The organism is Pseudoduganella albidiflava, assembly GCF_004322755.1.
GTDB lineage: Bacteria > Pseudomonadota > Gammaproteobacteria > Burkholderiales > Burkholderiaceae_D > Rugamonas > Rugamonas albidiflava.
This window is the reverse complement of the sequence record NZ_CP036401.1, coordinates 57,672-115,342: the sequence shown is the minus strand read 5'-3', so window position 1 is coordinate 115,342 and position 57,671 is coordinate 57,672. Positions and strand designations below refer to the sequence as shown.

Genomic DNA, 57,671 nt, shown 5'->3' with positions numbered 1-57,671 from the left:
GCGACGAATAGCCGGTGCCGAAATCGTCGATCGCCACCGACACGCCCAGCTGGCACAGTTTGTTGAGCTGCTCGATCGCATACTGCGGATTGCGGATGCAGATGTTCTCGGTGATCTCCACCTCGATCTGGGCCGGCGATATGCCGTTGCGCGCCAGCGTGCCGCGCATCTTCTCGAAGAAGTCGCCCCGGTCCAGGTATTGCGGCGACAGGTTCAGCGACAGGCGCAGGCTGTCGCCGCCGGCCGCGTTCCAGGCCAGCAGGTCGCGGCACAGGGCGCCCAGCATCCAGTCCGACAGCGGCAGCATCAGGCCGTTTTCCTCGGCGAACGGCAGGAACTCGCCGGCCGACAGCAGGCCGCGCTCCGGGTGGTTCCACCGCATCAGGCCTTCGGCGCCGACGATGCGGCCGGTGGTCAGGTCCACCTGCGGCTGGTAATACATTTCCAGCTCGCCGTTCTCCAGCGCGCGGCGCAGCGCCTGCTCCAGCGCGATCTTCTGGTGCGACATGTCCAGCATCGACGGGTGGTAGAAGCTGTGGCCATTCTTGCCCAGCGCCTTGACCTGGTACATGGCGATGTCGGCATGGCGCAGCAGCTCGTCGATCGTCTCGCCATCGGCCGGGTAGACCGCGATGCCGATCGATGCCGAGATGTGCACCACGTGACCATCGAGGTCGAACGGCTGCTGCAGCGCATCGATGAACTTCTCGGCGACGCTCTTGGCGTCGTCACGGTCGCGCAGCTCGGGCAGGACGATGGTGAATTCGTCGCCGCCCTGGCGCGCCAGCGTGTCCCCGCGGCGCAGGCAGCCCTTCAGGCGGCTCGCGGCCTGCTGCAGCAGCTCGTCGCCCTTCACGTGGCCCAGCGTATCGTTGACCAGCTTGAAGCGGTCCAGGTCGATGAACATCACGGCCAGTTCCGTCATCTTGCGCTTGGCCTGGATCACGGCCAGGCCCAGGCGGTCCTTGAACAGCATGCGGTTCGGCAGGTCCGTCAAAATATCGTGGTAGGCCTGGTAGGAGATCATCTCCTCGGCGCGCTTGCGGTCCGTGATGTCGCGCGCCACGCCGTAGGTGCCGAAGAATTCGCGGCGCCGCTCGCCACGGGGCGTATTCTCGGGCACATGCATGCCGATCGCGTTCAGCGAGATCGTCATCAGCGTGTTGTTGAAGGTGCGCTCGCCGTTGGCCGCGCCGTGCGCGGTATTGCACTTGAGCCGCAGCTCCACGTTGCGCGACGCGCGCTCGTCCACGCGGCGCTCGTTGAACACGTAGCGCGCGCGGTCCAGGTCCTCGTCGTGCACCACGAAGGAATAATGGCGGCCGATCAGTTCCTCTCGCGTGAAGCCCAGCAGCTGGTAGGCGCGGTCGTTGACGAACGTGAAGCGGCCTTCGTGGTCGAGCGTATAGATGATGTCCGGCGAACTGTCCACCAGGTAGCGGTACATCTTCTCGGACGTTTCCAGCCGCTGCGCGATGCGCTGGTTGTCGCCGGCCAGGCGGCGCTTCTGCAGCGCATTGTCCACCGTCTTCAGCAATTCCTCGCGGCTGTACGGCTTGCGCAGGTAATCGTAGGCGCCCCGCTTGAGCGCGCCGATCGCGGCGTCGATGCCCACTTCGCCGCTCATCACGATCACGTCGCAGTCGTAGTCGCGCGCGTTGATCACGTCCATGATCTCGTGCCCGCCGATGTCGGGCAGGCGCAGGTCGAGCAGCACCAGGTCGAAGCGCATGGCATCGAGGTGCACCAGCGCCTCGCTGCCGCTGGCGGCGGTGACCAGGTGGAAGTCGCGGTCGCGCAGCAGCTCGTACAACGAGGACAGCAGGCGCGGCTCGTCGTCGACGAGCAGCAGGCGGGGCAGGCAGGTGGCGGCGCCACCCCGGCCCGGGTCGTCGTTCACGTTCATTCTTGCCTTGCGTCCGTAGTGGCGTCCGTTGTGCCGGCGGGCAGCGCCGCCAGCGTGGGTTTGCTGCCGCGCGCCGGCAGCAGGATTTCAAAGCTGGTGCCCGCCGCGCCACTGCGGCAGGCGATCAGCCCGTTCAGTTTCTGCACCAGGCCATGCACGATCGACAGGCCCAGGCCGTGATGGCGGCCTTCCTTGGCGCTCTTCACTTCCGAGAACAGGTTGGCCAGTACCTCCGGCGCCAGGCCCGGCCCGGTGTCGGCCACCACCAGCTCCACGTACAGCCTGCGCTCGCGCACCACGTGCCCGCGGTTGGCGATCTCGATCCGCCCGCCGTCCGGCATGGCCTCGACGGCGTTCTTCACGAGGTTGACGAGGATCTGCTTGAGCAGGTTGGCATCGCCATCGATCTCGTTCGGGTCTTCCTGCATGCGCACCATCACCTGCACGGCGGCGGGGATGAAGCCGGTGGCGCGGAAGACGCGCAGCACGTCGTCCACCACGCGCGCAATATCGACTGGTACAGCGGGCGCGGAGACAGAGGCAGGACCGGGAGCGGCGACCAGGCCGTCCGCGGCGGGCGGCGCCACCTCGGTGAGGCCATTGATCAATTGGCCCACGCGGTCGATCTCCTCGTTGAGCACCGACATTTCCGCCACCACCGGTTCCCGGCGGGCCAGCTTGTCGTCGAGCACGGACAGGTAGTTCTTGATGATCGACAGCGGGTTGTTCACCTCGTGCACCACGCGGCGCGACGCTTCGCGGTATTCCTGCGCCACGTGCGCGATGCGGCGCTGCGCCTCGCCCTGCTCCGCGCCGGCCGCATCCAGCGCCGCCGCGGCCTGGCCGCCGAACGCCAGCAGGAAGCGCTCGCGCTTCTGCAGCACGGGCAGCTGCCAGCTGGCCACGCCGCCGAGCAGCACGCCGGTGCAATGCTGGCCGGCGACGAGCGGCACGCATACCATCGCCTCGGTGCCGAGGATGCGCAACAACTGTTCTTCGGCGATGCCGAGCGGCCGCGCGCCGGGTGCCAGCAGCGCGACCTGGCGTGCCGCGGCGGCTCCGGCGATCGCGCCGCCGCGGCCCAGCGGAATCGAAAAGCCGGCCAGGCGCCCCTGCTGCTCGCCGGCGGGCACGCCCACCAGCGACTGCCCGGCGGGGTCCTGCATCAGCACGATGGTGGCGCCCAGGTCGAACAGGATGCGTGCCGAGCGCGTGACGGCTCCCAGCAAAGCCGTTTCATCCGGCTGGCGCGCGAACGCCTGGCCCATTTCGGAGACCAGCATCATGTTGCGCATCTCTTCCTGCAGGCGTGCCTGGACCGGGTCCACCAGCGCCACCGGCAGCACGGCGGGCGGCGCCGGCACGTCGTCGGCACCCGCCAGGTCGATGCCGAGGCAGTCGGCCGCCTTCTGCACCTGGCGCGCGGCCCCCTGCACGATCGCGTCGAGCTCGCGCGCGTCGATGCCGCAATAGCCGGCCATGGTGGCGATCGCGCCGCCGGCTTCCGGGTGGTGCACCAGCAGGTGGGCCAGCCGCACGATGCGGATCAGCGCATGCGCCGGCTCCAGCCGCTCGATCGGCTCATGGTGATACAGCACGCTGTCGGCCAGGAAGGAATCCAGGTTCCAGCGCTCGATCAGCCAGGCGCCCGCCTCGGCATGCGTGATCTGCAGCGTGCGCTGTTCGACGGCGCACAGGTCGGCGTCGTCGCGCGCCATGAAGTTCACGCCGTATTCGCGCGGCGCGGCGGCCAGCAGCGCCAGCCGGCCCACGTTGTGCAGCAGGCCCGCCAGGTAGGCTTCTTCCAGTTGCGGATAGCCGGTGGCCCGGGCGATGTCCCGCGCCACCACGGCGGCGCCCAGCGCATGCTTCCAGAAGCCGCGCAGGTCGGCGCTGCCGGAATGGGGAAAGCTGTTGAAGGTCTGGAACACGGATTCGCTGATCACGAGCGTCTTGATCATGTCCGTGCCGAGCGAAACGAGGGCTTGCTCCAGGCCGGGGGCGCGGCTGGCGCGATGATAGGCGGAGCTGTTCGCGACGGCCAGGACCTTGCCCGTCATCCCGGCATCCTTGGCGATCAGCGCGGCCAGCTCCGGCATGCCGGCGTGGTCCGACTGCAGCATCTCGATCAGCTTGATCAAGATCTGCGGCATGGCCGGCAACCGCGCGAGCAGCAGGCGATTGCGAATGTCGTGGTCTGGTGGGTGCATCGTGGTACTGCCGCAGTGAACGTCTTCCCGGAAAGGCGGTCCTGCCCGGAAACGGCACGCCACCTGTAGCTTTACGATGTCGACAATTGTGTTGACAAATATTTACTATATGCAATAACAGTTTATCGTAGCATAGTTTGCTACTGACTTGCATGAAAACAACTTCTAAACGACCGTGCGGTTCCTTTGATGTTGCTACGTGGCATCAACGACCAGCGAGCGCCGGACCACGCGTGCCACCAGCCACAAACCCAGTGCCGATGACGTGAACGCCAGCTGCCCGATGGCCAGCCACAGCACCGAACCGGCCAGTGCTGGCGCTACCACGCCTGCCACGATGGCACCGGCCAGCGTGGTTTCAAAGGACTGGCAGGACGCCACGGTGCCGCGGATATGGGGGAACAGGTCCAGCGCCATCAGCGTGGCGGCCGGCCCCACCACCGACATGCCGAAGGTGTAGAAGAACAGCGGCAGCACGCTCCACGGCACCGATGGCGGCATGAACACGTGGTACAGCACGTTGACGCTGGCGGCCGTGATGAGGAAGGCGAAACCGATGGCAATCTGGCGCTCGAAGGTGATCTTGCCGGCCAGCCGGTTGGCGAACAGCGCGCCGGTGAAGATGCCGGACACGGAAGGAATGAACAGCCAGCCGAACTGGTCCGGCCCCAGGTGCAGCTGCTTCGGCAGGAATTCCGGGGCGGCCGTGATGAACACGAACAGCCCGGCGAAGTTCAGCGCCACGATCAGCGACTTCAGGTGGAACAGCGGCGAGCCGAGGATCTGCCGGTAGCTGCCCCACAGGAAGCGCGGATTGAACGGCTGGCGCTTGTGCAGCGGCAGCGTTTCCGGCAGCCGCCGCCAGCACACGATGAACAGCCCGACCGAGAACACGGTGAGCACGAGGAAGATGGCGCGCCAGTCGAACCACTTGACGATGTAGCCGCCCATGATGGGCGCCAGCGCGGGGGCGATGGCGAAGATCATCGTGACCAGCGACAGCAGCCGGGCCGCCTCGGCATCGTGGTACAGGTCGCGGATGATGGCGCGGCCGACAACGACACCGGCGCCGGCCGAGATCCCCTGCAGGATGCGGAAGAACCACAGGTACTGGACACTATGGACGGCGGCGCAGCCGACCGTGCCGATCGCGAACAGGATCAGCGACACGAGGATCACGTTGCGGCGGCCGAACGCATCGGACAGCGCGCCGTGCCACAGCACCATGCCGGCGAACGCCAGCATGTAGGCCGTCAGGCTTTGCTGCACTTCGATCGGCGTGGCGCCCAGCGACTGGCCGATCTCGGGGAACGCGGGCAGGTAGGCGTCGATGCAGAACGGGCCCAGCATCGACAGCGCCGCCAGCACGATCGCCAGCCCGGCATGGCTCAGCGGGCGGGTGTGCGGCTTCTTGCGTGGCGGGACGGGCGGGACCGGGTCGGGTGGGAGATCGGCGGGGGTGTCTGGGAGCATGTAGGTCGTTGTCGTGTTCTCGAATGCGCACCGGCACCACCGCCGGTCGGCGTCATTCCTTGCTTGTCGGTTGTTCGGGTGCCGCCGCCTTTTCCTGCGTTGCGGCATTCGCCGGAATCGCTTCCTCGCGCCGGTTGAAGCCGGCCACCATGTCGAAGCGGAACAGCCGGCATTCCAGGGCGCCGTTGAAGAATGGCGTCTTGCGCGATTCCTTCAGGCGCAGCAGCTTCGGCAGGTTCAGGTCGGCCGTGAACAGGTAGGCCGTCCAGCCGGCGAAGCGCTGCTTCAGCGTCTTCGACAGGTCGGCGTAGAACGACTTGGCCAGGTCGTCTTCGGGCATCGTGCTGTCGCCGCGCACGCCGATCCGCTCGCCGTATGGAGGATTCGTCAGCAGGATGCCGGGGCCGGTCTTCTCGATCGACACCGGCGGCTGCACCTGCTGCGCCTCGATCTGCTTCAGCGGCACCTCGAACAGGATACCGGCGCTCTTCAGATTATGGCGCGTCATTGCCACCATGTCGCCGGAGATGTCGGAACCGAAGATGGTCGGTTCGGCGGGCAGCGGGTTCGGCTTGATGGCGGCCTTCATGTCCCGCCACGGGGCCGGGTCGAAGTCGTGGAACTTCTCGAACGCGAAGCTGCGGCGCGCGCCGGGCGGCACGCCCTGCACCATCTGCGCCGCTTCGCACAGGATCGTGCCGGAGCCGCACATGGGGTCGAACAGCGGCATGCCCGGCTTCCAGCCGGAGACGCGCAGCAGGCCGGCGGCCAGGTTCTCGCGCAGCGGGGCGTCGCCCGTCTCGGTGCGCCAGCCGCGCTTGAACAGCGCTTCGCCGGAGGTGTCGAGGTAGATGGTGAACTGGCGCTGGTCGAGGAAACCGGCGATGCGCATGTCCGGCTCGCGCGTGTTGACCGACGGGCGCTTGTTGTACATGTCGCGGAAGCGGTCGCACACGGCATCCTTGATCTTCAGCGTGATGAACTCGATGCTCTTCAGCGGCGACTTGATCGCCGTGACATCGACACGGATCGTGTGCTCCACGCCGAACCACTCTTCCCATGGCTGCGCGAGCACCAGGTCGTAGATGTCGTTCTCGTTCTGGTAATGGCACACGCCCATGCGCATCAGCACGCGGGAGGCGATGCGCGAGTGCAGGTTGACGCGGTAGGCGTCATACAGGTCGCCCGAGCAGTGGACGCCGCCGGGCACCTGGTTGTGCACCTTCAGCGTGGGGCTTTTCGTGGTTTGCGCGATCTCGAGGAGTTCCTCGGCCAGCGCCGCTTCCATGCCGCGCGGGCATGGGCAGAAATATGAAGTGGTCATCGGTGTACCTTTGTCCGTTGGAAAAACTATTACTTTGCGCCAGCGAGTTGCGGACGCCTGACTTGCCCCAAAGGCAGAACCTGGGGTCAGACCCGTCGGGTCTGACCCCGGCAGTTGCCGTTGGGTGAAAATGAATACCGGTCCGCCTCTCAGAACGGCTTCACGACCACCAGGATCACGATCGCCACGAGCAGCAGCACGGGCACTTCGTTGAACCAGCGGTAGAACACGTGGCCGCGCGTGTTCACGCCGCGCTCGAACTTTTTCAGCAGCGAGCCGCAGGCGTGGTGGTAGCCCAGCACGAGCACCACGAAGGTCAGCTTGGCGTGCAGCCAGCCGGGCAGCTTCATGCCGTCCGGCGACCGGTATTGCATCCAGGTGAGCACCAGCCCGAACACGAGCGCGGCGACCGCCAGCATCGTCATGAACCGGAACAGCTTGCGGGCCATCAGCAGCAGGCGTTCGGTCGTCGGGCCCGGGGTTTCCTGCGCCAGGTTGACGAAGATGCGGGGCAGGTAGAACAGGCCGGCGAACCAGGACGTGATGAAGATGATGTGCAGTGCCTTGATCCAGAGCATGGGGTTCCTTTGAGATGAGGGGACAGGCCCCTGCGGGGACAGTCCCCTTTTCCGAGATTTACTTGCGTACTTCGCCGTGGCCGAACACCACGTACTTCAGCGACGTCAGCCCCTCCAGCCCGACCGGGCCGCGCGCATGCAGCTTGTCGTTCGAGATGCCGATCTCGGCGCCCAGGCCGTACTCGAAGCCGTCGGCGAAGCGGGTCGATGCGTTGACCATCACCGATGCGGAATCGACTTCGCGCAGGAAGCGCATCGCGGCGCTGTAGTCCTCGGTGACGATCGCCTCGGTGTGCTTCGACGACCAGGTATTGATGTGGTCCATCGCCGCATCGATACCGTCGACGACACGTACCGCCAGGATCGGTGCCAGGTATTCCGTCGCCCAATCCTGTTCGGTCGCATGCGCCAGGTGCGGGTACTGCACAGCCGACAGTATCGCGAACGCTTCGTCGTCGGCGCGCAGTTCGACCTGCTCCGCCAGGTACCGCTTCGCCAGCTCCGGCAGCACGGCAGGCGCGATGGTGCGCTCGACCAGCAGCGTTTCCATCGTGTTGCAGGTGCCGTAGCGGTGGCACTTGGCGTTGAAGCCGATGTCCAGCGCCTTCCGCAGGTCGGCCCTGGCGTCGATGTACACATGGCAGATGCCGTCCAGGTGCTTGATCATCGGCACGGTGGCTTCTTCCATCAGCCGGGCGATCAGGCCCTTGCCGCCGCGCGGCACGATCACGTCCACGTATTGCGGCATGGTGATCAGCGCGCCCACGGCGGCACGGTCGGTGGTATCCACCACCTGCACGCCGTCTTCCGGCAGGCCGGCATCGATCAGGCCCTGCTTGACGATCTTCGCCAGTGCGCGGTTGCAATGGATCGCTTCCGAGCCGCCACGCAGGATGGTGGCATTGCCGCTCTTGATGCACAGGCCCGCCGCATCCACCGTCACGTTCGGCCGGGCTTCGTAGATGATGCCGATGACGCCCAGCGGCACGCGCATCTGGCCCACCTGGATGCCGGTCGGGCGCGTCTTCATGTTCGAGATCTCGCCCACCGGATCCGGCAGCGCGACGATCTGGCGCAAGCCCTCGACCATCGTGCCGATCGCCTTGTCCGACAGGGTCAGGCGGTCGACCATCGCCGCGGCGAGGCCGTTGGCGCGGGCCGCTTCCAGGTCCAGCGCATTGGCGGCGCGCAGTGCTTCGGCTTCGCGCTCGATCGCATCGGCGATCAGCGACAGCGCCTTGTTGCGGGTGGCGCTGTCGGCGCGCGCCATCGCGCGCGAGGCGGCGCGGGCACGCTGGCCCAGCGCTTCCATGTACTGTTTCACTTCCGTGCTCATGTTGTTTATCCTCGTGCTACCTTCAGCGCCAGCTGCAGCATGGCATCCCACTGGTCACCGGCATACGCCTTGGCGCGCAAGCCCTTGACCATCCTGTCGACCTGGGCAGCCTGCCGCAGCGCATCTTCCAGCGTTGCCAGCGAAACGCGGCGCAGGGCCGGTTCCATCATCCGCTCGCGCGGTCCCCAGATACGGTATTCCTTCAGCAGCGCCGCCAGCGGCCGGCCCTGCGCCATCCCTGCCTTCAATTTTAGCAGCGTGCGGATCTCTTCCGAGACGGCCCACAGCACCAGCGGCAGCGCCTCGCCCTCGCCCTTCAAGCCTTCCAGCATGCGCGCCAGCCGGGCCGGATCGCCCAGCAGCATCGCCTCGGACAGCTTGAACACGTCGTAGCGCGCCACGTTCAGCACGGCGTCGTGCACCTGCTCGTACGTCAATTTCCCGGGCTCGTGCAGCAAGCCCAGTTTCTGGATCTCCTGGTGCGCCGCCAGCAGGTTGCCCTCGACGCGGTCGGCGATGAAATCCAGGCTTTGCCGGTCCGCGCTCTGCCCCTGCATGGACAGCCGCAGCGAAATCCAGTTCGGCAGCTGGGCGCGCTCGATGTTCGGGATCTCGATGTACACCGCGGCCGACTGCAGGGCCGATACCCAGGCCGCCTTCGCGGTCTGCCAGTCCAGCTTGGGCAGCGTGATCAGCGTGAGGTTGTCCGGCGACAGGTTCTTCACGTAAGCCTGCAGCGCCGCGCCGCCATCCTTGCCCGGCTTGCCGGTGGGGATGCGCAGCTCGATCAGCTTCTTGTCGCCGAACAGCGAGAGTTCCTGGTTGGCGGCCAGCAGCTCGCCCCACTTGAAGCTGCGTTCCACCGTGAGCACGTCGCGCTCGGTGAACCCTTGCGCGCGCGCGGTGCGGCGGATCTTGTCGGCCGCTTCCAGCGCCAGCAGGTGCTCGTCGCTGGTGATCACGTACAGCGGCGCCAGGGACTTGGCCAGGTGGCCATCCAGCGCGTCAGCCCGCAGTTGCATGCTATTCCTGGCGGGTCGGCAGTGCCGGCTCGGTTGCCTTCTCCGCCGGCGCGGAGGCCGGCTGCACCGTGGTCGGCGTGCCGGCCGGCGCGGCCACCGAACCCGGCGACACCACGCCCGGCAGCGTCAGCGGGCTGACGGTGCTGGTCGGCGTGGCATCGGGACGCGACGGCTTGATGGCCGCCATCCGGCGCATCATCTGCTGCACCAGGTCCTTCTGCATGTCGCGGTACAGCTGGGCTTCTTCCTGCTCTTTCGCCAGCAGCTGCGTTTCGCTGAACGTGATCGGGCGGGTCAGCGTGATCTGCGTGGGGCCCAGCAGCTCGCGGCCGGTCCGGTCCTTCACGCGGAACAGGATGTTATAGGCCAGCAGGTATTCGCTGACGCGCCCGGCGCTGTTCAGCGACAGGATCGACTTGCTGCGCGTTTTTTCCGGGTCGGTGATGACCTCGATCGTCGCATCGGCCGACTGCGGGTCGCTGGCGACAGTGGTGTTGCCGTTGACGCGGATATTGCGCTTCAGGTCGATGGCCAGCGGCGACGACTCCGGCAGGCCCACGTACATCGACGTGAACGGCAGCGTGTAGTTGCCGCCCGAGCCGCGCAGGTGGAAGCCGCAGCCGGTCAGCGCCAGGCTTGAGCTGGCCAGCGCGGCGACCAGCACCGTGTTCCGGATGATTCCCTTCAGAGTCGTCATATGCCTTACACCACGATGTTGACCAGCTTGCCGGGCACCACGATGACCTTCTTCGGCGTGCCTTCGATGAACTTCTGCACGCTTTCCTCGGCCAGCGCGGCGGCTTCGATGGCGGCCTTGTCGGCCGCCTTCGGCACCTTGACGGAACCGCGCAGCTTGCCGTTCACCTGGATCATCATCTCGATCTCGGACTGTTCCAGCGCGGCCGGGTCGACCTGCGGCCAGGCCGTATCGAGGATGTCCTTGCTGGCGGCGGCATAGCCCAGCTCCGACCACAGCGCATGCGTGATGTGCGGCGCCACCGGGTTCAGCAGGCGCAGGAAGATCGACAGGCCTTCGGAAATCACGGCCGAATTTTCTTGTTGATATTCCGCGCTGTCATCGAGCTTGGCCGATTCCAGCGTGTTCAGCATCTTCATGCAGGCCGACACCACGGTGTTGTACTGGATACGCTTCAGGTCGTAGTCGGCTTGCTGCAGCACCTTGTGCAGTTCGCGGCGCAGCGTCTTGCCGGCATCGGTGCTTGCCGTGGCGGTCAGGACCGCATTGGCGGCCGCCACGCGGTCCTTCTGTGCGTAGGCATAGGCCCAGACACGGCGCAGGAAGCGGTTGGCGCCTTCCACGCCGCTGCCCGACCATTCCAGCGTCTGCTCCGGTGGCGAGGCGAACATGGTGAACAGGCGGGCCGTATCGGCGCCGTACTGCTCGATCTGCGCCTGCGGATCGATGCCGTTGTTCTTCGACTTCGACATCTTTTCCGTGCCGCCGATCGACACCGGCTGGCCGTCCGCCTTCAGCAGCGCGGAGACCGGGCGGCCCTTGTCGTCGGTGGTCAGTTCCACGTCGGCCGGGTTGAACCACGTCTTCTTGCCGTTTTCTTCTTCGCGGTAGTACGTTTCGTTCAGCACCATGCCCTGCGTGAGCAGGTTGACGAACGGCTCGTCGAATTTCACCAGGCCGAAGTCGCGCATGACTTTCGTCCAGAAGCGCGCGTACAGCAAGTGCAGCACGGCATGCTCGATGCCGCCGATGTACTGGTCCATCGGCATCCAGTAATCGTTGCGCGCATCGACCATCGACTCCGAACCGGGCGACGTATATTTCATGTAGTACCAGCTCGAATCGACGAAGGTATCCATCGTGTCCGTCTCGCGGCGCGCGGGCTTGCCGCACTTCGGGCAGTCGCACTTCAGGAAAGCTTCATGCTTGTTCAGCGGGTTGCCCGTACCGTCCGGCACGCAGTCTTCCGGCAGCACCACCGGCAAGTCTTTTTCCGGCACCGGCACGGCGCCGCAATCGGCGCAGTTGATCATCGGGATCGGCGTGCCCCAGTAGCGCTGGCGCGAAATGCCCCAGTCGCGCAGGCGGAACGTGACCTTCTTCTCGCCCAGGCCCAGCGCGGCCAGGTCGGCGGCCACGGCATCCACGGCCTCGGCGTAGTGCAGGCCGTCGTACTTGCCGGAATTGGTGACGATGGAAACGGCCTTGTCGCCGTACCATTCCTGCCATTCGGCGGTCGAGTATTCCTTGTTCTCGGCGGTCGTGATCACCTGCTTGATCGGCAGCTGATACTTGTTGGCGAACGCGAAATCGCGCTCGTCGTGCGCGGGCACGCCCATCACGGCGCCGTCGCCGTAGGTGATCAGCACGTAGTTGCCGACCCAGACTTCCACCTGTTCATTGGTGAGCGGGTGGGTGACGAAAAGGCCGGTGGGCATGCCCTTCTTTTCCATCGTGGCCATGTCGGCCTCGATCACGGAACCCATCTTGCACTCGGCGATGAAGGCCTGGAGCTCGGGGTTGTTCTTCGCCGCATGCGTGGCCAGCGGGTGCTCGGCCGCGACCGCACAGAACGTGACGCCCATGATCGTGTCAGGCCGCGTGGTGAACACGTACATCTTGCCGTCGCCGATCAGCTGGCCATCATCGCCCGCGATGGTATGCGGGAAGGCGAAGCGCACGCCGGTCGACTTGCCGATCCAGTTCGACTGCATGATGCGCACGCGCTCGGGCCAGCCCGGCAGCTTGTTGTCGACGAAGTCCAGCAGCTCTTCCGCGTAGTCGGTGATGCGCGCGTAGTACATCGGGATCTCGCGCTTTTCGATCAGCGCGCCGGAACGCCAGCCGCGGCCATCGACCACCTGCTCGTTGGCCAGCACGGTCTGGTCGACCGGATCCCAGTTCACGGTACCTGTCTTCTTGTAGATGATGCCCTTTTCCAGCATCTTCAGGAACATCCACTGGTTCCACTTGTAGTACTCGGGCTTGCAGGCCGTCATCTCGCGCGACCAGTCGATCGCCAGGCCCATCATTTCCATCTGCGAGCGCATGTGAGCGATGTTCGAGTACGTCCATTGCGCCGGCGGCACGTTGTTGGCCATGGCCGCGTTTTCCGCCGGCATGCCGAACGCATCCCAGCCCATCGGCATCAGCACGTTGTAGCCGTTCATCCGCAGGTAGCGGTACATCACATCATTGATCGTATAGTTGCGCACGTGACCCATGTGCAGCTTGCCGGACGGGTAAGGCAGCATCGAGCAGGCGTAGTACTTGCCTTTCGGGAAACGCGGGTCGTTTTCGACGGCTTTATAGGCGTCGATGGCTTTCCAGTGCGCTTGCGCGGCTTTTTCAACGTCGGCGGGACTATATTTGTCTTGCATGATGGATGCAGAATGAGGAGATGGTGAAATGGATATGAACCGGACATTATACAAGCTCAAGATGCCCGGGCTCATGATGTGCAAGTTGCGGCCGCGCGGGAGCACGCCATGATTTACCGGGAGTATCCGCCGCATCCTGCATTGCGGGCGCACGTGGCGTGCCTGTGGACGGCGCGCGTGGCGGCACCGGTGTCGGCGTCCGCCCCGCATGTCCACCGCGTGCTGCCGGACAATTGCGTGGACATCCTGTGGCAGGACGATGGCCGGCAGGCGTATGCGGTAGGCATGATGAGCGCCTCGTTCCTGGTGCCGGCCGCCCGGCCGGTGCGCACGGTGGCGGTGCGGTTCAGGCCCGGTGCGGCCGGAGCATTCCTCGGCGCGCCGCTGCACCCGTTGACGGATGCGCGCGCGCAGCTGGCCGACCTGTGGGGCCGCTCGCTGGCCGACCGCCTCGACGACGCGCTGTGGACCGACGACCTGACCGACCGGCAGCGCATTGCCCTGGTCGAACGTGAGTTGCTGCGGCGGCTGGCCGCGGCGGATGGCACCCCGGCGGCCTCGCTCGGCATGCGGGCCGTGGCCGCGCTGGAAGCCGCGCACGGCGCGCTGACCGTGGCATCGCTGGCCGACGGGCTGGGCCTCTCGCGCCAGCACCTCGCCCTGCAGTTTCGCCAGCAGGTGGGCATTTCCCCCAAGCTGTTTGCCCGCATCTGCCGCTTCCGGCGCGCCCTGGCCCTGCTGCGCGCCCCGGACCGCGATGGCGACCTTGCCGCGCTGGCGGCCGATTGCGGCTACTTCGACCAGTCGCACCTGGTCCGCGACTTCCGCGATTTTGCCGACAGCACGCCGGCCCTGGAACGGCATCGCTGAACGGCACTTGCCGAGCAGGTTGCGGTGGCGCCCCTGCGTGCCATCGCTGGAATTTGCCCGCGCGACCGGGCTGCGGTATCGTTCGTTTCTTCGATGACAACAATTAAAAAACATGAAAGAAATCCTGTGTAGCCTGGCACTGGCTTGCGGCACCCTGCTGCCCGCTGGCGCGGTGGCGGGCGACGCGCCGGCTTCCGCATCCATCCCGGTCGCCAGCTTTTTCCAGAAGTCGGCCACCACCGGTGCCCAGCTGTCGCCCAACGGAAAATTTGTGGCGGTTCGCCTGCTGGCGGAGAGCGGCCGTACCTTTCTGGCCGTCTATGACCCGGCCGGGCGCGAATCGACAGCGGTCGCCAACTTCCGCAATGCCGATGTCGACATGTTTTACTGGCTCAGCGACAACCGCCTTGCATTTACCGTGATCAATGTCGATCATGGCGGCGACGTCGGCAAACCGGGGCTGTTCGCCGTCGACCGCAACGGCCAGAACCGCACCGTACTGTCGGAAACGCTCGTCCGCAAGCGCTCGTTCGCCGAAGGGGACACCGGCGACAACCGCCCGCATGCACAGTTCACCGTTCACGGCTTCCCGTTCAAGAAAGGCGAATACGTGCAGGCGGTCGAGATCGCCGATGGCAGGCAGACGCAGATGCGTGTCGATGCCCGCACCGGATCACGCCAGCCGGTCAAGGCGCCATACGGAACCTATCGCTCGCTGGTCGACGTGGACGGCACCACCCGCGTCGCCACGGCCCTGCGCAATGGCCGCAATGTGACGTTCTTTCTCGACAAGGGGGATTGGCGCCAGATCGACAGCCGGGACGAACGAGACGCCTCCAGCTTCGAGCCGCTGCTGTACGTGGACGACACGCTCTACGTCAGCGCACGCAACGGCACCGACGAGGCGGGCATCTACCGCTTCGACCTGGCCAGGAATGCCCTCGAAGCCAAGCCGGTGATCAACGCGCCCGGCTTCGACACGGGCGGCGATGCCATCGTCAACGACACGCGCCTGCTGGGCTTCCGGTTCACCACCGATGCGGATGTCACCGTCTGGCACGACGAACGGATGAAAGCGGTCCAGCAGGAAGTCGACGCGCTGCTGCCGGGCATGGTGAACAATATCTCGCGCGGCCGCGCCAGCGAAACGCCCTGGGTGCTTGTCGACAGTTATGCCGATATCCAGGACCATACCTATCTTCTCCATAACACCGACACGGGCAAGCAGCTTTTTCTGGGCGGTACCACGCCAGGCATCGATCCGGCGAGGATGGCCCCGATGACGCTGGAGCGCTACCCGGCGCGCGACGGGCGCCGCATTCCCGTGTTCGTGACCTTGCCCAAGGTCGCCGTGCCGAAGCGCCTGCCGACCGTCGTACTCGTGGGCGCCCAGCCGCACAAGCGCAGCGGCCACTGGCTCTGGAATGCCGAAGTCCAGTTCCTCGCTTCGCGCGGCTATGCCGTCCTGCAGCCGGAACCGCGCGGGGTGCAGGGATTCGGTCGCGCCCATGCCGAAGCCGGCATCGGCCAGTCCGGCCGTGCCGTCCAGGATGACATTGCCGATGCGGTGAAATGGGCCGTGGCGGCCGGCCATGCGGACCCGGCAAGGGTCTGCGTTGCGGGCACCGGCTATGGCGGCTATGCGGCGATGATGGCCCTGCTCAGGGATGCCGATACCTTCCAGTGCGGCATCAGCTGGTCCGGCATGACGACCTATGGAAAAAATCCGGACGATGCAAGGCTGAAGGACATCAAGCGCCCCGCCCTGCTGGCATACGGTACCGACGACGAAGCGGTGCCGTACAAGGACGGGCTGCGCTTTTACCAGGCACTGAAGGCCGGCAACGCGCAGGCCGAGTGGCTGGAATACACATCGAGCGTCGACGACTGGAAAACCCGGAAGAACCGCATCGACCTGTGGACCCGCATCGAGGATTTCCTCGCAAGGCAGATCGGCAACAAATGAAGGACGACGGCGGCCCCACGGCGCCGCCGTCCGCGCGCCTTCCATTTTTCCAATCCGTTGCCGTTCCTCGATGGCATGATGGCGCGATCGACAACCCGAAGGAGAACACCATGATCAAGGGACTGCGCACCGCCATCTACCCCGTGAAAGACCTGCCCGCCGCGAAGGCGTGGTACAGCGAAGTGTTCGGCGCCGCGCCGTACTTCGACCAGCCGTTCTACGTGGGCTTCGCCATCGGCGGTTTCGAACTGGGATTGACGCCGGATGGCGAGCCGGGCAAGTCCGGCGTGGAAGTCTACTGGGGCGTCGACGACATCGAGGCCGAAGTCGCCCGCATCCTCGCCCTGGGCGCCAGCACGCACTCGGCCATCCAGGATGTGGGCGACGGCATCAGGGTGGCCGAACTGGCGGACCCGTTCGGCAACGTGCTGGCCCTCATCCATAACCCCCACTTCGATCCGCAAGCCGTGCGCTGAGCGGCCCTGGCGATATACGTTCGATACATGGAACGTACATTGAACGTATATCGCCTGCCCGAGCTGTGGTAATATGCGTTCCGTATATGGACCGTATATTGAGGACAACATGGGCATCGTAAAAATCTCCGACCAGATGCATGAGAACCTGCGCATCGCCAGCGGCGCACTGAGCCGCTCGATCAATGCGCAGGCCGAGCACTGGCTGCGCATCGGCCTGCTGGCCGAAACCAACCCCGACCTGAACTACAGCGACCTGTGCCAGCTGCTGCTGCGCGGCGAGACCGGCCAGGGCCCTCTTCGGCTGACGCCGGTAAAAGGAGAGGCGCTGCACGATGCGTAAGAAGAACAGCGATGCCATCCTGATCAAGTCGCCGGAACAGGTGGAACTGTCGCGCGTCGCCGGCCAGCTGGCGGCCGATGTGCTGACGATGATCGGCCCGCACGTGAAGCCGGGCGTGAGCACCGAAGACCTGGACAAGCTGTGCAACGACTACATCGTCAACGTGCTGCAGGTGATTCCAGCCAACGTGGGCTATGCCGGCTTCACGAAGACCGTCTGCACCTCCGTCAACGAAGTGGTATGCCATGGCATTCCCTCGCCGAAGAAGGTGCTGAAGGACGGCGACATCATCAACATCGACGTGGCCGTGATCAAGGATGGCTGGTTCGGCGACACGAGCCGCATGTACTACGTGGGCAATCCCGGCAAGGCGGCCCGCAAGCTGTGCGAAGTGACGTATGACGCCATGTGGGCCGGCATCCGCGCCGTGAAGCCGGGCGCCACGCTGGGCGACGTGGGCCATGCGATCCAGGTGGTGGCGGAAAGCGCCGGCTTTTCGGTGGTCCGCGACTATTGCGGCCACGGCATCGGCATGGTGTACCACGAAGATCCGCAGGTGCTGCACTATGGCCGCCCCGGCATGGGACTGAAGCTGGAACCGGGCATGATCTTCACGATCGAGCCGATGATCAACGCCGGCAAGCACCAGACCCGCGCGCTGCCCGATGGCTGGACCGTGGTGACCGCCGACCGCTCGCTGTCGGCGCAGTGGGAACACATGGTGACCGTGACGGCCACCGGCTTCGACGTGCTGACCCTGGCACCGGGCGAAAAGGCGCAGTGACCCGAACTGGCGGCCTCTGTTCAGCGGCCGCCGGTCAGCTTCCATAAGCCAGCTTCCTGAGACCAACTTCCTGAGGCCAGCTTCCTGAGGCCAGCGGCCGGCCTACTTCAGCACGAGCTTGAGCGCCGGCTTTTCGCCGTAATCCTCGTAGCGCTCGTTGATGCCGCCGATGCAGAAGGCGATTTCCTCGAGCAGGTCCGGCACCGCGGCCTTCATCGCCGCCGAACCGGTGATGGCGATTTCCAGGACTTCGTTCGGCTTGAGCCGGAACTTCGTCATGCCCTCTTCATCGCGCAGGTAGGACAGGGCGTCGATCCACGAATCCATCGTGGGCGCCACATGGTCGTTGAAACCGAATGCCGCGCGGCTGGCGGCATGAAAGCTTGCTTCGTCGCGGATCGCCGCGCCGTCCAGGGTGATGCTGGCCATTATTCATTTCCCTTCGGGTCGGTGACGAAGACCAGCTTCGTCAAGCCTTCCTGCTGTGCCGCCGCCATCAGTTGCGCCACCGCTTCGTAGCGGGTGGCGCGGTCGGCGCGCAGTTGCAGTTCGGGTTGCGGGTCGCGCCGCGCGGCGCCGGCCAGGCGCGGCTGCAGCTCGGCCGGCTGCACGGCTTCCTCGTTCCAGTACACGGTGCCGGCGGCATCGATGGAAATCCGCACGGCGTCCGCCGGCTGCGGCGCGCCGGATGCCTGGGCCTTCGGCAGGTCGAGCTTCACCGCGTGCGTAAACATCGGCGCGGCGAGGATGAAGATCACCAGCAGCACCAGCATCACGTCCACCATCGGCGTGACGTTGATGTCGGCCATCGATTCCTTTTGCCGGTGATGGTTGAATCCGCCGAATGCCATTGCCAAGCTCCGTTCAGCGCTTCGCCGCGTCCTGGGTCAGGTACGCGTGCAGGTCGTAGGCGAACGCGTCGAGCTCGGAGAGCGTCAGGCGGTTGACCCGGTTGAAGCCGTTATAGGCCAGCACGGCGGGGATCGCCACCATCAGGCCCACGCCGGTCATGATCAGCGCTTCGCCAACGGGGCCGGCCACCTTGTCGATTTCCACGGCACCGGACGAGGACACGGCCGCCAGCGCATGGTAGATGCCCCATACGGTGCCCAGCAGGCCGACGAACGGCGCGGTGGAAGCGATCGACGCCAGCAATGTCAGGCCCAATTCGAGCCGCACCGTGGAGCGGTGGATCGCATCGCGCAACAGCCGCGTGACCTGTTCGGAACGACCCACCGCGGTGCCGAGCGAATTGCCCTTGCCATCGGGCGCCGGGACCGTGCACTGCTCGGCCAGCGCCAGGTAGATGCCTTCCGCGTCACCCGCCGAGACCACCGCCACGCCGTCGGCCAGCGTGGGCGCATCCCAGAACCGCTGCACCACGCGCGCGCTGCGGCGCACCCGCCATGACATCAGCCCTTTCGACAGGATGAAGAACCAGCTCGCCAGCGACATCGCCAGCAGCAGCCAGGCGATGGCGTGGCTGATCGCGTCGCCACGTTCCCAGTATCCTGCGAAGGTGAAGTGTTCCATCGCGCCGGCGCGGGATCAGGTATTCAGGCCCAGCACGTCGTACATGTCGAACAGGCCGGTGGCCTTGTCGGCCAGGAAGCGCGAGGCGCGCAGCGAGCCTTGCGCATAGCCGGCGCGGCTGCTGGACTTGTGGCTGATCTCGATGCGCTCGCCGGTGCCGGCGAACAGCACGGTGTGGTCGCCGATGATGTCGCCGCCGCGGATGGTGGCGAAGCCGATCGTCGACGGATCGCGCTCGCCGGTCACGCCTTCGCGGCCGTACACGGCGCATTCCTTCAGGTCGCGGCCCAGCGCGTCGGCGATCACTTCGCCCATCTTCAGCGCGGTGCCGGACGGCGCGTCGACCTTGTGGCGGTGGTGCGCTTCGATGATCTCGATGTCGTAGCCGGTCGACAGGCTTTTCGCGGCCAGTTCCAGCAGCTTGAGCGTGACGTTGACGCCCACGCTCATGTTCGGCGCGAACACGATCGCCGTTTTTTCGGCGGCCGCCTTCAGCGCGGCCTTGCCGGCATCGTCGAAGCCGGTGGTGCCGATCACCAGCTTGACGCCGTGCGCGGCGCAGTATTCGGCGTGCGCCAGCGTGCCTTCGGGGCGGGTGAAGTCGATCAGCACGTCCGCGCCGCGCAAGCCTTCGGCCAGGTCGGCGGTGACGATCGCGCCGGATGCCTTGCCCAGGAACGCCGCGGCATCCTGGCCCAGGCCGTCGCTGCCGGCGATGCCGAGCGCGCCGGACAGGCGCAGGTCATCGGCATTCAGCACGGCTTCCACCAGCATGCGGCCCATGCGGCCGCCGGCGCCGGCAATGGCGATGTTCAGTGTGGTCATGGGGTTATCCTGTGTTGTTCTTGTTGGTGTGCTTTTTCGCTGACTTTACTGGCCGGCCGGCGGCGTGCTGATCTCGACCGGGTTGCGGTTGCCCGAATCCTGGCCGCTCGGCAGCGGCGCGCGCTGCGCGGCCGGCTGGTTCTCGCTGTTGCGCTTCTCGTCTTTCTGGAATTGCTTGATCGGGCCAGCGATCCGGGCGATGTATTCGCGCTCGGTCGGCAGCTCGCCGCCTTCGAACTTTTCCAGCTTGCCTTCCTTGTCGAAATGCAGGACCACGCTGCTGGTCGTCAGCTCGCCGTCGCCGCGCGCGAAGCGGAACGGATAATCCCAGCGGTTCTCGTGGAAGATGTCGTTCAGCAATGGGGAACCCATGATGAAGCGCACCTGGTCGCGCGTCATGCCCGGTTTCAGTTGCGCCAGCATTTCCTTCGAGACGAAGTTGCCTTGCTGGATATCGGGACGGTACGGCGAGAAGAACCACATGAAGCGCTGGATCTGCGATGCCTTGGTGGTCACGGCGCCCTGCGCCGGATCGACGACCGGGTTGGCCTGCTGTGCCACCTGCGCGCCTTCTTTCGGCCCCAGCACGGTCTTGCCGGCACAGCCGCCCAGTGCGAGCGCCACGCAAGCAGCCGCTGCCAGCAGGGGTACGCGGGATTTCAGCTGATTCATGACTGGCAAGACAGCAGGCGGGACGGACGACGGTGACGCTGGGGTGACGCGCATAAGTGACCTCAAATCGATTGAGCGGAAGTGCCGAAACGCTATATCATAAAGCACTCCAGCCTAAACCGACTACCGAACATGAGTAACAGCCCCACCGACCTGAAGGCCAGCGGCCTGAAGGCCACCCTGCCGCGCCTGAAGATCCTCGACATCTTCCAGAACAGTTCCGTGCGTCACCTGACGGCCGAAGATGTCTACAAGATCTTGCTGGCCGACAATATGGACGTCGGTCTCGCCACCGTTTATCGCGTGTTGACGCAGTTCGAACAGGCCGGCCTGTTGAACCGCAATCACTTCGAAAGCGGCAAGGCGATCTTCGAACTGAACCAGGGTTCCCACCACGACCACCTCGTGTGCCTCGATTGCGGCCGCGTCGAGGAATTCGTCGACGAGGAAATCGAAGCCCGCCAGCAGCGCATCGCCGCCGAACGCGGCTTCAGGATCGCCGAGCATGCGCTGGCGATCTATGGCAGCTGCACGAAGGAGAATTGCCCGCACCGGCATTAATGCCTGACAGCAAAACGGCCCGCGAGGGCCGTTTTTTTCATGCGGCGCGACTATGCACCGGGGACAGACCCTATGCCGTTAAGTTAAGCGTCACGCAATACATTGAAAGCACATGCATTCACCCCAACAGCGAAGGGCTGGGGTCAGAGAGGAGTACCGGCATGCATGCCGGTACCGCTACGCAGGCGAGGAGCAGTGCTCGTCGAAACCCCTGCTCTGCCCCGCCGGGGTGCAGCAGGGGTTTCGCGAAGCCTGCTTCGCGCCTGCGCAACGATGCTGGCATGCATGCCAGCATTCCCTCCTGACCCCGGAATTTGCACTTGGGGTGAGCTTCGATTAGTTCTGGCTCAGCGCGTTCGACAGCAGCCGCGACGTGATGTCCACGATCGGGATCACCCGTTCGTACGCCATCCTGGTCGGCCCGATCACGCCGAGCGTGCCGACGATGCGGCCATTGGCTTCGTACGGCGCGGTGACCACGCTCATGTCGTCCAGCGGCACCAGGGTCGATTCGCCGCCGATGAAGATCTGCACGCCGGAAGCCTTCGAGGACACGTCCAGCAACTGCATCAGGCCGGTCTTTTGCTCGAACATGTCGAACATCTGGCGCAGCGACGTCATGTTCGACGACAGGTCGCTGACCGACAGCAGGTTGCGTTCGCCGGAAATCACCATGTCCTCGCCGGTATCGGCCATCGCTTCGCTGCCCGCCTCCACCGCGGCCTGCATCAGGCGGCCCATGTCGTCGCGCAGCTGGCGCAGCTCGCCCTGCATGCGCGTGCGCACCTCGTCGAATGCCAGGCCGCTGTAGTGCTGGTTGATGAAGTTGGCGGACTGCTGCAGCTGGGACGGCGTGTAGTCGACGTCCGTCAGCAGCAGGCGGTTCTGCACGTCGCCGCCGGGCGCCACGATCACCAGCAGGATGCGTTTCTCGCCCAGGCGCAGGAATTCGATCTGCCGAAACGCCGATTCGCGGCGCGGGCTCATCACCACGCCGGCGAACTGGGACAGCGACGACAGCATCTGCGCCGCGGTGGCGATCAGCTTTTGCGGCGGCTGCGCCTGCGGGCGCAGCCTGGATTCGACATCGCGCTCGTCGATCGGCTGCACGGTCAGCAGCGTGTCGACGAAGATGCGGTAGCCGCGCGGCGTGGGCACGCGCCCGGCGGAAGTGTGGGGGCTGGCGACATAACCGAGTTCTTCCAGGTCGGCCATGATGTTGCGGATCGTGGCCGGCGACAGGTCAAGGCCGGAAATCTTCGACAGGGCACGCGAGCCGACAGGCTGTCCGTCGGCGATATAGCGCTCTACGAGGGCTTTGAGCAGGGTTTGGGCACGGGTATCGAGTTGCATGATCGTTTCACAGGCTAGGCTTTCATTATGCACCGCGGGGCGCGCGCCGGGAATTCAATCGGCTAACTGTTGTTCCAGCCACGCAATCAGCTCGCCCACGTCGCGGCAGATCGCGTCGGGCACGATGCCCGCTTCCAGGTGGGCCGTGCTGCCCGTGCGGTTCATCCACACCGCCCGCAGGCCCGCCTTTTGCGCGCCTTCCACGTCGAGGCGCAGGTCGTCGCCCACGTAGACGGTTTCGCCGGGCGCCACGCCGAGCGCCTCGCACGCCGCCAGGAAGATGCCGGGGTCGGGTTTCGCCTTGCCGAAACGGCTGGCCGCCAGCGATACCTTGAAATGGTGGGCGAGACCGATGACTTCAAGGTCCGCGTTGCCGTTCGAGACCGAACCGAGGGTGACCTTTTCGGCCAGGCGCTGCAGGCCGGGCAGCACGTCGTGGTACAGCTCCACGGTGTTGCGGGCCGCCGTGAAATGCCTGATCGCCCCGTCGAGCCGGGCCAGGTCTTCGTCCACGTGCCGGAACGCCGCTTCGAGCGCGGCGCGGCGCAGGCCGATCAGGTCCAGGTGGTGTTCCGGCTTTTCCGCCAGCAACGCCATGCGCTGTTCCCGCAATTGTTCGATCGTGAAGGCCTGCGCCACCTTCGGCGCGTGTTCGGCGAGCCAGGCATGCAGGCCCCGTTCCGCTTCGGCGATCACCGGGCCGATCGGCCACAGCGTATCGTCCAGGTCGAACAGGATGGCTTTGGGTCGTGCGATGTCGTTCATGGCGCCATTGTCGCATGGCCCGGCCGGAAAGGCCCGGGATGCTGTCGCTTTGGTATTTACTTGGTGCTAAATTAGCGGACTGACATCGAACCGGGGTCATCATGCGTCTGCTGCCTGTTCCATCGCTCCTGCCTGCCGCGCTTGCCGCGGCTCTCCTCGCCGGCTGCGCCACCACCGCGCCGCTGCCGCCGGACGTGCTCTCCAGCTACGTGGTCCTGGGCGAGGAAGGCGCCGCCACGGCCCGCGTGATCACCGTCGCCGCGGCCTGCCCCACGCTGGACGTGGATGGCCGGCCGGTGCCGATGTCGGTCCGCGCCGCCCCGGCCACGATCGCGCAGCGGCCGACCGCATCGGCTCCGGCCGATTCGAAGCCGTCGGCATTTCCGGTGCTCGCGTGCGAAGCGCCGTTGCCGGCGGACACGCAGCGGGCGGCCCTGGCCGGCAGCCCCCTGCCGCTGCCACGGCACGAGGCGCGGCGCATCGTCGTCATCGGCGACACGGGCTGCCGCCTGAAGAAGGCCGATCATGCCTGGCAAGCCTGCAACGATACGGAGCAGTTCCCCTTCGCCGGCGTGGCGGCAGCGGCGGCCCGCTGGCAGCCCGACCTCGTGGTCCACGTGGGCGACTACCACTATCGCGAGAATCCTTGCCCGGACGGCAACGCGGGCTGCGCCGGCAGCCCGTGGGGTTATGGCTGGGATACCTGGCGCGAGGATTTCTTCCGGCCCGCCGAGCCCCTGCTGCGGGCCGCTCCGTGGGTGGTGGTGCGCGGCAACCATGAAAGCTGCACCCGCGCCGGCCAAGGCTGGTGGCGCTTCCTCGATCCCCGCCCGCTGCAGGCCGGCCGCGACTGCAATGCGCAGGCCGACGACGCCATCGGCAACTACAGCGATCCGTACGCGGTGCCGCTGGGCGGCGATGCGCAATTGCTCGTGGTGGACACGGCTGCCACGTCGTGGCGGGGCTTGCAGCCGGGCGATACCGGCTTCGCGCGCTACCGCGACGCCTATGTGCAGGCTGAAACGCTGTCGCGGCGCACCACCTGGAACCTGCTGGCGAACCACCACCCGGTGCTCGGCTTCGGCGCCAGCCTCGACAAGGCCAGCCAGTTGCGCCTGGAACTGGGCGACGCGGGCTTGCAGCAAAGCTTCGGCTCGGTCAATCCGCTGCTGCTGCCGCCCCGCGTGCAGGCGCTGCTGTCCGGCCACGTGCATATGTGGCAACAGGCCAGCTTCAAGACCAGCCATCCGAGCCAGTTCGTGGCCGGTTTCTCCGGCACCATGGAGGATGTGGTGCCGCTGCCGGAAGAGGTGTCCGCCATCCAGCCGGCGCCCGGCGCCGTGATCGCCCATTTCAGCGCCTGGCAGGGCGGCTTCGGCTTCATGACGATGGAACGCACCGGGCCGGATACCTGGCAGGTGGCGGTGCACGACCGCGGCGGCAATGTGCGCAACCGCTGCCAGTTGCAGGGGCGTGTATCGTCCTGCGCCGTCGCGCGCGTGCCGTGAAGGCGCGGCCATGACACAGGTCGTTACAAGGATTTAGCGCCTCCGGGCTTGCCAAATGGACTAAAATAGGCGCCGCTTCCGGCTCAGTACGCGCCGCTTCCGGCCCGGCCGTGCCGCTGCCGGGTCAGCCGCCGCCCGGCATCCGCCCCGATCAATTTGGAGATTGTTATTGTTATGAAGAGTATGTATGCGCGCGCAACCGCAGGCGCGCTGTGCGCCGCGATGCTGGCCGGCTGCGGCGGTGACGACAACGGCAACCTGACGCTGCTGGTGACGGTCGAAGGCCTGGCCAAGCCAGGCCTGGTCCTGAAGAACGGCGACCAGACCGTGTCCGTCGCCGTGGGCAGTTCCCAGGTCTATTTCCCGAACCTGATCGCCGAGGATTCCACGATCAATATCGAGGTGGTGACTCAGCCTACCGCTGCCAGGTGCGACGTCGAAGAATCCTCGGGCAAGAACATCAAGGCCAACTACTACACCGCGCTGCGGCCGAGGGTCATTTGCGAAACCAACAGCTACCAGCTGGGCGGCACCGTGACCGGCCTGACGCAGGACCAGCTGGTGCTGGCGCTCGGTAACATGACCGTGACGATCCGTCCCAATACCGGCCCCGACTTTGTCTTCCCCGGCAAGGTATTCGACGGCGCCGCCTACGGCGTGACAGTGCTGCAGCAACCCGAGGGACTGTTCTGCACCGTGGACAACCCCACCGGCACGATGCCGTCGGGCGACAAGCTGAATCTCGCGGTCTCGTGCGCTCCGATCGCTTCGCCCGCGTCCTGAACATCGCCCCAACTGGAGAACTAGATGAAAGCAAAATACTTCGGCACGGCGGTGCTGGCTGCCGCATTGGCGCTGGCCGGCTGCGGCGGCAAGTCGGAATTCACGATCACCGGCGCCTTCTATGATTCGCTGGGCAACAAGGTGCCGCTGGCGAACCCGGGCCTGCAACTGGCCAATGGCGACGACGTGATCTCGGTACCGGTCGGCGCCACGGACTTCAGCTTCCCGCGCACGGTCGAATACGGCAGCAACTACAACGTGGTGATCAAGACCCAGCCGCAGCACATGACCTGCAATCCGCCGAGCACCGCGGGTACCGCCGGCCGCATGGAAGCGGTCACCGTGGCGCTCAACTGCACCCAGAACCGGTACTCGGTCGTGGTGTCCGTCAAGGGCCTGACCGGCGCCAACCTGCAGCTCATCAACGGCTCGACCGTGCTGCCGGTGACGGTGGCTTCGCCAACGGCCAGTTTCGACAACATTGCTGTCGGCGATCCGTATGGCGTGACGATCTTCAACCAGCCGGACGGCCAGACTTGCACGATCGCCAATGGCGCCGGCATCATGGGCGATGCGATCCGTGCCGATGCCCTGGTGACCTGCACGAAGAACCCGTGATATTCACAGGAGGAATGATGGGCATTCTGAAAATAAAGTGGATCAATATGCGGCAGCGCATCATAATCACTCCCGTCTCCTCCACTTCTTTCTGAGAATTGGATTTAGCCGGCTCCCAGAGCCGGCTTTTTTTTGCCCGCGTTTTTGCTTGCGGTCCTTCAGGACTGGCGGCGCCGGTGCAGGGCAAGCAGGCCCAGGCCGCCCAGTGCCAGCAGGAGCGAAGACGGTTCCGGCACGGCGGATACCTGGGCCAGTTCGTTGGAGGCCACCACGCTGATGCCGCCCGGGATGCCGTTCGTTTGGGGCGACAGCGCGAACTCGACCAGGCTGCCCGCATCGCCGATATAGCCGGTCAGGTCGGCGTTGTACAGCGTGACGGCAAACAGCGACGCGTCGATGCTCTCCGTGGTGGCGAAGGCGCCGTCGAAGCGGATATCGAAGCTGAACAATCCTCCCAGCTGGACGTATTGGGTCAGGTAATCGCCGCCGTCCTGGTTGCCCAGCACCACGCCGGCCGGAATCGTGCCGGTCACTCGGGGCGACGCATCGAACACGGCGCCGAACTCGCCGCTGAAATTATCCAGGATGGCGCGGGCCGGCGTGGCCCCGGCGTTGGCCAGGAAGGTAAAGTCCAGCAGGGCCTGGCCGGTGAAGGCGCGGGTATCGACGCTGACGTGGTAGAGCGCCGCGCTGGCGGCGTGGCTGAACAGCAGGGCCAGCGTGGCCAAAGACAGGGCCAAGTACGAGCTCATGCGATGCTTCAGGTTTTTCATCATGCGTTGCCTCGCTTTCAGAAGTAGCCGACGTAGACGGCATTGGTGTAGCTGATGGCCAGCTTGCCGGGATTGCTGTAGACCAGCGGTACCGTGACCGAGGCGCCGGGGGCGATGGCGTCGGCCGCGAGCGTAATGTACGGTGCGCCGTCGCGGGTGCCGCTGGCATTGTCGAGGGCGACACCGGCCGGGAGCTGGTCCAGCACCAGCTGGAACGGACCGGCCAGCGCGGCGCCGCCGGTGTTGGTGAGGGTGATGGAGGCGCTGTACTTGCCGGTGATGCGGTTCCAGGCGAGGCCCGAACGCAGCAGCGAGAAACTCGACGTGACGTCCAGGTTCGCCCCGTCGATCGCCACCTTGCCCGAGCCGGCAGTGGCCAGGTTGTGCATCTTGACCTCCTGGAACGAAGCGCCCGGCCGGTAGTCGTACGTGGGCGTCCAGCCCAGCTCATTGGTATAGGGCCCCACCGTGAAGCCGCTGCTGGCCGCCGCGGCCACCACCTTGGCCCAGTTATTCTCCAGCGCCGCCCTGGCTGCCGCTTCCAGCGCGGCGGAGGCGGGCACGCCATTGATCCACGAGCCCACGTCCTTGAACTGGTAGCCGTTCAGGTTCGACATGACTTTCGCGGCGCCAGCCTCCGGACCGGTGATCTCGAACGCATTCGATTCGGACAGGATCTTCGATTCCGCGCCCATGCCGATGAAGTAGCCGAGGCGGTATTTCGCTGTCGCGGAGGTGTCGCCCCGGTAGTAATTGTTGTAGACGTGGATGCGGCCGAAGCGTGCGCGCGGCGCGCGCTGGGCAATGTTGTCCCACACATTGTTATGGAAGGTGATGCGGTTGAAATCGCGTTCCTTGGCGCCGTTCCCGTCGCCCGAACCGCCCACCATATTGGTCTTGTCGTGGTTCTTGAAGATGTTGTACGACAGGGTGACGTAGTCGCTGCTGTCCTCGATGTCGATCAGGCCGTCGAAGCGGTTGACGTGCGACGTGACGCCGTTGATGGTGACGATTTCCTCGGCGGGGTTGCCGTCGCTCAGCGTGCAATGGTCGATCCACAGCTGCTTGCCGGTCACCACGGAGATGGCCTTGTAGCGGGAATCCCAGGCGCTCTTGCCGTCCCAGCTGGGCGTCAGGTCCTGCGGCGCCTGGAATTCCAGGTTGCGGATGATGATGTTGGGCGTGGCGTTGATCGAGAAATAGCCATCGACCACCCTGGCATCGCGGCCCACGCCGACGATGGTGGTGTTGGACGGGATGATGAACTGGATCTGCGCCTTCTGGAGGTTGCGCAGCGTGCTGCGCGCCGAGCTCAGTGCCGATATCCGCGCGCGCAGGGCGATCGCTTCCGGGTCGCCCTGCGCCACCCTGGCGTTCAGGTCGGCCATGAAGGCCGTGTCCAGGCTTTGCAGGTACAGGTTGAAGTCCCACTTGGCGGCGGTGGCGTTGAGGGACTTGTAATAGGCCTCGTCGGCCAGCCTGCCGTTGCCCAGGTCGGTGCCGTAGATGGTGCCGACGATCCGGATGATCTTCGGCTCCCGCTTGGCCGCGGCGGGATCGGTGGCATAGGTAGGGCTGTTGGTGTTCGCCAGCGCCGCATTCAGTTCGGCCCAGTTGCGCACGACATAGATATTGCTGGCCGGCGCACCGGCGCCGCCTGTGGTGCCCGCGCCTTGCGATGCCCAGCCGGTGGCCGCGGCGGCATGCAGGCTGGCATCCATGTTCCATGCCGGCGCGGCTTGCGGCGCCGCATCCTGCCGGGCCATTGCCGCCATCGTCACGCTGCCGCCCTGCCCCGCGGCGGCTTCGCCGCCCGCCTGGCCGCCGCACCCCTGCATCAACAGCGCCGCGGCCACCATGCCCAGCGCCGCCCGGCACGGCGTTCCCGCTCCGTTGCCCGCACTACGTCGTGTCTCCATTTTTCGCCTCCTTCAAGGTCATATTGGTCAGGCCAGTATAGATTTGGCTCGACCAAAAATGGATCACTCGCAGTGTTTTTAATTTAATAAAATCACGACAATGATTGCAAACGTTTTCACTACCGCTGGTTCAGGCATGCCCCAAAAAACCGGTGACAGGCTCCCATTCTTTTGCAACATTTCCCGAAAACCGGTGACAGGCTCCGATTCCTTGAAGTGCATGCGTTCACCCCAACGGCGAAGGGCTGGGGTCAGGAAGGAATGCTGGCATGTATGCCAGCATCGTTCCGCAGGCGCGAAGCATGCTTCGCGAAACCCCTGCTTCACCCCGCCGGGTCTGACCCCGGAATTTGCACTTGGGGTGGTTTCAAAAAACGGTGACAGGCTCCAATTCTTTTGCAAAATTTCCCGAAAAACGGAGCCTGTCACCGATTCTTTTGCAATGTTTCCGAAAAAATGGTGACTGTCACCGTTTTTCTGGCAACAGCGCGCCAAGAAAAAACCGCCGGCACCTTTCGGCCACCGGCGGTTTCACGGGGTTACGCAGCGATCAGAACTTGTATGCCAGTCCGATGTTGTAGCGCCGGCCGTATTCCATCACGTTCTGCACGTACTGGTTGCCGCCCTGCTTGTGGATCACGCGCTGGTTGGTGATGTTGTCCAGCCCCAGGTGCAGCTGCAGTTGCGGCGTCAGGTATTTCGAGATGTTGGCGGAGACGTAGGTCTCTTCGGCATTCTCGACCAGGTAGCCGGCGTTCCAGCGCGGCATGCGCACGAACGGGCTGTGGTAGTTGGCCTGCAGGCGCGCCTCGAAGCCGTTTTTCTCGTACCACAGCGTGACACCGCCATTGCGCCGCATCAGGCCCACCATCGGGAAATCGCCGGTGAACTCCTTGATGCTGCTTTCGTTGTACGAGAAGTTGGCCGACATGCCCAGGCCGTCGAACGGTGCCGGCAGCATCGTGAAGGCCTGCTGGTAAGCCAGTTCCAGCCCGCGCACATAGCCGCCGTCGCCGTTGATCGAGCGGGTGATGGTGGCCTGGCGGCCGTCGATCGTGGTGGTGTCGCTGGTGATGCCGATGTAGCTGCCCACCTTCTTGTAGAACAGCCCGGCCGACAGCAGCGAGCCTTTTTCAAAGTACCACTGGTAGGACAGGTCGGCCTGGTTGGCCATCATCGGCAGCAGGCCCGGATTGCCCGCGCTGCCCGTCAGCGGCTGGCTCGAACCCGGCGTGGTGTCGATCGACAGCGAGCGCGATGCGCGCATCTCGTCCATCGGCGCACGCGACATGGCCCGGGCGAGCGAGAAGCGCAGCTGGTGTTCCTGTGCCTCGTCCAGGTTGAGGATCAGGTTCGCGCTCGGCAGCGCCTTGGTGTACGACGCGCCGCCTTCCAGCGCCGTGGGCGCCGCGCCGTTGCGCGACTCCATGCCGTAGCCGGTCTGCTTGGTGTGCACCACGCGCAGGCCCACGTTGCCGCGGTATTTCAGGCCGAACATCTCGCCATCCAGGTCGCCCTGGGCATACACGGCGCTGCTGCGCTCCTTTACGCGCCAGCCGGCCAGCAGGTCGTTGGTGGTCTGCGCGCGGCCGTCCGGCGACAGCGCGCCCGCGCCGAACAGCGAACCCACCGTGCCGTCGAAGTCGTTCAGCATCAGGGCCGGGAAGTAGCCTTCCGCACGGATCGTCTCGAACGACGACGCCGGCAGCGCCGTGGCCGTGGTGGCCAGGTTCCAGGTAGTCTGGTGGAACGACTTCTCACGGTCCGAGAAGCGCGCGCCGAACTTGATCCGGCTGACCGGGCCCAGTTCGACCGGGCGCCAGGCCGACAGCTGGGCCGAGTTCAGCTTGTCGTCGACGTGGCCGTCGGCGTCGATGTACAGCGCCGGGGCGCCGAAGATCGCCGCGTTGCCGGTGTCCTGCGTGAACGAATACTCTTGGTGCTCGTTGCCCGTGAAGGCCCAGCTCAGCGTGCCCGGGGCGCTGGTCTGGCGCACGTCGGCCCACTGGCTGTCGCGGTCGGCGCGGGAGACGGCGACGTCGGCATCGATCTTCCAGTCGCCCACGTTGAACTTGCCGTTCAGGCCACCGGCGAAATTGCTCATGTTCTGGAACCAGCGCGTGCTGTGTGTCGATACGGTGACGTCGCGCACGGTGGCGCCGACCACGTAGCCATCGCGGATGTCCAGGTTCGAGAAGTTCGGCGTCTGCCAGCCATCCCAGTTGCCGATGTCGCCGGTCCAGTGCTGCACGCTGGGCTCGTGGATCTTGTTCTTGGCGTAGTAGAGGTCGGCGGTGATGTGCGCGTCCGGGCTCAGCTTCCACTCCACTTTGCCCAGCACGCTGGCGCGCTCGTTGGTGCCGCGCTTGATCTCGTCCTCGAAGCCCCACGGCGTCCTGTCGACGCTGCCGTCGCCGTTCATGTCGACGGAATTGTTCTCGTTGAATGCCCAGTGGTTCTTGCGCTTCTCGATCGACGGCTGCTTCTGGTAGCTGGCCGCCAGCGCCACGCCGACGCTGCCGCCGGCCAGCTGGTCGATGTAGATGCCGCCCAGGCGCGGACGCCATGCCTTGGCATCGACATCGTTGGCCAGCGGGTAGAACAGCGCATCGGCCTTGACGGACAATTGCCGGCCCTTGTACTTCAGCGGCTGCACCGTCTGCAGGTCGATCGAGGTGGCCACGCCGCCTTCGATCAGGTCGGCGTTCTGGGTCTTGTAAACCACCGCGCCGGACAGCGACTCGGACGGGAATTGCTCGAAGCGCACCGCGCGGTTCGGTTCGGACGAGGCCAGCTCGCGGCCATTCAGCGTGGCGCCGATGAAGCGCTCGCCCATGCCGCGCGCGACGATCTGGCTGGCGTTGCCGCGATCCAGGCCGGCGGCCAGGCCCGGCAGGCGGGCCAGCGATTCGGCGATCGTCGTGTCGGGCAGCTTGCCGATGTCTTCCGAGGACACCACCTCGACGATGCTGTTGGAATTTTCCTTGACGGACAGGGCGCTGCGCACCGAGGCGCGGATGCCGGTCACGGTGACCTGCTGCACGGCGGTATCGCCGCCGGCCGCTGCCTGCCCGGGCTGGGGCGCCTGCTGCGCAAAGGCTGCGGACGTGGTGGCGACGGCCGCAGGGACGAGGAACAGCGCGCGCACCAGGGCGCCGATGGGGGTGAGCTTCATGGAGTCTCCGTATCGTTATTATCGAAAAGTGCCGCCGGCCCAGCCGCGCTGGTCGATCGATCAACTTCTTGATAAAAATTTTATGTGGCTGAAATGGTTATCAGCCAATGAAGAATATGGAGAAAACTATATGAAAAAGATATACATCGGTGCTGCGCGGGGCCAAGTCCTTGTATCCATAAGGAAAATAGCCACGTGCAAGGAACATCGGGAAGTTGGTTACATGCGTCAATGCGTTGCGCCGTTGTAACGCAATGGCAACTTGCCGATGCCGGATATTGCCTTCCGGTTACTGGGCGGGCGCTTGTGCGGGGTGCAGGCTGTTCGCCAGCGCGACATAGGCTTCCATCGGCACGGTCTCGGGGCGGGTGCCTGGATCGATGCCGGCATCGGCGATCTGCTGCTCGGTGAACATCCCCGCCAGGCAGTTGCGGATCACCTTGCGGCGCTGCGAGAACGCCTTGGCCACCACGGCTTCCAGCGTGGCCACGTCGCACGGCAGCGGCTCGGCGATCGGGATCATCCGCACGATCGCGGAATCCACTTTCGGCGGCGGATCGAACGCTTCCGGCGGCACGATGAACATCAGCGCCATGCGGTAGCGCCACTGCAGCATCACGGACAGCCGGCCATACGCCTTGGTGCCCGGCTCGGCCACCATGCGCTCGACGACTTCCTTCTGCAGCATGAAGTGCTGGTCTTCGATATGCGTTGCGAACTCGGCGAGGTGGAACAGCAGCGGGCTGGAGATGTTGTACGGCAGGTTGCCGACGACACGCAGCTTGCGCCCTTCCGGCACGGGGATCGCGCCGAAGTCGAACTTCAGCGCATCGCCGGAGTGGATCGTCAGCTTGTCGCGCGGGAAGCGCTTTTCCAGGCGCGCCACCAGGTCGCGGTCCAGCTCCACCACGTGCATGTGCGGCAGCGACTTCAGCAGCAGATCCGTCATCGCCGCCAGGCCGGGGCCGATCTCCACCATCGTATCGCCGGCCTGGGGAGCGATGGCTGTGATGATGTCGCCGAGGACACTGTCATCGTGCAAAAAATTCTGGCCGAAGCGCTTGCGGGCAATGTGTTTCATATATTCGTGTAAAAGTTTCCGAAAACCGGGGTCAGACCCCGATTTTTGGAAATTAATTGCCAAGAAAAGGGGTCTGGAGAGGCACGACGCCATGCATGGCATCAGCTGCTCGGCAGGCTCGGAGTGTACTCCGCAAAACCCCTGCCTCGCCCCCGGTCTTGAGAAATGTTTTAGTTGCCGCGGCTGGCGTTGGCCATGTCGACGGCGGCGGAGATCGCTTCTTGCATGCTGCCGCAGTCGGCGTGGCCCAGGCCGCGGGCGGCCAGGTCGAGGGCGGTGCCGTGGTCGACCGAGGTGCGGATCAGCGGCAGGCCCAGCGTGACGTTGATGCCGCGGCCGAAGGTGGCGTATTTCAGCACCGGCAGGCCCTGGTCGTGGTACATCGCCAGCACGCAGTCGGCATCCTGCAGGTACCTCGGCTGGAACAGCGTGTCGGCCGGATACGGGCCGCGCGCATCGATGCCGCGCGCGCGCGCCGCTTCCAGCGCGGGCGCGATGACGTCGATTTCCTCGCGCCCCAGGTAGCCGTTCTCGCCCGCATGCGGGTTCAGGCCGGTGACGAGGATGCGCGGCGCGGCGATGCCGAATTTCGCCTTCAGGTCGCGGTCGATGATGTCCAGCGTGGTGCCCAGGCCGGCGACCGTCAGCGCCGCCGGCACATCCTTCAGCGCCAGGTGGGTCGTCGCCAGCGCCACCCGCAGCTGCGGCAGCCCGGGCACATCCTGCGGTGCGCCGGCCAGCATCATCACCACCTGCGCGGTGCCGGTGCGGTCGGCGAAATATTCGGTGTGGCCGGAGAACGGCACGCCGGCATCGTTGATCGTGCTTTTCTGCAGCGGCGCCGTGGCCACCGCCTCGAACCAGCCGGCCTTGATGCCTTCGATCGACGCATCGAGCGTGGCCAGCACGGCGCGGCCGTTCTCGCTGTCGAGCTTGCCCGGCACCACGTGCGCGGCCAGCGGGATGTCGATCACCGACAAGCGGTCCGGCCCGAAGTGCGGCAAGCCGCCGTTACGCACCGCCATCAGCGACAGCGCGCTGACGCGGATCTCCGGGTCGATCGCGTGCGCCGTCATGGCCAGGAAGGCGGCATCGCCCAGCAGCACGCAGTTGACGCGCTCGCGCATCGCCCAGGCGGCGCGCAGCGAGATCTCCGGACCGATGCCGGCCGGTTCGCCGGTGGTGATCGCGATCGCGGGACGGACGCCCGGGCGGCGCGCTGGCAGCGTAACGCTCATCGGCCGGCCTTACTTGCCGGCTTCGGCGCGCAGGTCTTCGCTGCGGTATTCCACGTAGGCGCGGTCACGCACCTCGCGCTGGAAATCTTCCGCCGCCTCGACCATCTTGCGCTCGCGCAGCGCCATGCGTGCCTCGTTGCGCTTCTTTTCCTTCGACATGTCTTCCGACTTGCGCTCCACCACCTGGATCAGGTGGTAGCCGAAGGCCGTCTCGACCGGGCCGGAAACCTCACCCGGCTTCAGCTCGTTCATCGCCTTTTCGAATTCCGGCAGCGTGTCGCCCGGGTACAGCCAGCCCAGGTCGCCGCCCTTCTTGCCCGATTCGTCGGTCGAGTACAGCCGCGCCAGTTCCTCGAACGAGGCCGACTTGTTGTCCAGCTTTGCCTTCATCTCGGCCAGCTTGCGCTTGGCGTCCTCGGCGCTGTTGGCCGGCGTGACCTTCAGCAGGATGTGCCGCGCATGGGTCTGTTCCACGGCCGCCTCGGCCTGTGCCTGGGCCAGCGTGCGCTTGTCCACCAGCTTCAGGATGTGGAAGCCCGTCACGCTGCGGATGATCGGCGTCACCTGCCCCGGCTGCAGCTTTTCCAGCGCCTGGGCGAACACCGGCGGAATCCGGTCGGTCGGACGCCAGCCCACGACACCGCCCTGCAGCGCGTCGGCCGCGTCGGAATAGGTGGCCGCCACCTTGGCGAAATCGCCGCCGGTGCGCAGCTGGCGCATCACGTCGTCGGCGCGCTGCTGGCGCTGGGCGATCACGTCCGGCGTGGCGTTCTCGGGAATGCGCACCATGATCTGGGAGATGTTCACCTCCTGCTGCTCGGCGGCTGCCGCCTCTTGCGCAGCCAGGAAGCTGTCCACTTCCGCTTCCGAGATCTGGATCTTGGCATCCACTTCATGCTCGCGCAGGCGGGTGGTGATGATCTCCTCGCGGATCTCCTCGCGGAAGCTGGCGAACGACGTACCATCCTTCTCGATCTGGTCGCGCAGCTGCTGCACCGACAACTTCTGCTGTTCGGCGATGCGGGCGATCGCGCGGTCGAGCATCGTGTCGTCCACGCGCACGCCCATTTCCTTGGCCATCTGCAGCTGGGCGCGCTCGACGATCATGCGCTCGACGATCTGCCGCTGCAGCGCGGCGGCATCCGGCAACTGCACGTTCTGCTGCTTCATCCGCTGCATGATGACGCCCACGCGCTCGGCCAGCTCGCGCTTGGTGATGACGTCTTCATTGACGACCACGGCGATCGAATCGATCTCCGGGTTCTTGGACTGACCCGGCGGCGTGAAGCCCTTCGGCTGCGCCGGCGCGGCTGCCGGTGCCGCGGCGGGAGCAGCAGGCTTCGCGTCCTGCGCCGTGGCCACGCCGCCGGCAGTGGCGCACAGCAGCAGTGCCGCAAGGGTGATCGGGGTGATCGGGTGCTTACTGAACATATTGCAAACGCTTTTCAGGTCAGGTGGAAAATGATGAAGGATAGCAGGTGAGCGCCGCGGAAAGTGTAACAGCAAGCGATGGCGACCAACAGGTCGCCATCGGCCACTCTGATATCGCCGTCCACGGCCGGGTCCACGCCGCCGTCTGCCGGCCGGCCCTTAGCGGCGATACCCCGGATTCAGCTGCTGGTAGCCCGGAATGCTGTTCTTCAGCACCTCCAGCGGGTTGCCGACACCGAACTTGGACAGGCCGTTCAGCTCGAGCTGGAAGAACATCTGCGTCGTCGTCTTGTTGGTCGTCGTCACGAAGCGCTGCGCGCCCATGCGGAATACCCAGCATTCGCAGTTGTATTCCAGGCCGATCAGGCTTTCCAGGATCCGGTGATCCTGCAGCGAATAACTCATGCGCCCCACGCCGAACCAGCGGTTCGAGATCGGCCACTGGGTGGAAAAGTCGACGTTCTTGAAGCTGTCGCGCAGGAAGCGGTAGCCGGCGTTGAACACCTTGCGCGGGCCGGGCTGGTACTGCACGTTCAGGTTCGAGCTGACCACGCGCTTGTCGCCCTGGTTGTACTGCACGGCGCTGTCGACGCCCCAGGTGTCGGAAATGCGGCCGGCGGCCGCCAGCAGCAGGTCGGAACGGCCGGTGCTGACCGGCTCCGAACTGGTCAGCTGCACGCGCTGGTCGTTGAAGTAGAAGCGCTGGCCGAACGCCAGGCGCAGGCGCTCGGCGCCGGATTCCTCGAGGAAGCGCGAGACGACCGCCGCCGTCACCTGGTTCGCATCGCCGACGCGGTCGGAGCCGACAAAGCGGTTTTCCGAGAACAGCTGGGTGAAGTTGAACGTGGCATCGGCCGTGTCGAACACGGGTATGTCGGTCTGGTCGCGGTACGGCGTGTACACGTAGAACAGGCGCGGTTCCAGCGTCTGCGTGACGGCGCGGCCGAACAGCTTGGTGTTGCGCTCGAATTCCAGGCCGGAATCCAGCGAGAACGTGGGGATCGCCTTCGTCACCGAGCGGGCTTCGTCTTCGCCGAATTTGTCGAGCTGGTAGGCGCTGGCGTTGAGCATCAGCTTCGGCGTGATGAAGTAGCTGGGGCTGATGATCGGATAGCTGATCTGCGGCTGCACCACCATCCGGTCGCCGTTGATCCGGGCGTCGTTCACGCAGGCGATGCCGCCGATATTGGCGCCCGGGCAGATGGTCTCGGTCGCGTAGTGGAAGCGGGTCGCCTCGGCATCCACCGACCAGTCGAAGCCGCCGACATCGTACTGCCCGGCGTGGAAATTCACCGCCGGCAGGCGGTCGTACGGGCGCGGCGTGACCGTCGTGGTGTCCGGATCCTGCAGCACCTGGTACTTCTGCACGCGCGCCGTCAGGCTCCAGATCTCGCCACGGTAGTCGGTGCGCGCTTCCTTCAGCAGCTGGCGCTCGGCACTGCCGGCCACCGTCTTCGAGAAGTCGGTCGGGTAATCCTCGTCGGACGCGGCGCGCACGTTCCAGCCATACGACCAGTCCTTGGCCAGCGCCTGCGAGTGCTGCGACTGGATTTGCCAGCGGTCGATGCCCTTTTCCTTGTCGTTGCGCAGGTATTCGACGAAGGTGCGGCCTTCGTAGCTGCCGGCCGCGGTCTCGCCGATGTAGCGGCCCACGGCGCCCAGCTGCAGGCCGCGCCGGCTGATGTAGTGCGGCGACACGGTCAGGTCGCGGTTCGGCGCGATATTGAAATAATACGGCAGCGTCAGTTCGGCGCCGCCCCGCGAGCTGAATCCCGGCGTGGCCGGCAGCCAGCCGGAGCGGCGTTCGCCCGACAGCGAGAACGAAATGCCCGGCGTGCCGATCAGCGGCACATCCTTGAAATACACCACCGTGGGACCGGCCACGCCCACGTCGCGGCCCTGGTCCAGCGTCAGCGTACTCGAACGCACGTACCAGTCCGGGTTCGGCCCTTCGCAGGTGCTGTAGGTGCCGTTGACCACCTTGGCGCGGTCTTCGGACAGGAAGTCGATGCGCTGCGCCTTGCCCTGCGCGTTGTTCATTTCCAGCTTGTAGGTGGGCTGCAGCATGTAGCCCACCCCGGTCTCGGTATTGAGCCGGAATTCTTCGGCCGTGTAGTAGTCGCCGAAGCGCCACAGGCGCACGTTGCTCTTCGCCTCCAGCTCGGATTCCACCTGGCGGTAGCAGGCAGAATCGGCCGTCACGCGCATCTTGTCCTGGACCACTTCCACGTCGCGGGTGAGGATCAGTTCCCGCTCGGGCCGTCCATTGATCTCCTCGGCACGGATCGTGACAGGAGCTTCCGGATCGTCGGCACGGGGCGCACCCGCTCCAGAACCTGGCTGGGTCTGGGCATGGGATGGTGCCGCGCAGGCGGCGATCAGGGCGGAGATGGCATACGCCCAGCGTTTCTTGAAGGGTGGGGCCAGGCTCATGAAGGGCAGGATACGCGAAGCACTATAAAGAACACCATGCAGGCGATTTTTTGAATTGAATCCCTTATTATATGGGATTCCTTTGTCAACATCCGGTTTGCTCGGGCCGTACTTCATGTCTTTATTGCATACATTATCTTCCAGCGACGCGTCCGCGGACGGCGACGCGCGCCTGCTCCAACTGAAAACCTGGCTGCAGGGCCTGGGCATGGTGGACGCCGCCTCGGCCCGTCCCGCATCGGCCGACGCCAGCTTCCGGCGCTACTTCCGGGTCGACGTCCTGCCCGCCGCGCAGGCACAGTACGGCGCCACGCTGGTGGCGATGGACGCGCCACCGGAACGCGAGAATACCGCAGCGTTCGTGAAAGTGGATGCACTGCTGGCCGAGGCCGGCGTTTCCGTGCCCGCGATCCATGCGCAGGACCTCGGCCAGGGCTTCCTGCTGCTGTCCGACCTGGGCACCACCACCTACCTGCAGGCGCTGAACCACGACAATGCCGCCACGCTGTATGCCGAGGCACTGTCCGCGCTGGTCGCCATCCAGCTGCGCAGCCAGCCGGGCGTGCTGCCTGAATTCGACCGCGAGTTCATGCTGCGGGAAATGAACATCTTCCCGGAGTGGTATATCGGCAAGCACCTGAACACCACGCTGACGGAAGCGCAGGCGGCCGAGCTGCAGAAGGTGTTCGACCACATCATCGCCACCTGCCTGGCGCAGCCGCAGGTGTTCATGCACCGCGACTACCATTCGCGCAACCTGATGTGGATGGACGAGAAGAATCCCGGCATCCTCGACTTCCAGGATGCCGTGTACGGCCCGATCACGTACGACGCGGCCTCGCTGCTGCGCGACGCCTATGTGTCGTGGGACGAGGAACTGGTGCTGGACTGGGTGATCCGCTACTGGCAGCACGCGAAGGCGGCGGGCCTGCCCGTCAACAAGGATTTCGACGCGTTCTACAAGGATTTCGAATACATGGCGCTGCAGCGGCACCTGAAGATCCTGGGCCTGTTCTGCCGCCTGAACTACCGCGACGGAAAGCCCAATTACCTGGGCGACCTGCCCACGGTGATGGAGTACGTGCGCCATGCCGCCAACCGCTACCGCGAGCTCAAGCCGCTGGTCAAGCTGCTGGATGCGCTGGAAAACCGCCAGCCGGCCGTCGGCTACACGTTCTGAGGGCGCCATGAAAGCCATGATCTTCGCCGCCGGCCGCGGCGAGCGTATGCGCCCGCTGACGGACACCTGCCCCAAGCCGCTGCTGAAGGTGCGCGGCCGGCCCCTGGTCGAGTGGCACGTGCTGAACCTGGTGCGCGCCGGGTTCACCGAGATCGTCATCAACCACGCCCATCTCGGCCACATGATCGAGGAATACCTGGGCGACGGCAGCCGCTTCGGCGCCACCATCCGCTATTCGGCGGAACGGCAGGCGCTGGAAACGGCGGGCGGCATCGCCAACGCGCGGCACCTGCTGGGCGAGCAGCCGTTCCTGGCGATTTCCGGCGATATCTGGTGCCCGCATTTCGATTTCAGCGAAGTGAAGGATGTGTTGCACGACAATGACCTGTGGGGCAACCCGCATGCGTCGGACAAGCGCGACATCGCCTGGATCTGGCTCGTGAAGAACCCGCCGTTCCATCCCAGGGGCGATTTCGGCCTGGACCTGTACACGGTATCCAATACCGGGAACCCGACGTGGACGTTCGCCAATATCGGCGTGTACCGCCCCGAGATGTTCGACGGCATCCAGCCCGGCCAGCACGCCGGCCTGGGCAACCTGCTGCGCGAATACGCCGGCAAGGGCCAGCTGGGCGGCGAGGTCTATGAAGGCGACTGGGACAATATCGGCACCCCGCAGCAGCTCGACGCATTGAACGCCCCGTTTGGAGCCGGGCGGCCATGAGCGCCGCCGGTGGCAAGTTCGCCGCGCGGCGCGCCGGCCTGCTGGCGCGGCTGGAGCCGGGCAGCGTGGTCTACCTCGCCACCGCGCCGGAAAGCGTGCGCAATGGCGACAGCGACTACCCGTACCGCCACGACAGCAGTTTTTATTACCTGACCGGTTTTCCCGAGCCGGAAAGCGCGCTGGTTCTCGTCGCCGCATCCGGCGACCAGCCGTCGCGCGCCATCCTGTTCTGCCGCGAAAAGAACGTCGAGCGCGAAATCTGGGATGGCCTGCGCCATGGACCGGAAGCGGCGCGGGCCGAATTCGGTGTCGATGCCGCGTACCCGATCGCCATGCTCGACGAGAAAATGGCCGAGGTGCTGGCCGGCGCGCCGGCGCTGTACTGCCGGCTGGCGCGCGATGAAGGACTGGACGGGCAGTTGCGCCGCTGGTTCGACGGGGTGCGGGCCAGGGGCCGCACCGGCATCGTCGCGCCGCCGGCGTTGCGCGACCTGGTGCCGCTGGTCGATGAAATGCGCGTCGTCAAGGATGCCGGCGAACAGGCCACCATGCTGCGCGCCGGGCAGATCTCGGCCGCCGCGCACCGCCGCGCCATGCGGGCCGCGCGCAGCGGCGTCTTCGAATACGAGCTGGAAGCGGAACTGCTGTACGAGTTCCGCAAGAGCGGTGCGCAGTTCCCGGCCTACACGCCGATCGTCGCCTCGGGCGCCAACAGCTGCATCCTGCACTACAACAGCAACGACCGGCAAACCCGCGACGGCGACCTGGTGCTGATCGACGCCGGCTGCGAGCTCGATGGCTATGCATCCGACATCACGCGCACCTTCCCCGTCAACGGCCGCTTCAGCGCGCCGCAGCGCGAACTGTACGACATCGTGCTGGCCGCGCAGGCCGCCGCCTTCGAGGCGATCCGGCCGGGCAACACGTTCCACGCGGCGCACGATGCCGCCGTGCGCGTGCTGGCGCAAGGCATGCTCGATACCGGCCTGCTGAACCGGGACACAGCGGGCAGCCTGGACGACGTGATCGCCAACAAGGCCTACACGGCGTTCTACATGCATGGCACCAGCCACTGGCTGGGCATGGACGTGCACGACACCGGCGCCTACCGCCTCACCGACCATCCGGACAAGCCCTCGCGCCCCCTTGCCGAAGGCATGGTGCTGACGGTGGAACCGGGCATCTACGTGCGCCCCGCGCCGGGTGTGCCGGAACAGTACTGGAACATCGGCATCCGCATCGAGGACGACGTGGTGGTCGCCGCCGGCGCGCCCCGCGTGCTGACGGACGAGGTACCGAAAACGGTGGACGATATCGAGCGCCTGATGGCGGAGGGATCATGAGCGAAGCAACGGGCGCCGGCCTGGCGCAGGCCGACTACGACGTGGCGATCTGCGGCGCCGGCCCGGCCGGCATGGCGCTGGCGGCCCTGCTGGTGCAACGCGGCATGCCAGCTTCGCGCATCGCGCTGGTCGACGCGAAATCGCTGGACGCGGCGCGCGGCGATCCACGCACGCTGGCGCTGTCCTGGGGCAGCCGGCAGATCCTCGGCCAGGTCGGTGCCTGGCCGGTGCCGGCCACCGACATCCATGAAATCCACGTGTCGCGCAAGGGAACGTTCGGCCGCAGCATGATCACGCGCGACGAACACCGCGTGCCGGCGCTGGGCTACGTGACGCGCTACGGCGACCTGGTCACCGTGCTGGCCGGCGTGGTCGAACGGCTGGGCATCGCCTCGCTGCGGCCCGTGCGTGTCACCGCGCTGGACGAAACGGCCGGCGGCGTGCGCCTGGCGCTGGACGATGGCCGCAGCGATGGCCGGACGATTTCAGCCGCGATCGCCGTGCAGGCAGAGGGCGGCCTGTTCGGCGCGCAGGCGGACAAGCAGGCCATGCGCGACTATGGCCAGACCGCCATCATCGCGCAGGTGGAAGCCAGCGCCCCCATCGCGCACCGCGCCTACGAGCGCTTCACCGATGAAGGCCCGCTGGCCATGCTGCCGCAGGACGATGGCGAAACGCGCGGGTACTCGATGGTCTGGTGCGTGCGCCCGGAAACCGCGCAGGAACTGCTGTCGCTGGACGATGCCGCCTTCCTGGCCCGGCTGAACGCCACCTTCGGCGAACGGCTGGGCCGCTTCACGCACGCTACCCGGCGCCTCGCCTTCCCGCTCGGCCTGAACGCCGGCGTGACCGGCACCGCGCGCACCACGGCGATCGGCAACGCCGCGCAAACGCTGCACCCCGTCGCCGGGCAGGGCCTGAACCTGGGCCTGCGCGACGCCACCGTGCTGGCCCGGCTGCTGGCGCGCGGCGCCACGCCGGATGCCCTCGCCGAATTCGCCACGCTGCGCCGGCAGGACCGCGACGTCACCGTGCGGCTGACCGACACGATGGCGCGCATCTTCGCCAACACTTCACCGCTGCAGCCGGTCCTCGGCCTGTCGCTGGCCGCTATCGACCTGTTCTCGCCCGCACGCTCCGTACTGGCCGAGCTGATGATGTACGGCCGTCGGTAAGTCAAGCATTCCCGCTTAGATAAGACTACCCCAAGTGCAAATTCCGGGGTCAGACCCGGCGGGTCTGACCCCAGCCCTTCGCTGTTGGGGTGAATGCATGTGCTTTCAATGTGTCGTGTAACGCTTTTCCAAGCCACCTCAGGACCTGCCCCTGTTTTTTACTGCTTGTGCAGATTCGCGTACTTCAGACCAAAATACAGGATGAACGCATAGCACGCCGCCGGCACCACGAACGACACCTGCACGCCCATCGCATCGGCCACCGCCCCCTGCGCGAACGGCACCAGCGCGCCGCCCACGATGGCCATGCACAGCAGCCCGGAAGCCTGGCCGGTCTGCTTGCCCAGGCCGTGCAGCGCCATGCTGAAGATGGTGGGGAACATGATGGAATTGCACAGCCCCACGGCGATGATGGCGAACATCGCCACCTTGCCGCCGCCCAGCACCGCGATGGCGATCAGCGCGATGCTGGCGGCGGCATTGAACGCCAGCGCCTTGCCGGGGCTGACCTTGCGCATCACGGCGAAGCCGATGAAGCGGCCCACCATCGCGCCGCCCCAGTACAGGCTGACGTAGTGCGCGGCCTGCGCGGCTGTCATGCCGCCGATCTTCGGGTCTTCCAGGAAGTTGATCAGGAAGCTGCCGATCGATACTTCGCCCCCCACGTACAGGAAGATGCCCAGCGTGCCCAGCACCAGGTGCCTGTGGGCGAACAAGTCGCCGAACCGTCCTTGTTCCGCGTCGCCCGCCGCATCGACGATCTTCGGCAAACGCGCCAGCGCGAACAGCACGGCCAGCAGCAACAGCGTGCCGGCCAGCACCAGGTACGGCCCCTGCACGCTGGCCGCTTCGCGCGCCCGGTACGCCAGCTGTTCGGCGGCCGGCAGCGCGGCCAGCTCGCCGGCACCCAGCATGCCGCCGGACAGGATCAGCATGCCGCCCAGCGTCGGCGCCACCGTCGTGCCCAGCGAGTTGAATGCCTGCGTCAGCGTCAGCCGGCTGGACGCCGTGCGCGGATCGCCCAGCACCGTCACGTACGGATTGGCGGCCACCTGCAATACCGTGATGCCGCCGGCCAGCACGAAGAAGGCGAACAGGAACACGCCGTAGCCGGACGTGGCGGCCGGGTAGAACAGCGCACAGCCGATGGCCGCGACGACGAGGCCGGCAACCGCACCGCGCTGGTAGCCGAGGCGCCGGATCAGCATCCCGGCCGGCACCGACACCAGCAGGTAGGCACCGAAGAAGCAGAACTGCACCAGCATCGCCTGCACATAGGTCAGCGTGTACACCGCCTTCAGGTGCGGGATCAGCACGTCGTTCATCGACGTCAGCAAGCCCCACATGAAGAACAGGATCGTGACGACGACCAGCGGCCCGGTGTTGCCTGCCTTGCCGGCTGCTTCAGTGCCAGACTCCGGCGGCAGCGCCGCCGCCCGCGAATAATGTTCCATTTCGCCTCCTCAGTTCGCGCAGCGCACCGCGTCCGCATCCTTCGCGGCCCCGCCGATGACCTGGATGTTGGCGAACGCCGCCACCAGTCCGCTCTGCGCCTGCACGCGGAACGGCGTATCCACCTTGCCCAGGTCGGCACCCTTGAAACAGGCCAGCGGGATCTTGACGGTCTTCTTGCCCTGCCCCGCCAGGCGGGTGAATTCGCCGGCCATGTCGACCGACGACGTGCCGATCGACACCTGGACCGGACCTTGCGGAGCCTGCGTAACGATCGTGTCGAACGCCAGCACGCCATCCTTCGCGGCATAGGCCGGCACCGCGCGTGGCGCGGCGGCGCGTGCCTCGATGGCGCCAGGTCCCGTCCACGTCACCTTCCGGGCATCCTGCTGCGTATTCACCTGGGCCACTTCCACTTTCAGCGTCGGCAGCGCATGCGTTGCATTCAGGTCCGCGCCCAGCGCCTTGCGTTCGCCGCCGCTTTGCACGTACAGCGGGAACGTGGCGCGGTCGGACTGGTTGAAGACGGGGAAGGCATTGGTCTTGCCGCACGGCGCCGTGCTGTTGTCCTCGGCCAGCCTGCCCACCTTCTTCGCCTTGCCATACTCCAGGCCGTAGCCATAGGCGAACAGCGGCGCATAATTCTTGTCGCCCACGTTCAGCGGCGCCTGGCACGGGCCCTTCGGCCACGAGAACGACAGCTTGCCGGTGAACGGCGCGTTGACCTTGCCATCGGCGCCGCGCAGCAGCACGTCGGCCACGCCCTTGCCTTCGGAACCCGGCAGCCAGGCGGCCACGAAACTGTCCGACAGGTTCAGCAGGTCGTTGGCGTACAGCGGGCGGCCGGTGACGAATACCGTCACCACCGGCTTGCCCTTGCCGGCCACCGCCTTCAGCACGGCCAGGTCTTCCGGATAGCGGCCGCTGTGGCGCAGGTTGCCGGCCGGACCGATGTCGCCATCGCCTTCGGCATACGGCCCCTCGCCGATCACGGCCACCACCACGTCGTAGTCGGCCACGTTGACGCCCGAAGCATCGGCGCTGAACGTCACGTTCGGTGCCGCTTCCTTCAGGCCGGCCAGGATCGTGTCGCCGTTGGGGAAATCGCTGTTCTTGTTGTCGGTGCCCTGCCATGTCAGGGTCCAGCCGCCGCTCTGGTTGGCCATGTTGTCGGCGCTCTTGCCGACCACCAGGATCTTCCTGTCCCGCGCCAGCGGCAGCACGTTGCCGTCGTTTTTCAGCAGCACGAGCGATTCCTGCACCAGCTTGCGGGCCAGTTCGCGCGCCTGCATCGATTCCATCTTGCCCGCGTGGACCGACGCCGATGGCTTCTGCAGGTTGGCGCGCAGTTTCACGCGCAGGATGCGGGTCACGGCATCGTCGATGCGGGCCATCGGGATCGTGCCATCCTTCACCTGCTGCACCGTGTTGGCGATGAAGCTCTTCCAGTCGTCCGGCACCATCACCATGTCGATGCCGGCGTTGATCGCCTGCGGGCAGCTGTCGTTGCGGCAGCCCGGCACTTCGGCAATGCCGTTCCAGTCGGTGACGACAAAACCGTCGAAGCCCATCTTCTGCTTGAGGACTTCCGTCAGCAGTTCCTTGTTGCCGTGCATTTTGCCGTAGGTCTTGTTGGCGGCGACATCGGTCCAGCTGTTGTACGACGCCATCACGGTCTGCGCACCCGCCTCCAGCGCCGGATAGTAGCCGGCCATGTGGATGTTCATCATTTCGGATTTCGTCGACTGGTTCACGCCGCGGTCCTTGCCCTGGTCGGTACCGCCATCGCCCACGTAGTGCTTGGCGGTGGCGACGACATTGGCATCTTCCTTCAGCGTCCCCTGCAAGCCCTTCACGTACTCGCCGGCATAGTCGGCCACGATCTTCGGATCCTCCGAAAAGCTCTCGTAGGTGCGCCCCCAGCGGTCGTCGCGCACCACGGCCAGCGTGGGTGCGAACACCCAGTTGATGCCGGTCGCGCGCACGGCCTTGGCCACTGCCGCAGCCATCTCGCCGACCCGCTTCGGATCGCGCGCCGCGCCCAGGCCGATATTGTGCGGGAACAGCGTGGCGCCCAGCACGTTGCTGTTGCCATGCATGGCATCGATACCCCAGATGACGGGGATCTCGTGCCGCATGTCGGTCGACATCGACGCATCGTAGAACGCATCGGCCAGCTTCACCCAGTCGGCCGGGGTGGCGTACTTGCTGCCGTTCGGCCAGCTGCCGCCGCCGTTCAGCACGGAGCCCAGGTAGTACTTGCGCACGTCTTCCGGCCTGGTCGTCTTGATCTCGGACTGCGTCATCTGGCCGACCTTCTGTTCCAGCGTCATGCCGGCCACGATGTCCTTCACCCGCGCTTCCAGCTGCGCATCGGGCGCCACCGCGCTCTTCAGCTGCGGCCAGTCCGACAGTGGGGCCTGCGGTGCGGGGGCAGCCATGGCACTGGCGGTCAGCAGCTGCGCGGCAGCGGCCAGGATGGTCAAGCGTCGCTTCATCATATCTCCGTGTCGTTTTCTGGTAATCAAAGCTTGTAAAGCTCGAAGCTTGTAGAGGTTAAAGCTTGTAAAGTTCAAAGTTTGTAGAGGTTAAAGCTTGTAATTCAAGCCGAGCAGCATCTGCCGGCCATACGTGGTGTAGCGTTCCGGCGCATAGGCGCCGCTGGCGAAGGGGTCGCCCTGGCGCGTCTGGTACGGTTCGTTGTTCAGGTTATTCACCTGCAGCAGGAACGACAGGCCCTTGTAAGGCCCCTGCTCGATCGCGTAGCCGATCTGGAAATCGATCTGCTTCTCGGCCAGGATTTCACTGAACGACCGTTGCGCGAACAGGCCGGTGACTTCGCCCCGGTAGGCGGAGCGGTAGCGCTGGCTCACGCGGGTCGAGAAGCCGTGCTTCTCGTAGTACAGCGTGATGTTGCGCACCACGCCGGACAGGCCGGGCAGCTTTTCCTTGGTGCCCGGGCCGTTCGGGTGGATCGAGCTTTCCGTGCCGGATACGCTGGCGATCAGGCCGATGCCGTCGAGCGGGTCCCAGAACATGCCGCCTTCCAGCGAGCCGGAAAGTTCCACGCCGCGCACCATGCCGCCGGCGCCGTTGGCCGGGCGGTTGAGGGTACCGATGTTGGTGATCGGTTCCACCGTCGAGGGATTGGGGAAGCCGGTGAAGTCGTGGGCTGTCTGCTGGTTGTAGATGTAGGTCTTGAGCTTCTTGTAGAAGTAGGCGCCGGCGATGTAGCTGCGCTTGCCGAAGTATTTTTCCATCGACAGGTCATAGGAATTGGCGCGCCACGGTTCCAGCTGCGGATTGCCGCCGCTGCCGCTCCATTCGAACGTGGTCTGGCTGACGCCGCCGGCGACGCCGGCCCGCATGTCGGACATCTGCGGGCGCGCCAGCGTCTTCGCGGCGCCGAAACGCACGGTCCACGCATCGCTCCAGCGGCCCAGGTCGAAGATCAGGTTCATGCTGGGCAGGAAATCGGTATAGCTGGCGCCGCCGCTGATTGCCTTCAGTTGCCCCCCGACGACCGCCACGCCACGCGATTCCTGGTTCACGTGCACCGCCTGCACGCCCACGTTGCCGCGCAGCGGCACCGGCCCCAGCTCCGTGTCGATGCCCACCTTGGCAAAGCCTGTCGAGGTCTTCTCCGTCACGCCCCAGTCCTGCAGCGCCTGGTCGTCCGGCCGCGCCGGCTGCCGGTCGTAGTACTTGTCCAGCACGCCCATCACGTCGTAGCTGATCACGGCGGGAATGCCGCCGAACGCCAGCGAGGTGGAAGGCCGCAGCAGGTCCTGCGACACCAGGGCCGGGGCGCGGCCATTCTTGAGGAAGTAGTAATGGTTGGTGTCGCCGTGTTCCTTCTCGCGCTTGCTGAAATACAGGCCGCCTTCCACGTAGCGCAGGAAGCCTTCCAGGTCGCGCTTGGCGCCCAGCTTCAGCGCGCCCAGCTTGTCTTCCACGCGGGGCTGGTGCAGGTCGGCATCCTTGCCCCAGCCGCCCACGTCGGCCAGCCGCATCAGGTTCGCGTTGGTGAAGTCGACCGACGGCGTGAATACCGGCAGGCCGGCGCCGACGGGAATGTTGAACTTGAAGTTGTTGTCGGTGATGCCCGAGTTGGCCGGACCGAGGCCCGCATAGGTTTCCAGCACCTGCTCGCGGCGTTTCGCATGCGAGTACGACAGGTCGCTTTCGAACGACCATCGATCGAGCTTGTAGCGGTTGTTCCAGCCGAAGGCGGCCAGCTTGTCCTTGCGCTCGTTGTAGTCGTTGCGCAGGATCGGTTCCAGGTTCACCAGCGTGCCGCCGGTCAGCAGCCGCGTGCCGCCGATGGTGTCGATGACGGGATCGCGGTAGGCGATATTGCTCCACTGGTGGGAATTCCACATGGCGCCGCGCATCGTGGTCTTCTGGTCGAACTGGGAGTAGTACAGGTCCAGCGCGGAACGGAAGTTCCGGTCCGGCCGGTATTCCAGCACGGCCATCAGGCCATCGCGCACCATCTCGCGCGAGGTGGCGGTGACTTCGGCACCCTTCAGCGCGATCACATCCTGGTTGTCCGGCCCCAGGTTGTTCTCGGCGCCCCACCACCACGACTTGTATTCCTTCTGCTGGCCTGGCGCATCGAGGTGCGCGAAGCCCACGGCCACACCGACGGTATTGTTCAGGAACTGGTCGACATAGGAAATCGACAGGCGGCCGCCGCGGTCGGAAACGCCCTCGTTGAGCTTGCCATTGGAATTCTTCTCGCCGCGGACGTTGACGGCGATCGTGCGGCCCGGCATGTCCAGCGGCCGTACCGTCTGCAGGTCCACCGTGCCGGACAGGCCCTGCCCCATCAGCGACACTTCCGGCGTCTTGTACACGGTGACGCCGTTGATCAGCTCCGATGGATACTGGTCGTATTCGGCGCCGCGGTTGTTGCTGGTGGAGACTTGCTCGCGGCCGTTCAGCAGGGTGCCGGAAAAGTCCGGCGCCAGGCCGCGGATCGAGATGACCTGCGCGCGGCCTTCCACGCGCTGCGCCGTCAGGCCGGCCAGGCGCGCGATCGATTCGGCGATCGACATGTCGGGCAGCTTGCCGATGTCCTCGGCCGTCACGGCTTCGACGATCGAATCGGCATCGCGCTTGATGGCGATCGAGTTCTCGATGCTGCGGCGCATGCCGGTCACGACCACCGATGGCACGACGCCTTCGGTGGCCGCCGTTTCGCCGGTCGCCGTGCCGGTTTGCTGCGCGCCGGCGCCGGTGGCGAGCAGCAGCGCGGCAGCGGCAATCGCGGCGGCCATGGGGGTCAGGCAGAACGCCTGTCGTTGCGGGAAGTGTGTCATCTCGTGGTCTCCATTGTCGTTATCAGCCCGCCGGTTTTCCCGGCTTCCGGACTGGTTTATATCGTTTCCATCCACCCGATTGGAAACGTTACCAATTTGTCCGGCAATTATCGCGGCGGGCTGATTTTCTTGTCAACGGAACTTCACGCTTGTGGGAATTTCGACACGGCCGGGGTACCGCCCAGGAAGGCCCGGTACCACTTGCCGCTGTCCTTGAGGATGCGCTGCTGGGTGGCGAAATCGACGTAGGTAAGACCGAAGCGGCGCGTGTAGCCTTCCGCCCATTCGAAGTTGTCGAGCAGGCTCCAGGCGAAGTAGCCGGCCACCGGCACGCCTTGCGCGATGGTGGCCTTCAGCGCGGCAAGGTGCCGCGCCAGGTACGACGTGCGTTGCGCGTCGTGCACCTGCCCGTCTTCCACCGCGTCGTCGTAGCACGAACCGTTTTCCGTCACGTAGATCGCCTTTGGCCTGTATTCCGCGTGGATGCGCTCGAGCAGCCGCGCCATGCCTTGCGGCGCCACTTCCCAGCCGAACGCCGTGCGTTCCACGCCCTCGCGGTGCACCACCCGCGCGTGCAGCGGCCCTTCGCCCGGCGCGGCCGCGATCACTTCGGGGAAGTAGTAGTTCAGGCCCGTGAAGTCGGTCGGCGCGGCGATCGCTTCCAGGTCGCCGGCTTCGATGCGCGGCGCCGCATCGCGCACAGCCTCCAGCACGTCGCGCGGATAGCCCTTGCCGAACAGCGGGTCGAGGAACCAGCGGTTGCGCAAGCCGTCGTGCCGGTGCGCGGCGGCGATATCCTCCGGACTGTCGCTGGCAGGGCGGATCGGATGCAGGCTCAGTGCCGCGCCGACGCGGGCACCGGGAACGTTGGCGCGGATGACGGGTACCGCCAGGCCGTGCGACAGCAGCACATGGTGGCTGGCCTGCAGCGCCGACGCCACGTCGCGGATGCCCGGCGCATGCATGCCGTCCATGTGCCCGTGCATCGCCGTGCACCATGGCTCGTTGTGCGTGATCCATTGCGGCACGCGGTCGCCCAGACGGCGCGTGACGGCATCCACGTAGTCGGTGAAATGGTGGACGACGTCGCGCGCCATCCAGCCGCCACGTTCCTGCAGCGCCTGCGGCAAGTCCCAGTGGTACAGCGTGGGCCACGGCTGCAGGCCGCGCGCCAGCATGCCGTCGACCAGGCGGTCGTAGAAGTCGAGGCCTTTCGTGTTCGGCGCGCCGCCGGCGCCGAAGATGCGCGGCCAGGCGATCGAGAAGCGGTAGGCGTTGGTGCCGAGGCCGCGCGCGATGTCGAGGTCTTCCGGCCAGCGGTGGTAGTGGTCGCAGGCGATGGTCCCGCTGGAACCGTCGCGGATGCGGCCCGGCTGGGCACTGAAGGTATCCCAGATCGAGTCGACGCGGCCATCTTCATGGCGGGCCCCTTCGATCTGGTAGGAAGACGTGGAAGTACCCCAGATGAAATCGGCGGGGAAGCCGCCGCGCGCCAGCGCGGTGTCGTGTACGTTATTGGTCATGGATTTCTCGGATGTCGCGGGGAGTCGAAGTGGTGAGCCAGCGCAGCAGCGGCTCGTGCAGTGCATAGGGTTGCGTGCCGAACGAACGGAACAGCGCCTCGATGTCGGCTTTCGGCGCGCTGGTGAACACGATCGGCGCTTTCGCGGCCGGCGGTGCAACGGCCGCAACAGCCGCAACAGCCGCATTGGTCACGAAGCCCCATTTGCCGTTGCCCTGCCCGCCCTGCTGCGTGACGACCTTCCACGACCATGCGGTGGCGGCCCAGCCGTACTTCGCATAGGTGTCGAACGAGGCGCGCGCGACCTGGCCGCCCAGCTCCAGGCCCATCATGGCCCATGGCTGCATCTCGCCGACGAAGAACGCGGTGTCCAGCCGGCGCAGCCGCTCATCCCATTTGCACACCGTGTCGCCTTCGCCGGGAGCGCACGCGAGCCAGTCGCGGTGCACTTTCAGGCCGGGCTTGCCCCAGCCGAAGTGGCCGGGATACGGGTGCATTTCAAAGGCCACGTTGCGCATGCCGTGGTCGCCCGGCTTGCCATAGGCATCGATGCCGTTCTTGCTGTGGCCGGGCAGGATGATCACGTGGTTCGGATCGACGGCGCGGATCGCCTGGTACAGCCGGCGCACATTGGCCGCCATGGTGTCCGGATCGGTGCCCCACGGTTCATTGAGCACGCTGTAGCCGGCCACGCCGCCGCGGTCCCTGTAGCGCGTGGCGATCTGCTGCCACAGCCATTCGGTGCGCACCTGGTTGTCCGGCACGCTCCAGTATTCATTGCGGCCGGCGCAGCCGCTGTGGTGTTCGATCCCCTGGCTGCCGGCGGCGCCATGCAGGTCGAGCACCACGTACATGCCGCGCTTCTCGGCCTGGTCGATAGCGTCGTCGAGGTAGCGCCATGCATCGGCGCGCAGGGTACGCGGCTTCTTTTCGTCCTCGATCACGCTGTGGATGAACGGCAGCCGCACCACGTTCAGGCCGTGCCGCTGCATCAGGTCCCAGTCGCGGGTGGTGATCCAGTTATCGCGAAACACCTTGAATAGCCGCTCCCGTTCCGCATGGCCGAAACGCCTGTCCAGCACCGCCTCGAGCGTGCACTGGTCTTCCACGCCGCTGGACTTGTCGAGCTCCATCATCCAGAACTCGTTGATCAGCCAGTTGCCCAGGTTGGTGCCACGCAGGATCGCCTGCCGGCCATCGGCGCCGACCCACTTCGTGCCTTCGGTGTGCAGCATCGGCAGTGACGCCCAGGCCGGCGCGCCCTGTGCCGCCGGCATCAGCGCGGCCGTGGCGATCAGCGCCGCCATCATGTGCTTTCGCATCGTCTCCTCCAGTTCCTGCATGATTTGGAATGACATGGAATATCATGCAAGAGCATGGAAAGCTTTCCATATCATCACGAAAAAATGGCGCGCAAACCTGGCGCGCCGCCCCGTACCGCCCTTCCCTATTTGCCGCGTTTGCGCACCTTGGGCGCCGGCGCCGGCCCCAGCGACGCGCGATGCGTGACACTGATCGGGTAGCGCCGCGCCACCGGCCGGTCGCCATCGTAGCAGCGGTTCAGCAGCGCGTTCAGGCCCGCCTTCACCACGTCGCGCCACGGAATGTGCACGGACGTGAGCCGCGGCGCGGAAAACTCGGCGCTGGGCGTGTCGTCGTAGCCGAGCACCGACACGTCGCGCGGGACGGCGATGCCGGCTTCCTGGAAGTGCGACAGCGCGCCCACGGCCATCTCGTCGTTGGCGCAGAACAGCGCCGTGAAGGCGTATTTCGATGCCAGCAATTCCCTGGCGCAGGCGAACCCGCCTTCCGGCGAAAAGTCGCTCGCGGCGATCCACAGCCCGCCGGTATCGATGCCGGCCTTCTTCAGCGCCTTGAGGAAGCCGTCGACGCGCTCCACGTTGTCCGGCGCGTCCGCCGGGCCGGCGATCACGGCGATCTGGCGGTGCCCTTGCGCCAGCAGCGTTTCCGCGGCCAGCGCGCCACCCTTGCGGTGGTCGACCTGGAAGGCCTGTTCGCCCAGCCCGCTGGTGGCGTTGTTGACGACCACGATGTTGGCGCCCCGCGCGCCCAGCGCCGCGATATCCTCGTCGCCCAGGATGTTGCTCATCGAGATGATGCCGTCGCAGCCGCGCTCCAGCAGGAACTCGATGCCTTCGACCGCCTGGCGCAACGCGTCACCCTGCCCCACGCCGAACGCCACCACCATGTGCAGGCCGTTGGCGCGCAGCTCGATGTCGATCATCTGCAGGATCGGCGTGTAGAACGTGCCTTTCAGGATCGGGATATACACGCCGATCATCTTCGAATAGCCGGACAGCAGCGCGCGCGCCGCGTGCGAGGGCCGGAAATCCAGCGCTTCGATCGCCGCGCGCACCTTGGCCTGCGTGGCCGGCGATACCGCGCCCTTGCCGCTGACCACGCGCGATGCCGTGCCGAGTCCCACGCCCGCCAGCCGGGCCACGTCCTTGATGGTTGCCACTACGTTTTTCCTATCGTGCTGTAATCACGCAAGCATACTGTATTGCCCGCCCCCGCTCACGGTTGGCGCCAGGCGAAGGTCGCCACGCTCCGTGCCGGCAGGTCATAGGCGAACGACCTGGCGGCACGGCCGCGCTGGCGCACGGCGAAGCGGCGCGGCGCATCGGCCGAATTGACGACCAGCAGCGCCAGCGTGCCATCCGCGTTGCGGAAGGCCACCGTGTCCAGGTCCGCATAGCCGCTGCTGGACCACACGCGCCGCGCGCCGGGCCGCACGAAGCGGCTGGCATGGGCCAGCGCATAGTATTCGACGTTGCGCGTGACTTCGCCGGTGCGCGAATCGATCGTGACCACGCCGCGGCAGTTGCCGCAGCCGCCCAGGTGCGGCCCGCCGTTCTCGTCCAGCGCCAGGTTCCACAGCAGCACGCCCCTGGCCCAGCCGCGCGTGGTGCCGATCACCAGCGTGCGCGTGAAGTACATCAGGTTGTTCGACCAGTCCGGCGCCCAGCCACCGCCCGAGCACTCGGTGAACCAGGTTTCCTTGTCCGGCCACGTGTCGTGCAGCGCGGCCTGCACGCGCACGTCGCCGCCATAGCAGTGCCAGGCCACGCCGGCCACGTACCTGGCGGCCACCGGATCGCGCAGCACGGCGGCCGGGGAGCCGGGTTCGTCCCAGTTGTGGTCCCAGTCGAGGATGCGCACGCCCGGGTGCTCCTTGGCCAGCAGCGGGCCGAGATGGCCGCCGATGAACGCGGCGCGCCTGGCGGGATCGACGCGCATGCCGGGATAGTCCTTCGGTTCGAAATGGGGCTCGTTCTGCAGCGTGAGCGCGAAGATCGGCACGCCTTCGGCCCGGTAGGCGGCGACGTACTTCGACAGGTAGGCGGCGAACGGCGCGAACGCCTCGGGCTTCAGCGTGCCCTGGATGAGGCTATCGGTGCTTTTCATCCAGCCCGGCGCGCTCCACGGCGACGCCATCACCTTCAGTTGCGGGTTGATCGCCAGCGCGGCCTTCACCACCGGCAGCACGTCGGCGCGGTTCGGTTCGATCGAGAAGCGCGCCAGGCCGGGATCGGTTTCGCCGGGCGGCATGTCGTCGAAGCTGTAGTGCGTGCGCGAGAAGTCGGAGGCGCCGATCGTCAGGCGCGTGAACGACAAGCCCAGCCCCGCAGGTGGCGCGCCGAACAGCTCGGCCAGCAGGGCTTCGCGCTGCGGCGCGGCCATCTTCTGCTGGATCAGGTGGGCCGAGGCATCGGTGATCGATGCGCCGAAGCCGGTGACCTGCTGGAAGCGGCGGGCCGGATCGACGTCGACGATGAGCGGCTCGCCGGGCGCCTTGCCGAACTTCGCATCCGGGCCACGCTGCATCAGCCGCGACTGGTCGCCGCTGGTGATCCATGCCTGCACCGTCTGCGCCTGCGCGCCGGCCGCGCACAAGGCCAGCAACGGCGCAAGCAGCGACACTGTCGGCCAGTGCCTCGAAGTTGAACCTGCCATGCCTTCCTCCCCTATGACGGCGCCAGATGGAAACGTTACCATTCCGGCGAAATCATACAGGAATTCGTTTCGCGCCACCAAAAAAAATCGGCGCTGGCGGCAGCATGTGCCGGCAGCGCCAACGTCTGGCGGGAATGCTGGAAAACTAGCCGACCGCCTTCACCATCTCCTCGATGATCTTCTTGGCGTCGCCGAACACCATCATCGTCTTGTCCATGTAGAACAGCTCGTTGTCCAGGCCCGCGTATCCGGACGCCATCGAGCGCTTGTTGACGATCACGGTCTTGGCCTTGAAGGCTTCCAGGATCGGCATGCCGGCGATGGGCGATTTCGGGTCCTTGGCGGCGGGGTTGACGACGTCGTTGGCGCCCAGGATCAGCGCCACGTCGGCCTGGGCGAATTCGCCGTTGATGTCCTCCATCTCGAACACCTGGTCGTACGGCACCTCGGCTTCGGCCAGCAGCACGTTCATGTGGCCCGGCATGCGGCCCGCCACCGGGTGGATCGCGTACTTGACGGTCACGCCATGCTCGGTGAGCTTTTCCACCAGCTCCTTCAGCGCGTGCTGGGCGCGCGCCACGGCCAGCCCGTAGCCGGGCACGATGATCACGGTTTCCGCATTGCTCATCAGGAACGACGCGTCGTCGGCCGAGCCGGATTTCACCGGCCGCGCCACCTGGGCGCCGCCGCCACCGGCCGCCGCCGCCTCGCCGCCGAAGCCGCCCAGGATCACGTTGAAAAACGAGCGGTTCATCGCCTTGCACATGATGTACGACAGGATCGCGCCCGACGAGCCGACCAGGGAACCGGCGATGATCAGCATCGAATTATTCAGCGAGAAGCCGATGCCGGCGGCCGCCCAGCCGGAGTAGCTGTTCAGCATGGAGACCACCACGGGCATGTCCGCCCCGCCGATCGGAATGATGATCAGCACGCCCAGCACGAAGGCGATCGCCGTCATGATCACGAACGGCGTCCATGCCGGTTCCACGCCATCGGCGAACACAAAGGCCAGGCCCAGCGCGACCATCACCAGCGCCAGCACCAGGTTCAGCACGTGCTGGCCGGCGAACACCACGGGTGCGCCCTGGAACAGCCGGAACTTGTACTTGCCGGCCAGCTTGCCGAAGGCGATGACGGAACCGGAGAACGTGATGGCGCCGACGAATGTGCCGATGAACAGTTCGATGCGGTTCCCCAGCGGCAGCGCTTCGCCCGGCGCGGCGATGTTGAATGCCTGCGGTTCCGATACCGCGGCCACGGCGATGCAGACCGCGGCGAGGCCGATCAGCGAGTGCATCGCCGCCACCAGCTCCGGCATCTTGGTCATCTCGACGGTTTTGGCGAGGTACGCGCCGATCGCGCCGCCGACGATGACGCCCAGGGCCACCAGGCCGAAGCCCATGCCGCCCCCGCCGTTGCCGGCGCTCGCGCTGTCGGCCTGCAGTTTCGCGATCAGCGCGATCGTCGTCAGCACGGCGATCGCCATGCCCGCCATGCCGAAGGCGTTGCCGCGCCGCGCGCTGGCGGGAGAAGACAATCCCTTGAGTGCCTGGATGAAGCACACGGAAGCGACGAGGTACAGCATCGTCACCAGGTTCATGGAAATGAAGGCCATCACTTGCCCCCTTCCTTCTTGTCCTTCTTCCTGAACATTTCCAGCATGCGGCGCGTGACGAGGAAGCCGCCGAACACGTTGACGGCCGCCAGCGCCACGGCCACGGTGCCGGCGACCTGGCCGATGATGCCTTCGGTCAGCCCGGCGGCCAGCATGGCGCCGACGATGACGATCGCCGAGATCGCGTTGGTGACGGCCATCAGCGGCGTATGCAGCGCCGGCGTCACGTTCCAGACGACGTGGTAGCCCACGTAGATGGCCAGCACGAAGATTATCAAGTTGGTGATGGTGTGACTTACTTCCACGACGGTCTCCCTGTTTCGATGGTGGTGTGGCTCATTTCCACGAGCGTCTCCCTGTTTCGATGTTGGTGTCGCTCATTCCACGATGGCGTGGCTGACTCCCATGGCGCGCCCTTATTTCCTGAGCGCTTCTCCGCCATGCGCCACCAGCGTGGCCTTGATGATCTCGTCCTCGCGGTCGATCGCCAGCCGGTCGTCCTTGTCGATGATCAGCTTGAGGAAGTCGAGCACGTTGCGGGCATACAGCGCCGAGGCGTCGGCCGCCACCAGGCAAGCCAGGTTCGGTTCGCCGACGATGTGGACGCCATGCTTGACCACCGTGCGGCCCAGCTCCGAAAACGGGCAATTGCCGCCCTGCTCCACCGCCAGGTCGACGATCACGGAACCCGGTTTCATGGCCCGCACGGTTTCTTCCGAAATCAGCACCGGCGCCTTGCGGCCGGGAATCAGCGCGGTGGTGATGACGATGTCCGCGGCCTTCGCGCGCTCGTGCACCAGTTCCCCCTGGCGGCGCATCCAGTCGGCCGGCATCGGCCGGGCATAGCCGCCCACGCCCTGGGCGATTTCCTTTTCCTCGTCGGTGAGGAACGGCACGTCGATGAATTTCGCGCCGAGCGACTCGACCTGCTCCTTGACGGGCGGGCGGACGTCGGACGCCTCGATCACGGCGCCCAGCCGCTTGGCGGTGGCGATCGCCTGCAGGCCGGCCACGCCGACGCCCATGATCAGCACGCGCGCCG

General features: G+C 65.9%; 46 protein-coding genes (2 of these 46 cut by a window edge). 13 read left to right on the top strand and 33 right to left on the bottom strand.

The window, feature by feature from the left end; genetic code table 11:
* The 9 genes from EYF70_RS00480 to leuS form a co-directional block, all read right to left on the bottom strand.
* Positions 1 to 1,900, bottom strand: the 5' portion of a protein-coding gene (locus EYF70_RS00480; protein ID WP_229420645.1) for a putative bifunctional diguanylate cyclase/phosphodiesterase. 314 nt of this gene lie to the left of the window's left edge; the window shows 1,900 of its 2,214 coding nt (coding positions 1–1,900); the start codon lies at positions 1,898 to 1,900; its stop codon lies off the left edge, out of view.
* Positions 1,901 to 1,902: 2 nt separating this feature from the next.
* Positions 1,903 to 4,116: an HDOD domain-containing protein gene (locus tag EYF70_RS00475; RefSeq protein ID WP_229420644.1), complete on the bottom strand. Its 2,214-nt coding sequence runs from the start codon at positions 4,114 to 4,116 to the stop codon at positions 1,903 to 1,905.
* 195 nt (positions 4,117 to 4,311) lie between these two features.
* On the bottom strand, positions 4,312 to 5,589 hold the full coding sequence (locus tag EYF70_RS00470; protein ID WP_131143635.1) for a multidrug effflux MFS transporter: 1,278 nt from the start codon (positions 5,587 to 5,589) through the stop codon (positions 4,312 to 4,314).
* 52 nt (positions 5,590 to 5,641) lie between these two features.
* Positions 5,642 to 6,877, bottom strand: coding sequence for a THUMP domain-containing class I SAM-dependent RNA methyltransferase (locus EYF70_RS00465; RefSeq protein ID WP_131148810.1), 1,236 nt, complete (start codon positions 6,875 to 6,877; stop codon positions 5,642 to 5,644).
* A 185-nt stretch (positions 6,878 to 7,062) separates the two neighbouring features.
* Complete coding sequence (locus EYF70_RS00460) at positions 7,063 to 7,491, bottom strand: CopD family protein (RefSeq protein ID WP_131143634.1); 429 nt, start codon at positions 7,489 to 7,491, stop codon at positions 7,063 to 7,065.
* A 58-nt stretch (positions 7,492 to 7,549) separates the two neighbouring features.
* Entirely contained in the window at positions 7,550 to 8,827 is a 1,278-nt protein-coding gene (locus EYF70_RS00455) for a glutamate-5-semialdehyde dehydrogenase (protein WP_131143633.1), read from the bottom strand.
* Positions 8,828 to 8,832: 5 nt separating this feature from the next.
* A complete protein-coding gene (holA, locus tag EYF70_RS00450) occupies positions 8,833 to 9,849 on the bottom strand; it encodes a DNA polymerase III subunit delta (protein ID WP_131143632.1) in 1,017 nt (338 codons plus the stop codon).
* A 1-nt stretch (position 9,850) separates the two neighbouring features.
* Positions 9,851 to 10,546, bottom strand: coding sequence for an LPS-assembly lipoprotein LptE (locus tag EYF70_RS00445; RefSeq protein WP_131143631.1), 696 nt, complete (start codon positions 10,544 to 10,546; stop codon positions 9,851 to 9,853).
* Positions 10,547 to 10,551: 5 nt separating this feature from the next.
* Positions 10,552 to 13,206: a leucine--tRNA ligase gene (leuS, locus tag EYF70_RS00440; RefSeq protein ID WP_131143630.1), complete on the bottom strand. Its 2,655-nt coding sequence runs from the start codon at positions 13,204 to 13,206 to the stop codon at positions 10,552 to 10,554.
* Between the two features lie 108 nt (positions 13,207 to 13,314).
* On the opposite strand from leuS, the gene EYF70_RS00435 reads away from it, so the two are divergent.
* From EYF70_RS00435 to map, 5 genes are all read left to right on the top strand, one after another.
* Positions 13,315 to 14,076 carry a helix-turn-helix transcriptional regulator gene (locus EYF70_RS00435; protein WP_131143629.1) on the top strand — a complete coding sequence of 254 codons (762 nt, stop codon included), beginning with the start codon at positions 13,315 to 13,317 and terminating at the stop codon, positions 14,074 to 14,076.
* Positions 14,077 to 14,188: 112 nt separating this feature from the next.
* Positions 14,189 to 16,042: an alpha/beta hydrolase family protein gene (locus EYF70_RS00430; RefSeq protein WP_131143628.1), complete on the top strand. Its 1,854-nt coding sequence runs from the start codon at positions 14,189 to 14,191 to the stop codon at positions 16,040 to 16,042.
* A gap of 110 nt (positions 16,043 to 16,152) precedes the next feature.
* Entirely contained in the window at positions 16,153 to 16,518 is a 366-nt protein-coding gene (locus EYF70_RS00425) for a VOC family protein (protein WP_131143627.1), read from the top strand.
* Between the two features lie 109 nt (positions 16,519 to 16,627).
* Positions 16,628 to 16,861: a ParD-like family protein gene (locus EYF70_RS00420; RefSeq protein WP_131143626.1), complete on the top strand. Its 234-nt coding sequence runs from the start codon at positions 16,628 to 16,630 to the stop codon at positions 16,859 to 16,861.
* The gene (gene map, locus EYF70_RS00415; protein ID WP_131143625.1) at positions 16,854 to 17,645 is read left to right on the top strand and encodes a type I methionyl aminopeptidase; all 792 of its coding nucleotides are present in this window, start codon (positions 16,854 to 16,856) and stop codon (positions 17,643 to 17,645) included. Before EYF70_RS00420 ends, map begins: the two co-directional genes overlap by 8 nt.
* A gap of 102 nt (positions 17,646 to 17,747) precedes the next feature.
* Here the strand turns inward: map and EYF70_RS00410 are convergent, their stop codons facing one another.
* The 5 genes from EYF70_RS00410 to EYF70_RS00390 are packed head-to-tail and all read right to left on the bottom strand — an operon-like array spanning position 17,748 to position 20,675.
* Positions 17,748 to 18,074, bottom strand: coding sequence for a barstar family protein (locus EYF70_RS00410; protein WP_131143624.1), 327 nt, complete (start codon positions 18,072 to 18,074; stop codon positions 17,748 to 17,750).
* The gene (locus tag EYF70_RS00405; protein ID WP_131143623.1) at positions 18,074 to 18,496 is read right to left on the bottom strand and encodes an ExbD/TolR family protein; all 423 of its coding nucleotides are present in this window, start codon (positions 18,494 to 18,496) and stop codon (positions 18,074 to 18,076) included. Before EYF70_RS00405 ends, EYF70_RS00410 begins: the two co-directional genes overlap by 1 nt.
* A gap of 13 nt (positions 18,497 to 18,509) precedes the next feature.
* Complete coding sequence (locus EYF70_RS00400) at positions 18,510 to 19,178, bottom strand: MotA/TolQ/ExbB proton channel family protein (RefSeq protein WP_131143622.1); 669 nt, start codon at positions 19,176 to 19,178, stop codon at positions 18,510 to 18,512.
* Between the two features lie 15 nt (positions 19,179 to 19,193).
* Entirely contained in the window at positions 19,194 to 20,003 is an 810-nt protein-coding gene (gene dapB / locus EYF70_RS00395) for a 4-hydroxy-tetrahydrodipicolinate reductase (RefSeq protein ID WP_131143621.1), read from the bottom strand.
* 45 nt (positions 20,004 to 20,048) lie between these two features.
* Positions 20,049 to 20,675, bottom strand: a complete 627-nt coding sequence (locus EYF70_RS00390; protein WP_174800381.1) for an outer membrane protein assembly factor BamE — start codon at positions 20,673 to 20,675, stop codon at positions 20,049 to 20,051.
* A gap of 132 nt (positions 20,676 to 20,807) precedes the next feature.
* Between EYF70_RS00390 and fur the strand changes: the two genes are divergently transcribed.
* Positions 20,808 to 21,236, top strand: coding sequence for a ferric iron uptake transcriptional regulator (gene fur, locus EYF70_RS00385; protein ID WP_131143619.1), 429 nt, complete (start codon positions 20,808 to 20,810; stop codon positions 21,234 to 21,236).
* Positions 21,237 to 21,572: 336 nt separating this feature from the next.
* Here the strand turns inward: fur and hrcA are convergent, their stop codons facing one another.
* The gene (hrcA, locus tag EYF70_RS00380; protein ID WP_131143618.1) at positions 21,573 to 22,589 is read right to left on the bottom strand and encodes a heat-inducible transcriptional repressor HrcA; all 1,017 of its coding nucleotides are present in this window, start codon (positions 22,587 to 22,589) and stop codon (positions 21,573 to 21,575) included.
* 54 nt (positions 22,590 to 22,643) lie between these two features.
* Positions 22,644 to 23,354 carry an HAD family hydrolase gene (locus EYF70_RS00375; RefSeq protein WP_131143617.1) on the bottom strand — a complete coding sequence of 237 codons (711 nt, stop codon included), beginning with the start codon at positions 23,352 to 23,354 and terminating at the stop codon, positions 22,644 to 22,646.
* 101 nt (positions 23,355 to 23,455) lie between these two features.
* Here EYF70_RS00375 and EYF70_RS00370 point away from each other — a divergent pair, with 101 nt between their 5' ends.
* The 3 genes from EYF70_RS00370 to EYF70_RS00360 all read left to right on the top strand — a co-directional run bounded on the left by EYF70_RS00370 (position 23,456) and on the right by EYF70_RS00360 (position 26,263).
* Positions 23,456 to 24,862, top strand: coding sequence for a metallophosphoesterase family protein (locus tag EYF70_RS00370; protein ID WP_131143616.1), 1,407 nt, complete (start codon positions 23,456 to 23,458; stop codon positions 24,860 to 24,862).
* 174 nt (positions 24,863 to 25,036) lie between these two features.
* Entirely contained in the window at positions 25,037 to 25,645 is a 609-nt protein-coding gene (locus EYF70_RS00365) for a hypothetical protein (protein ID WP_131143615.1), read from the top strand.
* Between the two features lie 24 nt (positions 25,646 to 25,669).
* A complete protein-coding gene (locus EYF70_RS00360; RefSeq protein WP_131143614.1) occupies positions 25,670 to 26,263 on the top strand; it encodes a fimbrial protein in 594 nt (197 codons plus the stop codon).
* Between the two features lie 158 nt (positions 26,264 to 26,421).
* Here EYF70_RS00360 and EYF70_RS00355 read toward each other — a convergent pair whose 3' ends face one another.
* From EYF70_RS00355 to EYF70_RS00325, 7 genes are all read right to left on the bottom strand, one after another.
* A complete protein-coding gene (locus tag EYF70_RS00355) occupies positions 26,422 to 27,015 on the bottom strand; it encodes an NF038129 family PEP-CTERM protein (protein WP_165497539.1) in 594 nt (197 codons plus the stop codon).
* Between the two features lie 38 nt (positions 27,016 to 27,053).
* Positions 27,054 to 28,955 carry a pectate lyase family protein gene (locus tag EYF70_RS00350; protein WP_131143612.1) on the bottom strand — a complete coding sequence of 634 codons (1,902 nt, stop codon included), beginning with the start codon at positions 28,953 to 28,955 and terminating at the stop codon, positions 27,054 to 27,056.
* 550 nt (positions 28,956 to 29,505) lie between these two features.
* Positions 29,506 to 32,130: a TonB-dependent receptor gene (locus EYF70_RS00345; RefSeq protein WP_131143611.1), complete on the bottom strand. Its 2,625-nt coding sequence runs from the start codon at positions 32,128 to 32,130 to the stop codon at positions 29,506 to 29,508.
* 289 nt (positions 32,131 to 32,419) lie between these two features.
* Complete coding sequence (gene rsmA, locus EYF70_RS00340) at positions 32,420 to 33,211, bottom strand: 16S rRNA (adenine(1518)-N(6)/adenine(1519)-N(6))-dimethyltransferase RsmA (RefSeq protein WP_131143610.1); 792 nt, start codon at positions 33,209 to 33,211, stop codon at positions 32,420 to 32,422.
* Between the two features lie 170 nt (positions 33,212 to 33,381).
* Entirely contained in the window at positions 33,382 to 34,449 is a 1,068-nt protein-coding gene (gene pdxA, locus EYF70_RS00335; RefSeq protein WP_131143609.1) for a 4-hydroxythreonine-4-phosphate dehydrogenase PdxA, read from the bottom strand.
* 9 nt (positions 34,450 to 34,458) lie between these two features.
* Positions 34,459 to 35,880, bottom strand: coding sequence for a peptidylprolyl isomerase (locus EYF70_RS00330; RefSeq protein ID WP_131143608.1), 1,422 nt, complete (start codon positions 35,878 to 35,880; stop codon positions 34,459 to 34,461).
* 159 nt (positions 35,881 to 36,039) lie between these two features.
* The gene (locus EYF70_RS00325; RefSeq protein WP_131143607.1) at positions 36,040 to 38,313 is read right to left on the bottom strand and encodes an LPS-assembly protein LptD; all 2,274 of its coding nucleotides are present in this window, start codon (positions 38,311 to 38,313) and stop codon (positions 36,040 to 36,042) included.
* A 115-nt stretch (positions 38,314 to 38,428) separates the two neighbouring features.
* Here EYF70_RS00325 and EYF70_RS00320 point away from each other — a divergent pair, with 115 nt between their 5' ends.
* The 4 genes from EYF70_RS00320 to EYF70_RS00305 are packed head-to-tail and all read left to right on the top strand — an operon-like array spanning position 38,429 to position 42,735.
* The gene (locus EYF70_RS00320; protein ID WP_131143606.1) at positions 38,429 to 39,493 is read left to right on the top strand and encodes an aminoglycoside phosphotransferase family protein; all 1,065 of its coding nucleotides are present in this window, start codon (positions 38,429 to 38,431) and stop codon (positions 39,491 to 39,493) included.
* 7 nt (positions 39,494 to 39,500) lie between these two features.
* Positions 39,501 to 40,217, top strand: a complete 717-nt coding sequence (gene murU, locus EYF70_RS00315; RefSeq protein WP_131143605.1) for an N-acetylmuramate alpha-1-phosphate uridylyltransferase MurU — start codon at positions 39,501 to 39,503, stop codon at positions 40,215 to 40,217.
* Positions 40,214 to 41,560 carry a Xaa-Pro aminopeptidase gene (gene pepP, locus EYF70_RS00310; RefSeq protein ID WP_131143604.1) on the top strand — a complete coding sequence of 449 codons (1,347 nt, stop codon included), beginning with the start codon at positions 40,214 to 40,216 and terminating at the stop codon, positions 41,558 to 41,560. Before murU ends, pepP begins: the two co-directional genes overlap by 4 nt.
* Positions 41,557 to 42,735: a UbiH/UbiF/VisC/COQ6 family ubiquinone biosynthesis hydroxylase gene (locus EYF70_RS00305; protein ID WP_131143603.1), complete on the top strand. Its 1,179-nt coding sequence runs from the start codon at positions 41,557 to 41,559 to the stop codon at positions 42,733 to 42,735. The genes pepP and EYF70_RS00305 overlap by 4 nt, the downstream gene beginning before the upstream one ends.
* A gap of 158 nt (positions 42,736 to 42,893) precedes the next feature.
* On the opposite strand, the gene EYF70_RS00300 is transcribed toward EYF70_RS00305, so the two are convergent.
* From EYF70_RS00300 to EYF70_RS00255, 10 genes are all read right to left on the bottom strand, one after another.
* Positions 42,894 to 44,189: a sugar MFS transporter gene (locus tag EYF70_RS00300; protein ID WP_131143602.1), complete on the bottom strand. Its 1,296-nt coding sequence runs from the start codon at positions 44,187 to 44,189 to the stop codon at positions 42,894 to 42,896.
* 9 nt (positions 44,190 to 44,198) lie between these two features.
* Positions 44,199 to 46,685, bottom strand: a complete 2,487-nt coding sequence (locus EYF70_RS00295; RefSeq protein WP_229420643.1) for a glycoside hydrolase family 3 protein — start codon at positions 46,683 to 46,685, stop codon at positions 44,199 to 44,201.
* 90 nt (positions 46,686 to 46,775) lie between these two features.
* Complete coding sequence (locus EYF70_RS00290; protein WP_131143600.1) at positions 46,776 to 49,511, bottom strand: TonB-dependent receptor; 2,736 nt, start codon at positions 49,509 to 49,511, stop codon at positions 46,776 to 46,778.
* Positions 49,512 to 49,654: 143 nt separating this feature from the next.
* Positions 49,655 to 51,034 (bottom strand): GH1 family beta-glucosidase, encoded by a 1,380-nt coding sequence (locus EYF70_RS00285; RefSeq protein WP_131143599.1) that lies wholly within the window; start codon positions 51,032 to 51,034, stop codon positions 49,655 to 49,657.
* Positions 51,024 to 52,391 carry a glycoside hydrolase family 5 protein gene (locus tag EYF70_RS00280; protein WP_229420642.1) on the bottom strand — a complete coding sequence of 456 codons (1,368 nt, stop codon included), beginning with the start codon at positions 52,389 to 52,391 and terminating at the stop codon, positions 51,024 to 51,026. The genes EYF70_RS00285 and EYF70_RS00280 overlap by 11 nt, the downstream gene beginning before the upstream one ends.
* An 89-nt stretch (positions 52,392 to 52,480) precedes the next feature.
* Positions 52,481 to 53,515, bottom strand: coding sequence for a LacI family DNA-binding transcriptional regulator (locus EYF70_RS00275; RefSeq protein ID WP_131143598.1), 1,035 nt, complete (start codon positions 53,513 to 53,515; stop codon positions 52,481 to 52,483).
* A gap of 56 nt (positions 53,516 to 53,571) precedes the next feature.
* Positions 53,572 to 55,011, bottom strand: a complete 1,440-nt coding sequence (locus EYF70_RS00270; RefSeq protein WP_229420641.1) for a glycoside hydrolase family 30 protein — start codon at positions 55,009 to 55,011, stop codon at positions 53,572 to 53,574.
* 145 nt (positions 55,012 to 55,156) lie between these two features.
* On the bottom strand, positions 55,157 to 56,629 hold the full coding sequence (locus tag EYF70_RS00265; protein WP_131143596.1) for an NAD(P)(+) transhydrogenase (Re/Si-specific) subunit beta: 1,473 nt from the start codon (positions 56,627 to 56,629) through the stop codon (positions 55,157 to 55,159).
* Positions 56,629 to 56,934, bottom strand: a complete 306-nt coding sequence (locus tag EYF70_RS00260; RefSeq protein WP_131143595.1) for a proton-translocating transhydrogenase family protein — start codon at positions 56,932 to 56,934, stop codon at positions 56,629 to 56,631. Before EYF70_RS00260 ends, EYF70_RS00265 begins: the two co-directional genes overlap by 1 nt.
* 111 nt (positions 56,935 to 57,045) lie before the next feature.
* Positions 57,046 to 57,671, bottom strand: partial view of a Re/Si-specific NAD(P)(+) transhydrogenase subunit alpha gene (locus tag EYF70_RS00255; protein WP_131143594.1) — the 3' portion only. The gene runs 487 nt beyond the window's last position; only the last 626 of its 1,113 coding nucleotides appear in the window; the start codon falls outside the window, past its right edge; its stop codon occupies positions 57,046 to 57,048.

Bases quoted from the DNA above. Each gene is read 5' to 3' on its own strand.
- EYF70_RS00475 (WP_229420644.1), bottom strand. From the start codon at position 4,116: ATGCACCCACCAGACCACGACATTCGCAATCGCCTGCTGCTCGCGCGG.
- EYF70_RS00470 (WP_131143635.1), bottom strand. From the start codon at position 5,589: ATGCTCCCAGACACCCCCGCCGATCTCCCACCCGACCCGGTCCCGCCC.
- EYF70_RS00465 (WP_131148810.1), bottom strand. From the start codon at position 6,877: ATGGAAGCGGCGCTGGCCGAGGAACTCCTCGAGATCGCGCAAACCACG.
- EYF70_RS00460 (WP_131143634.1), bottom strand. From the start codon at position 7,491: ATGCTCTGGATCAAGGCACTGCACATCATCTTCATCACGTCCTGGTTC.
- EYF70_RS00455 (WP_131143633.1), bottom strand. From the start codon at position 8,827: ATGAGCACGGAAGTGAAACAGTACATGGAAGCGCTGGGCCAGCGTGCC.
- holA (WP_131143632.1), bottom strand. From the start codon at position 9,849: ATGCAACTGCGGGCTGACGCGCTGGATGGCCACCTGGCCAAGTCCCTG.
- EYF70_RS00445 (WP_131143631.1), bottom strand. From the start codon at position 10,546: ATGACGACTCTGAAGGGAATCATCCGGAACACGGTGCTGGTCGCCGCG.
- leuS (WP_131143630.1), bottom strand. From the start codon at position 13,206: ATGCAAGACAAATATAGTCCCGCCGACGTTGAAAAAGCCGCGCAAGCG.
- EYF70_RS00435 (WP_131143629.1), top strand. From the start codon at position 13,315: ATGATTTACCGGGAGTATCCGCCGCATCCTGCATTGCGGGCGCACGTG.
- EYF70_RS00430 (WP_131143628.1), top strand. From the start codon at position 14,189: ATGAAAGAAATCCTGTGTAGCCTGGCACTGGCTTGCGGCACCCTGCTG.
- EYF70_RS00425 (WP_131143627.1), top strand. From the start codon at position 16,153: ATGATCAAGGGACTGCGCACCGCCATCTACCCCGTGAAAGACCTGCCC.
- EYF70_RS00420 (WP_131143626.1), top strand. From the start codon at position 16,628: ATGGGCATCGTAAAAATCTCCGACCAGATGCATGAGAACCTGCGCATC.
- map (WP_131143625.1), top strand. From the start codon at position 16,854: ATGCGTAAGAAGAACAGCGATGCCATCCTGATCAAGTCGCCGGAACAG.
- EYF70_RS00410 (WP_131143624.1), bottom strand. From the start codon at position 18,074: ATGGCCAGCATCACCCTGGACGGCGCGGCGATCCGCGACGAAGCAAGC.
- EYF70_RS00405 (WP_131143623.1), bottom strand. From the start codon at position 18,496: ATGGCATTCGGCGGATTCAACCATCACCGGCAAAAGGAATCGATGGCC.
- EYF70_RS00400 (WP_131143622.1), bottom strand. From the start codon at position 19,178: ATGGAACACTTCACCTTCGCAGGATACTGGGAACGTGGCGACGCGATC.
- dapB (WP_131143621.1), bottom strand. From the start codon at position 20,003: ATGACCACACTGAACATCGCCATTGCCGGCGCCGGCGGCCGCATGGGC.
- EYF70_RS00390 (WP_174800381.1), bottom strand. From the start codon at position 20,675: ATGAATCAGCTGAAATCCCGCGTACCCCTGCTGGCAGCGGCTGCTTGC.
- fur (WP_131143619.1), top strand. From the start codon at position 20,808: ATGAGTAACAGCCCCACCGACCTGAAGGCCAGCGGCCTGAAGGCCACC.
- hrcA (WP_131143618.1), bottom strand. From the start codon at position 22,589: ATGCAACTCGATACCCGTGCCCAAACCCTGCTCAAAGCCCTCGTAGAG.
- EYF70_RS00375 (WP_131143617.1), bottom strand. From the start codon at position 23,354: ATGAACGACATCGCACGACCCAAAGCCATCCTGTTCGACCTGGACGAT.
- EYF70_RS00370 (WP_131143616.1), top strand. From the start codon at position 23,456: ATGCGTCTGCTGCCTGTTCCATCGCTCCTGCCTGCCGCGCTTGCCGCG.
- EYF70_RS00365 (WP_131143615.1), top strand. From the start codon at position 25,037: ATGAAGAGTATGTATGCGCGCGCAACCGCAGGCGCGCTGTGCGCCGCG.
- EYF70_RS00360 (WP_131143614.1), top strand. From the start codon at position 25,670: ATGAAAGCAAAATACTTCGGCACGGCGGTGCTGGCTGCCGCATTGGCG.
- EYF70_RS00355 (WP_165497539.1), bottom strand. From the start codon at position 27,015: ATGAGCTCGTACTTGGCCCTGTCTTTGGCCACGCTGGCCCTGCTGTTC.
- EYF70_RS00350 (WP_131143612.1), bottom strand. From the start codon at position 28,955: ATGGAGACACGACGTAGTGCGGGCAACGGAGCGGGAACGCCGTGCCGG.
- EYF70_RS00345 (WP_131143611.1), bottom strand. From the start codon at position 32,130: ATGAAGCTCACCCCCATCGGCGCCCTGGTGCGCGCGCTGTTCCTCGTC.
- rsmA (WP_131143610.1), bottom strand. From the start codon at position 33,211: ATGAAACACATTGCCCGCAAGCGCTTCGGCCAGAATTTTTTGCACGAT.
- pdxA (WP_131143609.1), bottom strand. From the start codon at position 34,449: ATGAGCGTTACGCTGCCAGCGCGCCGCCCGGGCGTCCGTCCCGCGATC.
- EYF70_RS00330 (WP_131143608.1), bottom strand. From the start codon at position 35,880: ATGTTCAGTAAGCACCCGATCACCCCGATCACCCTTGCGGCACTGCTG.
- EYF70_RS00325 (WP_131143607.1), bottom strand. From the start codon at position 38,313: ATGAGCCTGGCCCCACCCTTCAAGAAACGCTGGGCGTATGCCATCTCC.
- EYF70_RS00320 (WP_131143606.1), top strand. From the start codon at position 38,429: ATGTCTTTATTGCATACATTATCTTCCAGCGACGCGTCCGCGGACGGC.
- murU (WP_131143605.1), top strand. From the start codon at position 39,501: ATGAAAGCCATGATCTTCGCCGCCGGCCGCGGCGAGCGTATGCGCCCG.
- pepP (WP_131143604.1), top strand. From the start codon at position 40,214: ATGAGCGCCGCCGGTGGCAAGTTCGCCGCGCGGCGCGCCGGCCTGCTG.
- EYF70_RS00305 (WP_131143603.1), top strand. From the start codon at position 41,557: ATGAGCGAAGCAACGGGCGCCGGCCTGGCGCAGGCCGACTACGACGTG.
- EYF70_RS00300 (WP_131143602.1), bottom strand. From the start codon at position 44,189: ATGGAACATTATTCGCGGGCGGCGGCGCTGCCGCCGGAGTCTGGCACT.
- EYF70_RS00295 (WP_229420643.1), bottom strand. From the start codon at position 46,685: ATGAAGCGACGCTTGACCATCCTGGCCGCTGCCGCGCAGCTGCTGACC.
- EYF70_RS00290 (WP_131143600.1), bottom strand. From the start codon at position 49,511: ATGACACACTTCCCGCAACGACAGGCGTTCTGCCTGACCCCCATGGCC.
- EYF70_RS00285 (WP_131143599.1), bottom strand. From the start codon at position 51,034: ATGACCAATAACGTACACGACACCGCGCTGGCGCGCGGCGGCTTCCCC.
- EYF70_RS00280 (WP_229420642.1), bottom strand. From the start codon at position 52,391: ATGTCATTCCAAATCATGCAGGAACTGGAGGAGACGATGCGAAAGCAC.
- EYF70_RS00270 (WP_229420641.1), bottom strand. From the start codon at position 55,011: ATGGCAGGTTCAACTTCGAGGCACTGGCCGACAGTGTCGCTGCTTGCG.
- EYF70_RS00265 (WP_131143596.1), bottom strand. From the start codon at position 56,629: ATGGCCTTCATTTCCATGAACCTGGTGACGATGCTGTACCTCGTCGCT.